46 protein-coding genes and 5 pseudogenes are annotated in these 48,954 nt (G+C 69.5%); 30 read left to right on the forward strand and 21 right to left on the reverse strand.

Annotation, left to right across the window (positions count from 1 at the left end; translation table 11 throughout):
* Window positions 1-6: 6 nt before the first annotated feature.
* Window positions 7-987, reverse strand: a complete 981-nt coding sequence (locus tag ACWGI8_RS03015) for a formylglycine-generating enzyme family protein (protein WP_453658108.1) — start codon at window positions 985-987, stop codon at window positions 7-9.
* Between the two features lie 109 nt (window positions 988-1,096).
* Entirely contained in the window at window positions 1,097-2,776 is a 1,680-nt protein-coding gene (locus tag ACWGI8_RS03020) for a SulP family inorganic anion transporter (RefSeq protein WP_453658110.1), read from the reverse strand.
* Window positions 2,777-3,116: 340 nt separating this feature from the next.
* Between ACWGI8_RS03020 and ACWGI8_RS03025 the strand changes: the two genes are divergently transcribed.
* The 3 genes from ACWGI8_RS03025 to ACWGI8_RS03035 all read left to right on the forward strand — a co-directional run bounded on the left by ACWGI8_RS03025 (window position 3,117) and on the right by ACWGI8_RS03035 (window position 7,086).
* Window positions 3,117-4,109: a magnesium transporter CorA family protein gene (locus tag ACWGI8_RS03025; RefSeq protein ID WP_453658112.1), complete on the forward strand. Its 993-nt coding sequence runs from the start codon at window positions 3,117-3,119 to the stop codon at window positions 4,107-4,109.
* Window positions 4,110-4,479: 370 nt separating this feature from the next.
* A complete protein-coding gene (locus ACWGI8_RS03030; protein WP_453658114.1) occupies window positions 4,480-5,718 on the forward strand; it encodes a PP2C family protein-serine/threonine phosphatase in 1,239 nt (412 codons plus the stop codon).
* A gap of 99 nt (window positions 5,719-5,817) precedes the next feature.
* A complete protein-coding gene (locus tag ACWGI8_RS03035) occupies window positions 5,818-7,086 on the forward strand; it encodes an ATP-binding protein (RefSeq protein ID WP_453658116.1) in 1,269 nt (422 codons plus the stop codon).
* A 52-nt stretch (window positions 7,087-7,138) separates the two neighbouring features.
* On the opposite strand, the gene ACWGI8_RS03040 is transcribed toward ACWGI8_RS03035, so the two are convergent.
* On the reverse strand, window positions 7,139-7,624 hold the full coding sequence (locus ACWGI8_RS03040) for a DUF5994 family protein (protein WP_453658118.1): 486 nt from the start codon (window positions 7,622-7,624) through the stop codon (window positions 7,139-7,141).
* Window positions 7,625-7,904: 280 nt separating this feature from the next.
* On the opposite strand from ACWGI8_RS03040, the gene ACWGI8_RS03045 reads away from it, so the two are divergent.
* A complete protein-coding gene (locus ACWGI8_RS03045; RefSeq protein ID WP_453658120.1) occupies window positions 7,905-8,195 on the forward strand; it encodes a DUF5994 family protein in 291 nt (96 codons plus the stop codon).
* A 245-nt stretch (window positions 8,196-8,440) separates the two neighbouring features.
* Window positions 8,441-8,704 (forward strand): hypothetical protein, encoded by a 264-nt coding sequence (locus ACWGI8_RS03050; protein WP_453658122.1) that lies wholly within the window; start codon window positions 8,441-8,443, stop codon window positions 8,702-8,704.
* Window positions 8,705-8,914: 210 nt separating this feature from the next.
* Here the strand turns inward: ACWGI8_RS03050 and ACWGI8_RS03055 are convergent, their stop codons facing one another.
* On the reverse strand, window positions 8,915-10,108 hold the full coding sequence (locus ACWGI8_RS03055; protein ID WP_453658124.1) for an RtcB family protein: 1,194 nt from the start codon (window positions 10,106-10,108) through the stop codon (window positions 8,915-8,917).
* A 230-nt stretch (window positions 10,109-10,338) separates the two neighbouring features.
* Between ACWGI8_RS03055 and ACWGI8_RS03060 the strand changes: the two genes are divergently transcribed.
* The 4 genes from ACWGI8_RS03060 to ACWGI8_RS03075 all read left to right on the forward strand — a co-directional run bounded on the left by ACWGI8_RS03060 (window position 10,339) and on the right by ACWGI8_RS03075 (window position 15,443).
* The gene (locus tag ACWGI8_RS03060) at window positions 10,339-11,205 is read left to right on the forward strand and encodes a DUF3558 domain-containing protein (RefSeq protein WP_453658126.1); all 867 of its coding nucleotides are present in this window, start codon (window positions 10,339-10,341) and stop codon (window positions 11,203-11,205) included.
* A 179-nt stretch (window positions 11,206-11,384) separates the two neighbouring features.
* Window positions 11,385-12,107, forward strand: coding sequence for a DUF3558 family protein (locus tag ACWGI8_RS03065; RefSeq protein ID WP_453658128.1), 723 nt, complete (start codon window positions 11,385-11,387; stop codon window positions 12,105-12,107).
* 260 nt (window positions 12,108-12,367) lie between these two features.
* Complete coding sequence (locus ACWGI8_RS03070; protein ID WP_453658130.1) at window positions 12,368-13,843, forward strand: DUF2637 domain-containing protein; 1,476 nt, start codon at window positions 12,368-12,370, stop codon at window positions 13,841-13,843.
* Window positions 13,844-14,399: 556 nt separating this feature from the next.
* Window positions 14,400-15,443 carry an NAD-dependent epimerase/dehydratase family protein gene (locus tag ACWGI8_RS03075; protein WP_453658132.1) on the forward strand — a complete coding sequence of 348 codons (1,044 nt, stop codon included), beginning with the start codon at window positions 14,400-14,402 and terminating at the stop codon, window positions 15,441-15,443.
* Between the two features lie 136 nt (window positions 15,444-15,579).
* On the opposite strand, the gene ACWGI8_RS03080 is transcribed toward ACWGI8_RS03075, so the two are convergent.
* Window positions 15,580-16,977 (reverse strand): IS1380 family transposase, encoded by a 1,398-nt coding sequence (locus tag ACWGI8_RS03080; RefSeq protein WP_453658134.1) that lies wholly within the window; start codon window positions 16,975-16,977, stop codon window positions 15,580-15,582.
* A gap of 149 nt (window positions 16,978-17,126) precedes the next feature.
* Window positions 17,127-18,449: a DNA-binding protein gene (locus ACWGI8_RS03085; RefSeq protein WP_453658136.1), complete on the reverse strand. Its 1,323-nt coding sequence runs from the start codon at window positions 18,447-18,449 to the stop codon at window positions 17,127-17,129.
* 315 nt (window positions 18,450-18,764) lie between these two features.
* On the opposite strand from ACWGI8_RS03085, the gene ACWGI8_RS03090 reads away from it, so the two are divergent.
* The 10 genes from ACWGI8_RS03090 (at window position 18,765) to ACWGI8_RS03135 (ending at window position 29,152) form a co-directional block, all read left to right on the forward strand.
* On the forward strand, window positions 18,765-19,175 hold the full coding sequence (locus ACWGI8_RS03090; protein ID WP_453658138.1) for a hypothetical protein: 411 nt from the start codon (window positions 18,765-18,767) through the stop codon (window positions 19,173-19,175).
* Window positions 19,172-19,408, forward strand: coding sequence for a hypothetical protein (locus ACWGI8_RS03095; protein ID WP_453658140.1), 237 nt, complete (start codon window positions 19,172-19,174; stop codon window positions 19,406-19,408). Before ACWGI8_RS03090 ends, ACWGI8_RS03095 begins: the two co-directional genes overlap by 4 nt.
* 680 nt (window positions 19,409-20,088) lie before the next feature.
* Complete coding sequence (locus tag ACWGI8_RS03100; protein WP_453658142.1) at window positions 20,089-21,339, forward strand: TfuA-like protein; 1,251 nt, start codon at window positions 20,089-20,091, stop codon at window positions 21,337-21,339.
* Window positions 21,326-22,471 carry a YcaO-like family protein gene (locus ACWGI8_RS03105; protein WP_453658144.1) on the forward strand — a complete coding sequence of 382 codons (1,146 nt, stop codon included), beginning with the start codon at window positions 21,326-21,328 and terminating at the stop codon, window positions 22,469-22,471. The genes ACWGI8_RS03100 and ACWGI8_RS03105 overlap by 14 nt, the downstream gene beginning before the upstream one ends.
* A complete protein-coding gene (locus ACWGI8_RS03110) occupies window positions 22,468-23,349 on the forward strand; it encodes a class I SAM-dependent methyltransferase (RefSeq protein ID WP_453658146.1) in 882 nt (293 codons plus the stop codon). Before ACWGI8_RS03105 ends, ACWGI8_RS03110 begins: the two co-directional genes overlap by 4 nt.
* Window positions 23,346-24,359 carry an NAD(P)H-dependent glycerol-3-phosphate dehydrogenase gene (locus tag ACWGI8_RS03115; protein WP_453658148.1) on the forward strand — a complete coding sequence of 338 codons (1,014 nt, stop codon included), beginning with the start codon at window positions 23,346-23,348 and terminating at the stop codon, window positions 24,357-24,359. Before ACWGI8_RS03110 ends, ACWGI8_RS03115 begins: the two co-directional genes overlap by 4 nt.
* 68 nt (window positions 24,360-24,427) lie before the next feature.
* Window positions 24,428-24,781, forward strand: a complete 354-nt coding sequence (locus ACWGI8_RS03120; RefSeq protein WP_453658150.1) for a hypothetical protein — start codon at window positions 24,428-24,430, stop codon at window positions 24,779-24,781.
* Complete coding sequence (locus ACWGI8_RS03125; RefSeq protein WP_453658152.1) at window positions 24,768-25,622, forward strand: hypothetical protein; 855 nt, start codon at window positions 24,768-24,770, stop codon at window positions 25,620-25,622. The genes ACWGI8_RS03120 and ACWGI8_RS03125 overlap by 14 nt, the downstream gene beginning before the upstream one ends.
* Window positions 25,623-26,102: 480 nt before the next feature.
* Window positions 26,103-28,577, forward strand: a complete 2,475-nt coding sequence (locus tag ACWGI8_RS03130) for a DnaB-like helicase C-terminal domain-containing protein (protein WP_453658154.1) — start codon at window positions 26,103-26,105, stop codon at window positions 28,575-28,577.
* Window positions 28,577-29,152 carry a hypothetical protein gene (locus ACWGI8_RS03135; RefSeq protein WP_453658156.1) on the forward strand — a complete coding sequence of 192 codons (576 nt, stop codon included), beginning with the start codon at window positions 28,577-28,579 and terminating at the stop codon, window positions 29,150-29,152. Before ACWGI8_RS03130 ends, ACWGI8_RS03135 begins: the two co-directional genes overlap by 1 nt.
* A gap of 526 nt (window positions 29,153-29,678) precedes the next feature.
* Here the strand turns inward: ACWGI8_RS03135 and ACWGI8_RS03140 are convergent.
* Both ACWGI8_RS03140 and ACWGI8_RS03145 read right to left on the reverse strand, forming a co-directional pair.
* Window positions 29,679-30,863 (reverse strand): endonuclease domain-containing protein, encoded by a 1,185-nt coding sequence (locus ACWGI8_RS03140; RefSeq protein ID WP_453658158.1) that lies wholly within the window; start codon window positions 30,861-30,863, stop codon window positions 29,679-29,681.
* A gap of 45 nt (window positions 30,864-30,908) precedes the next feature.
* Window positions 30,909-31,007: pseudogene (locus ACWGI8_RS03145) on the reverse strand (IS5/IS1182 family transposase); the annotation flags it as partial.
* On the opposite strand from ACWGI8_RS03145, the pseudogene ACWGI8_RS03150 reads away from it, so the two are divergent.
* The 3 genes and pseudogenes from ACWGI8_RS03150 to ACWGI8_RS03160 all read left to right on the forward strand — a co-directional run.
* A pseudogene (locus tag ACWGI8_RS03150) lies at window positions 30,995-31,123 on the forward strand (ATP-binding protein); the annotation flags it as partial. The pseudogenes ACWGI8_RS03145 and ACWGI8_RS03150 overlap by 13 nt on opposite strands.
* Entirely contained in the window at window positions 31,113-31,445 is a 333-nt protein-coding gene (locus ACWGI8_RS03155; RefSeq protein ID WP_453658195.1) for a hypothetical protein, read from the forward strand. The pseudogene ACWGI8_RS03150 and the gene ACWGI8_RS03155, both read left to right, overlap by 11 nt.
* 73 nt (window positions 31,446-31,518) lie before the next feature.
* On the forward strand, window positions 31,519-31,848 hold the full coding sequence (locus tag ACWGI8_RS03160; RefSeq protein WP_405803638.1) for a hypothetical protein: 330 nt from the start codon (window positions 31,519-31,521) through the stop codon (window positions 31,846-31,848).
* A 186-nt stretch (window positions 31,849-32,034) separates the two neighbouring features.
* Here ACWGI8_RS03160 and ACWGI8_RS03165 read toward each other — a convergent pair whose 3' ends face one another.
* Together ACWGI8_RS03165 and ACWGI8_RS03170 are read right to left on the reverse strand one after the other, a co-directional pair.
* Window positions 32,035-33,120 carry a transposase gene (locus ACWGI8_RS03165; protein WP_453658160.1) on the reverse strand — a complete coding sequence of 362 codons (1,086 nt, stop codon included), beginning with the start codon at window positions 33,118-33,120 and terminating at the stop codon, window positions 32,035-32,037.
* Entirely contained in the window at window positions 33,110-33,574 is a 465-nt protein-coding gene (locus ACWGI8_RS03170; RefSeq protein WP_453658162.1) for a transposase family protein, read from the reverse strand. The genes ACWGI8_RS03165 and ACWGI8_RS03170 overlap by 11 nt, the downstream gene beginning before the upstream one ends.
* 362 nt (window positions 33,575-33,936) lie before the next feature.
* Here ACWGI8_RS03170 and ACWGI8_RS03175 point away from each other — a divergent pair, with 362 nt between their 5' ends.
* Window positions 33,937-34,524, forward strand: coding sequence for a hypothetical protein (locus tag ACWGI8_RS03175; RefSeq protein WP_453658164.1), 588 nt, complete (start codon window positions 33,937-33,939; stop codon window positions 34,522-34,524).
* A gap of 24 nt (window positions 34,525-34,548) precedes the next feature.
* Here ACWGI8_RS03175 and ACWGI8_RS03180 read toward each other — a convergent pair whose 3' ends face one another.
* Complete coding sequence (locus tag ACWGI8_RS03180) at window positions 34,549-34,815, reverse strand: hypothetical protein (protein WP_453658166.1); 267 nt, start codon at window positions 34,813-34,815, stop codon at window positions 34,549-34,551.
* 20 nt (window positions 34,816-34,835) lie between these two features.
* Window positions 34,836-35,660 (reverse strand): competence protein CoiA family protein, encoded by an 825-nt coding sequence (locus ACWGI8_RS03185; protein ID WP_453658168.1) that lies wholly within the window; start codon window positions 35,658-35,660, stop codon window positions 34,836-34,838.
* A 175-nt stretch (window positions 35,661-35,835) separates the two neighbouring features.
* Here ACWGI8_RS03185 and ACWGI8_RS03190 point away from each other — a divergent pair, with 175 nt between their 5' ends.
* The 4 genes from ACWGI8_RS03190 (at window position 35,836) to ACWGI8_RS03205 (ending at window position 37,346) form a co-directional block, all read left to right on the forward strand.
* Complete coding sequence (locus ACWGI8_RS03190; RefSeq protein WP_453658170.1) at window positions 35,836-36,306, forward strand: hypothetical protein; 471 nt, start codon at window positions 35,836-35,838, stop codon at window positions 36,304-36,306.
* A gap of 40 nt (window positions 36,307-36,346) precedes the next feature.
* On the forward strand, window positions 36,347-36,529 hold the full coding sequence (locus tag ACWGI8_RS03195; RefSeq protein WP_453658172.1) for a hypothetical protein: 183 nt from the start codon (window positions 36,347-36,349) through the stop codon (window positions 36,527-36,529).
* A gap of 199 nt (window positions 36,530-36,728) precedes the next feature.
* The gene (locus tag ACWGI8_RS03200) at window positions 36,729-36,968 is read left to right on the forward strand and encodes an antitoxin MazE7 (RefSeq protein ID WP_453658174.1); all 240 of its coding nucleotides are present in this window, start codon (window positions 36,729-36,731) and stop codon (window positions 36,966-36,968) included.
* A 3-nt stretch (window positions 36,969-36,971) separates the two neighbouring features.
* Complete coding sequence (locus ACWGI8_RS03205; RefSeq protein WP_453658176.1) at window positions 36,972-37,346, forward strand: toxin Doc; 375 nt, start codon at window positions 36,972-36,974, stop codon at window positions 37,344-37,346.
* A gap of 59 nt (window positions 37,347-37,405) precedes the next feature.
* Here ACWGI8_RS03205 and ACWGI8_RS03210 read toward each other — a convergent pair whose 3' ends face one another.
* The 6 genes and pseudogenes from ACWGI8_RS03210 to ACWGI8_RS03235 all read right to left on the reverse strand — a co-directional run bounded on the left by ACWGI8_RS03210 (window position 37,406) and on the right by ACWGI8_RS03235 (window position 42,955).
* Window positions 37,406-38,818 carry a hypothetical protein gene (locus ACWGI8_RS03210; RefSeq protein WP_453658178.1) on the reverse strand — a complete coding sequence of 471 codons (1,413 nt, stop codon included), beginning with the start codon at window positions 38,816-38,818 and terminating at the stop codon, window positions 37,406-37,408.
* Between the two features lie 227 nt (window positions 38,819-39,045).
* Window positions 39,046-39,303, reverse strand: coding sequence for a hypothetical protein (locus tag ACWGI8_RS03215; RefSeq protein WP_453658180.1), 258 nt, complete (start codon window positions 39,301-39,303; stop codon window positions 39,046-39,048).
* A 361-nt stretch (window positions 39,304-39,664) separates the two neighbouring features.
* Window positions 39,665-40,033, reverse strand: a pseudogene (lexA, locus tag ACWGI8_RS03220) (transcriptional repressor LexA); the annotation flags it as partial.
* 87 nt (window positions 40,034-40,120) lie between these two features.
* Window positions 40,121-40,699, reverse strand: a complete 579-nt coding sequence (locus tag ACWGI8_RS03225) for a dienelactone hydrolase family protein (RefSeq protein ID WP_453658193.1) — start codon at window positions 40,697-40,699, stop codon at window positions 40,121-40,123.
* A gap of 402 nt (window positions 40,700-41,101) precedes the next feature.
* Window positions 41,102-41,632 (reverse strand): annotated as a pseudogene (locus tag ACWGI8_RS03230) (type I-E CRISPR-associated protein Cse1/CasA); the annotation flags it as partial.
* Between the two features lie 735 nt (window positions 41,633-42,367).
* Entirely contained in the window at window positions 42,368-42,955 is a 588-nt protein-coding gene (locus ACWGI8_RS03235; protein ID WP_453658182.1) for a tetratricopeptide repeat protein, read from the reverse strand.
* 890 nt (window positions 42,956-43,845) lie between these two features.
* Between ACWGI8_RS03235 and ACWGI8_RS03240 the strand changes: the two are divergent.
* A pseudogene (locus ACWGI8_RS03240) lies at window positions 43,846-44,387 on the forward strand (PP2C family protein-serine/threonine phosphatase); the annotation flags it as partial.
* Window positions 44,388-44,570: 183 nt separating this feature from the next.
* Here the strand turns inward: ACWGI8_RS03240 and ACWGI8_RS03245 are convergent.
* From ACWGI8_RS03245 to ACWGI8_RS03255, 3 genes are all read right to left on the reverse strand, one after another.
* Window positions 44,571-45,014: a DUF2267 domain-containing protein gene (locus tag ACWGI8_RS03245; protein WP_453658184.1), complete on the reverse strand. Its 444-nt coding sequence runs from the start codon at window positions 45,012-45,014 to the stop codon at window positions 44,571-44,573.
* 61 nt (window positions 45,015-45,075) lie between these two features.
* Entirely contained in the window at window positions 45,076-45,471 is a 396-nt protein-coding gene (locus tag ACWGI8_RS03250; RefSeq protein ID WP_453658186.1) for a DUF2267 domain-containing protein, read from the reverse strand.
* A 100-nt stretch (window positions 45,472-45,571) separates the two neighbouring features.
* Window positions 45,572-46,003, reverse strand: coding sequence for an Hsp20/alpha crystallin family protein (locus tag ACWGI8_RS03255; protein ID WP_191876093.1), 432 nt, complete (start codon window positions 46,001-46,003; stop codon window positions 45,572-45,574).
* A 128-nt stretch (window positions 46,004-46,131) separates the two neighbouring features.
* Between ACWGI8_RS03255 and ACWGI8_RS03260 the strand changes: the two genes are divergently transcribed.
* Window positions 46,132-46,782, forward strand: a complete 651-nt coding sequence (locus tag ACWGI8_RS03260) for a type III effector protein (protein WP_453658189.1) — start codon at window positions 46,132-46,134, stop codon at window positions 46,780-46,782.
* Between the two features lie 128 nt (window positions 46,783-46,910).
* Window positions 46,911-48,830, forward strand: coding sequence for a molecular chaperone HtpG (htpG, locus tag ACWGI8_RS03265; protein ID WP_453658191.1), 1,920 nt, complete (start codon window positions 46,911-46,913; stop codon window positions 48,828-48,830).
* Window positions 48,831-48,954 lie beyond the last annotated feature (124 nt).

The following is a 48,954-nucleotide window of genomic DNA, read 5'->3' on the forward strand; positions in this document are numbered from 1 at the left end:
GGCCCGTCAGGAAGACCGGACGGGCCCGGCGTCCGCCGCGCAGCGGAAGCCCTGGTGGCCGGTGCTGCTGTCGGGGGTGCTGGAGCTGCGGGCGGCCACTCGGTAGCGGCGGCAGTAGGACTCATGGCACAAGTACGAGCCGCCGCGGATGACCCGGGCGTCGCCGAGCGCGGGACCGGTGGGGTTGTCCCCGGGACTCCGGGCGTAGTAGTCCGGCGAGTACCGGTCGGCGCACCACTCCCAGACGTTGCCGCACGTGTTGTACAGGCCGTGGCCGTTGGCCGGGTAGGCGGTCACCGGGGCGGTGCCGTACCAGCCGTCCGGGCGGGTGTGGTGGTCGGGGAAGCGGCCCTGCCACACGTTCATCCGGCGCTCCCCGCCGGGCTCCAGCTCGTTCCCCCAGGGGAAGGTTGCCTGTTCCAGGCCGCCGCGAGCGGCGTACTCCCACTCCGCCTCGGTCGGCAGCCGCTTGCCCGCCCAGGCCGCGTACGCGCGGGCGTCGTTGAAGGAGACATGCACCACCGGATGGTCTGCGCGGCCCGCGAGGTCGGAGCCGGGGCCTTCGGGGTGGCGCCAGTGAGCGCCGTGGACCTGGCGCCACCAGGGGGCCGCCGCGACGGCCCGGGTGTCGGGATGGCCGGGCGCCAGCAGCCCGGCGAAGACGAACGACCAGCCGTACCTCTCGGCCTCCGTCACGTATCCCGTCGCAGCGGTGAAGGCGCCGAAATCGACGTTGGACACAGCGCAGCGGTCGATCCAGTACGGCGCGAGCTCGACCTCGTGAACGGGGCCCTCGCCGTCACCCCGCACCGCCCAGCTGTGGTCGGACCCCATGAGGAACACGGCCGCGTCCAGCAGCACCATGTCCTCGCGCGAAGGGCCGGTGTCCGCAGCGGTCACGGGGCGGGCGCCAAAGGGCTCGGCCACCGCCGCCGTCGGCTCGGGCCGGGAGGGGCTGCAGCAGCCGGACCGCACCTGACCCTCCATCGCCCATCCCTTCCGCACGGAACGCAGGACACCTCCGGCGATTCTGGATCACGGATGCGGTGGGGACGGTGGCCGACACGGCGTCTCGCACCGGCGGAACCGGCGCATGTCAGGGCTGCTGCAAGGCGGCGTATGCCTCGCGCACGGTGGGGAAGACGGGCAGGTCCCGGGTGGCGCCGTCGTGGTAGGGATTGGCGCGCAACACGGCCAGGACCTGTTCCCGGGGGCGGGCGACGACCAGCTCGCAGTGGCGTGCCCGCAGGTCGACCGTGAGCTGGGCCAGCACCTCCGCCGCTGTGGCGTCGAGATGGAACACCGCCTCGGCGTCCAGGACCACATGGCGCGGATACGTCGACCGGGCAGCCGCCAGAGTGAGGACCCGGTGGTGGATGCGGTTGGCGTTGGCGAAGAACAACGGCGCGTCCACACGGTAGATCAGCACGTCCGGATCGACGCGCTCATCGGGGGCCACCTCATGGGGCGGACGGCCGTCGTCCGTGACGGTAAGGACGGCGTCGTGAGGCCAGGCGACACGGCGGAGCAGCTGCAGCAGAGCGAGGATGACGGCCACCAGCAAGCCGTAGAGCACGCCGAGGGCCAGCACGCATGCCGCGGTCGCCAGCGCCAGTAGACCTTCCGTCCGCCAGCCGTGCCACAGCCGCCGGAAGCCCGCGACATCGATCAGGCGTGCGGCCGACACCATGACCACGGCGGCCAGCACCGTCGTCGGCAGCAGCCCGATCACCGGACCGGTCGTGAGCAGGCCGACCACCACGAAGCCGGCGCAGGCCAGCTGGAACAGCTGGGAGTGCGCCCCCGCACTCTGTGCGGACAGAGTGCGCTGGGTGCTGGCCATCGCCGGGAAGCCACCCAGAGCGCCCGCGCCCGCGTTCGCCGCACCGATGGCGACCGACTCCCGCACCAGGGAGACCCCCGGCCCGGCGGAGGCGCCCGTCCGGCGCAGGGCCGCCGTCCCCTCGATCGAGGCGATCATCGCCATACCGGCCGCGGCCGGCAGCAACGCCCACACGTCCCCGGCGGTCACCTCCGGCCAGGTCGGGGCGGGGAGGCCGCCGGAGATGCGGCCGGTCATCTCCACGCCGTGACCGGCCAGGTCCGCGGCGGCCGACACGGCGACCGCCGCGACGCAGACAACGGGTGTGGCGACAGCGTGCAGGAACCGGACCCGCTTGAGCAGGACGAGCGCCACCAGCGAAGCCACACCGACCGCGGCGGTCACCACCTGCACCTGGTCCAGATGGGTGAGCACCTCCCACAGTTCGACCATGGGGTGGTGGCTGTGCGTCCTCACTCCGACCAGCTTGCCCACCTGGCTGGCCATGATCTGCACCGCCGTTCCTGCCAGGTAGCCGAGCACCACCGGCGCCGACAAGAACGTGGCAAGGCCCCGCAACCGCCCCGGCAGCAGGAGCATGGCCCCCGTCAACAGCGCCAGACATGCCGCCAGGGACGCCGCACGGTCGGCGTCGCCGCCGGCCCGCGCGCTCACCGCCGTGAACGTCATGATCGCCAGGGTCGACGAAGGGCCGACTGCCATGATCCGCGTGGACGTCACCAGGGCGAACACCACCATCGCCGCCACCGTGGTGTACAGACCGGCAACCGGGCGCAGACCAGCCAGCTGTCCATAGGCCAGGCTCTGCGGCACCAGCGTCACCGCGACCGCGAACCCCGCCACGACATCCCCGCGCACCCGGCGTGCCGAACAGTGCCGTAACTGCCCGAGCAGCGGCACCACACCCGCCGCGGACACCCGACGTACCGTCACCCGGTCATTGTCCGAAGCCACTCCGGTCATCTGCGGTACGAACCACAGGGCAGCCGCGTATTTCGCCGTCCCGGCCTACGACCTGCCCGCCGGCGAACGCGCCCGGCTCCGCGATACCGGGGCCGCGATGCCGATGCCGAAGACCCGTCACCTGTTCGGGGGCCTTAACCGATGCACCGCCGGGAACGGCTGGAGAGTGCCACCGGTCAGGGGCCACCGGTGTGCACATGGCGCCGCCGGCCGGCCCCTGTCGGCAAGACGCAGACACAGCCGCTGAAAGGAGAGCCGGACCGGGGACCTGTCTCCGCATTACACAACTCGGGATCCACGGTGAGGAACGATGATCGTATCGGTCGTGTCGATGCCCGAAGGGACCGTCGCCCGCGCATCCCTGTCGCAGGCCCGGGAGCATCTCGCGGCCTCCGGTTTCGTGATCGTGGACGTCGAGCGGGGTGCCGAGCCATGGACCGAGGACCAGCCGCTCTCCCGCATGCTCGGCCTGGAGGCCGAGGGCTGGACCTGGCTCGGCACGGAGAGCGAGCCCGAGAGGGCGGAGTTCCACGGAGGCGGTGCCGGGTTCGTCGTTCCCGTGATCCAGGCCGACGAGGTCACCCATGTCCATGTCGTGGTGTCCGAGCAGTACCTGATCACCGTTCATCAAGAACCCGTCGAGCTGATCGACACCTTCACCTCCAGGTTGCCGCACGACAGACCGTCCGACCCCGTGATCGCGCTGTTCCTGCTGCTGCAGGGAGCACTGGAGACCTTCCGCCGGGCAACCAGGCAGACCCTGCTGGAGGTGGAGGACATCGAGGACGAGATGCTCCAGGAGCGACGGCAACAACAGATCCTCGGCCTTGCCCTGCTGCGGCGGCGGGCGGCCCGGCTGCATCGCGCGTTCCTGCCGTACTCCGAGGCGACACAACAGGTCCTCACGCGCAGGACTGCGGGCAGCGACGTCTCCGAGCAGCGACAGACGATGAACCGCTCCTATCAGAGCGATATGCAACAGGTACTGGCGAACATCGAATCGCTCCAGGACGCCGCCCGCCGCGCCAGCGGCAGCTACTCGTCCCTCGTGGCCGACGAGCAGAACCACGTGATCAACAGACTCACCATTGTGTCGACCATCTTCCTGCCGCTGTCGTACCTGACCGGATTCTTCGGCATGGACTTCAGCTACCTGACCAGCGGACTGACGGGCAAGGGAGCCTTCTGGCTGCTCGGCATCGGATTGCAGGTGGTGGCCGTCGCCGGCTCCCTCTACGTGCTGAAACGCAGACAGCTCTGGCGTCACATGCGGAACAACGGGTCTCGCGATGCACCGGACTGACCAGCTGCCCCGGCCTTGCCCTGCACGAGAAGGTCCTTGCGCAACCACGGCGGTGGGCGCGGCGCCGCCGGGCCGTCCGCACGGGGCGACATGCCGCTGATGGAGCAATAGGGCGGGCGTGCGCATCGCGCGCTGCACGCTGCTCTCGTCGGTCCGTGTCGTATCGCGCCGGGAGTCCATGTGCACAGATCCTTCGCAAGGATCCACGAGAACCTCTGCCGCGGCCGCAATCCGCTCCACACGGCTCACGGGCTGTTCCGGTTGGGGCTCCGACGTCCCGCCTGGTGCGAAGTCGTACGGCTCGGCACCGGTCAGAGGGCCGGCACGGCCTCCACGGCCGCGCCTTACGGCACAGTTGCGAGCCACAGCGTTGACGGGCGGTGAGGGACGACCTCGCGAGGGGGTTCCGGACCGGTCGGAGAGTTTCGGAGAGGAGCTTCTGGGGGCGCTGCTGGACCGGGGGCACGCGCTGCCGCCGCACCTGCTCGGGCCGCTCGTCGCGGAGGAGGTGGACAGGCTCGGTGGCCGCGAGACCTCGATCCTCTTGCAGGACTACGGTCAGTTGTCGCTGGTGCCGTTGTCGGGCAAGGGGCTGACGTCCGGTGTTCCGCAGCTGATCGACGACTCCGACGCCGGCCGCGTCTTTCAGGAGTCGCGCCGGATCGAGCTGCCGCGGGCCGACGGCGTGCGGGTCTACCTGCCTCTGCTGGACGGCGGCGATCAGGTGGGCGTCATGGCCGTCACGCTGGACAGCATCGATGACGACGACCGGCGGCTGCTGCGCAGGATCGCCGCTCTGGTCGCCGACATGCTGGTGACCAAGCACAGTTACACCGATCTGTTCTTCCGTGCCCGGCGCAGAGAACCGATGAGTGTCGCGGCGGAGATCCAGTGGTCTCTGCTGCCGCCGCTGGCCATGTCCATGCCCCAGGTCGCGGTGTCCGGGGTCCTGGAGCCCGCCTACGACGTGGCCGGCGACAGCTTCGACTACGCCCTCAACGGCGACGTTCTGCATGTGGCCATGATCGATGCGATGGGTCACGGTCTGGACGCGGCCACGATGGCCACTGTGGCCATCGGCGCCTATCGGCATGCCCGACGTATCAGCATCGGCTTGTCGGAGATCTATGCGTTCATGGACCGGGCGATCGCCGAACAGTTCGGCCCCGACCACTTCGTGACTGCCCAGATGATGCGGCTCAACACAAGTACGGGACGTCTTCAGTGGGTCAATGCGGGGCACCCTGCTCCCCTTCTGATCCGCGGGCACCGTGTCGTCCGGCGGCTCCACGGTCCGACCACGCTGCCTGTCGGCTTCGGTGGTCAGGAGCCGGAGATCAGCGAGCTGGCCCTCGACCACGGAGACCGCATCATGTGCTTCACCGACGGCTTGATCGAGGAGCACGAGGTCGGTGGCGAGGAATTCGGCGAGCAACAGCTCATTGACTGGGTGAACAGCCTCGAGACTGCCGCGCTAGGGGTGCGAGCGGTGGCCCGCTCCCTTTCCCACACGCTCAAGCGCGCACGGGGCGGGATCACGACGGACGATGCGACGCTTCTTCTGATCGAGTGGCGCGGCGCCACCGCGGAGCACTTGGCTGCCCTGTAATGCAGATTCCCCTATGCATGACCGGGCGCCCGCGGTCCGGTCGTCGCACCGCAGGCAGCGGTTGATGATGGGAGTACGGCTCAGCACACGGAGCTGATCATGACCGGTTGGCTTATCAGGGACTACTCCCAGGACGATCTCGAGGCGGTGATCCGCGTCGATGCGGAGAGCGGAACGACCGGAGAGCCTCCGCTCTTCCAGTTGTCCGACGCTGTGGCGGCCCTCCAAGCGCCCCATCCGGCCGTGGTGGCGGTAGCGGACGAGCTGGTGGTCGGGGCCGCGGTGAGCAGAGTGGAGGGCGACAGGGCGTGGATCCTGCGCATCTGCATGGCGCCCACCTGGCGGCACATGGGGCTGGGCAGTGCTCTGATCACGGCCCTGGAGCACCGGCTCTTCGCCGGCGGCGTCCGCGCGGTGCACGCGGTCCTGCCCGAGGGAGAGACCGGTGCCGCCGCGCTGCGCAACTGCGACTTCGACGCCCGCTCGGGCCTGGTCTTCTTCGAAAAGCGCGGGCCGGTGACTCCCCAGGCGATCAGCATGCTGTCCTCGCTCGGAGCGGTGCTGCCGCCCGGAGGACTGTGGCAGAGAGTCGCGGGCATGCGACGGGAAAAACTGCTCATCGAGCGCCGCCTCGTCCTGCCGCTGGCCCATCCCGAAATGGCCGCCCAGCACGGAGTGGAGCTGCCTCGCGCGGTCATGCTGTTCGGTCCGCCCGGAACAGGCAAGAACACCTTCGCCCACGCGATCGCCAGCCGCCTGGGGTGGCCCTTTCTCGAACTGTTCCCCGCACGCCTCGCCGCCGAGTACGGGCTGGCGGCCGGGCTGAACCGACGCTTCGACGAGATCTCCCAGCTCGACCACGTCCTGGTCTTCATCGACGAGGTCGAAGAGGTCGCCGGCACACGCAGCGGCGCGGACGCGACCGCGGTCGGCATCGTCAACGAGCTGCTCAAGGCGATCGTCCGGTTCCGAAGCCAGGACGGCCGACTGCTCGTCTGCGCCACCAACAACGTGACCACGCTGGATTCGGCCTTCCTGCGGCACGGCCGCTTCGATTACGTACTGCCCATCGGCCCTCCCGACCACAGCGCCAGGACCGCGCTGTGGGAGAGCTACCTTGCACAAGCGGGCGCGGAGGCCGACAGCACGGCACTCGCGTCCGCCACTGAGGGGTTCACCCCCGCCGACATCGCCCACGTCGCTCGTACCGTCTCCCAGGCTCAGTTCGAGCGGACCTTCGACACCGGGACCCGGGCCCGCCCCACCACAGCCGACTACCTGGACACGATCCGCGAGACCCAACCCACGGTCAGCAGCTCCATGGCCCAGGAGTTCGCGGACCAGAGCGAGACGTTCGCCCGTATCTAGGGCCTGTCCGGTGGATCAGCCGCGTCCGGGAGCGCTCGGCCGCCGGCGGAAGTCACGTCGGGGGACGTGACGGGTCGGTGCTGGTATCGATGAGAATCTGGTGAGCCTCGGTGACGTTGTCGGCGCGGACCGCCCTGGCCATGGCGGCGCGTGCTGCGTCAGGAGTCGTGTCCGGTGGGACCACCAGCAGGGTGAAATAGTCCTGATCGCCGCGGGTGACAAGCACGGTGTCGTCACCGACCGGGAAGGAGTCGATATGCACGACCTGGTCGTCGACGATCAGCCGTGTCGGCAGATCCTCCCAGGCAGTGGCGTCCAGTCCGACGCGGGTGACAGGTCCGACGTATTCGGTCAGCGCGCTGACCAGTGAGGGAAGCTCGGCACCGATGTCCCTGGATCGCGGCCACCACGCGCCGTCCAGGATTCCCTCGCGGGCATGCGTCGTCTCCAGCCTCAGCAGGGCCGTCCCGGGCCTCACGGACTGGTGGATCGCGTCAGGCAAAAGCCTGGGAGTGTCGGGGGTGTCGGAATCGGCCATGGTGTCCGCCCGTCCTCGGGGCAGTGCATCCCGCGCTGTAAGGGCGCGCTGTAAGTGACCTCGCCTCCTCACCGTACTCCGCGTACCGGGCCCGCGAGCGCCCCAGGCTGGTGTTCCCGGATCCGAGAATGCCTGGTCATGCGCACATTCCAGCCATGTCGACCGGAGTAGGGTGGAAGCACGGGGAGCGCTTCGCGCACCGGCTCCCATGCCGGTGCCGTTCTCGGCGAGCAGTTGCACCGGCACGTCGAAGTCAAGCTTCGGGGGACAGGTCCGCGCCATGACCACAACCATCGAACGTCCGACCCTCAATGAGCGCGTCCCACCGCCGGCCCGCCCGTCCCTGACCCCGGCGGGGTCCGCCCCAGGACTCCTCGACGGCCCCTGGTGGCCTCGCTCCCGCGACCTGTCCCGTGAACTCCCCGCCCTCCTCGACCCGCCGGACGCACGCTGGGGACGGATCACGCGTGTCACGGTGCTCTCCTGCACCGCCGGCCGTTCGCCACATCGGCGACGGATGCCCATCAAAGGACGCGAGGGCGTGAAGAGACGCGAGGGCGTGAAGAGGTGAAGTGAAGTCGTCGTAGGGAGCGTCATCGCTGTGGCCGTGATCATTGCCGTGATCACCGTTGGAACGGCCTCCAGCGCCGGCAGCCGGCAGCCCGCCTCACCGGTCCGCCCGCCATCGATGCACATAGCAAGCATCGCCAGACCCACAAACCTCACGCGCTGCCCCTGGCTGGTGGAGGCGGACGGGACTTTCGAGGCGTTGCGACCGGCCGCAGATCATGTCCTCGAGCACACGGAGACTTCAGGATGAATTCCTCGCATCACATGCCCTCTGCCGGGCACGCCGAGGTGCGTATCGTCGCGTCGGAGCCCGAGATCGCCCGCCGGGTCGCGGAGGTGCTGCGTCGTTGCTTCGCCGCCACCGAGCAGCGCAGCTACCCGGCCAATCCTGACGGCGGGACCCGCCTTCATCTCACGCTGGACACCACCCAAGCGTCCGAGCCTGCTCGGTCATGGCTGCTGACCAGCGAGTCCACCTGGGACGACCGCCCGCAGGCCGACGAGGTCTGAGGCGGCCGTCGCAGGCGCTGACGTACGGCCGGGAAAGCGGACCGCCTCACCGACAATTCGCCCCGCATCGGTGCCGGACCGAGAAAGTGGCACTCATGGCAGTCCTGGCCGCTGCCTGCACCTACCTGGCGGGCGAGGGACTGGTCGTGGTCGACTGGACAACCCACAACCTCGGCGCACCCGCAGGAAGCAGGGCGTCGATCGCTGGAGTCAGCCCTTCACGCAGATGACCTGCTTCAGCTTCGCGACGACCTCCACCAGGTCGCGCTGCTGGTCGATGACCTTCTCGATGGGCTTGTACGCGCCCGGGATCTCGTCCACGACCCCGGAGTCCTTGCGGCACTCCACGCCCCGCGTCTGCTCCTCCAGGTCCCGCGTCGAGAACTTCCGCTTCGCCGCGGTCCGGCTCATCCTCCGGCCCGCGCCGTGCGACGCCGAGTTGAAGGACTTCGCGTTCCCCAGGCCCTTCACGATGTACGAACCGGTGCCCATCGAGCCCGGGATGATCCCGAAGTCGCCGGAGCCCGCGCGGATCGCGCCCTTACGGGTGACCAGCAGGTCCATGCCCTCGTACCGCTCTTCCGCCACATAGTTGTGGTGGCAGGAGATGACCTGGTCGAAGGTGACCTTGGCCTTCCTGAACTCCTTGCGGACGACTTCCTGGAAGAGTCCCATCATGATCGCGCGGTTGTACTTCGCGTACTCCTGCGCCCAGAAGAGATCGTTCCGGTACGCCGCCATCTGCGGGGTGTCCGCGATGAAGACCGCCAGGTCGCGGTCGACCAGACCCTGGTTGTGCGGCAGCTTCTGGGCCTCGCCCATGTGGTACTCGGCGAGCTCCTTGCCGATGTTCCGCGACCCGGAGTGGAGCATCAGCCACACGGATCCGGACTCATCGATGCAGAACTCCACGAAGTGGTTGCCGGCTCCGAGCGTTCCCATCTGCTTCGTCGCCCGCTCCCGACGGAACTTCACCGCATCCGCCACCCCGTCGAACCGCGACCAGAGGTCGTCGAACCCCGCCACCGGGAGTCCGTACACCCGGCCCGGATCCACCGGGTCGCCGTGCATGCCGCGGCCGACCGGGATGGCCTGCTCGATCTTGGAGCGGAGCCGGGACAGGTCGCCCGGCAGATCGTTCGCGGTGAGGGAGGTCTTCACCGCCGACATTCCGCAGCCGATGTCGACACCGACCGCCGCCGGGCAGACCGCACCGTGCATCGCGATCACGGAGCCGACCGTCGCGCCCTTGCCGTAGTGCACGTCCGGCATCACGGCGAGCCCCTTGATCCAGGGCAACGTCGCAACGTTCTGCAACTGCTGCATCGCGCCGCTCTCGACCGTGGACGGGTCCGTCCACATCCGGATCGGGACCTTCGCCCCGGGCACCTCTACATACGACATATTTCCCCAACTCCCCCGAAAGGCCTAAAACGCAAAAACCGGAGCCAAGGTCAGCGAAAGGGACAGCGGACCGGCGTTCACAGCAGCGCGTGCGATACACATTGTGTTCATCGGCCTGCATCGGGCGGCAAGCAGTTTTCACCGCGGACACAACCGCGAGCACAACCGCGGACACAACCGCCGACACAGCGGCCCGAAGAGAAGACGGAAGAGAAGGGAGCCTGGGAAACGTGCAGCGAAAGGCGTACGCACCCGGCCTCGCGGCGCTCCTCGTGGCGCTCGTCACCGGCTGCACCGCAGCGTCCGGCGGCGACGGCTCCGCCACCGGCTCCAAGGCCGGCGAGGCCGCCGGCTCCGCCGCCCCGCCCGGCAAGTACCGCACGCTCTACGAGCCCTGCGGCGCGGTCGAGCGCGCCACTCTCAAGGACCTGCTCCCCGGCGCCGCGCAACTCCCGGAGGACCAGCAGGACAAGGTGTTCCGCGGCACGGCGGCCGTCACGTACGACACCGACCGCCGCGTCGGCTGCAGCTGGAAGGCCGATTCGCCGGACGCCTCGAACCACCTCCGTATCGATGTCGAGCGCGTCGTCTCGTACGACCCCGACGTCAGCGACGACGACCGGGCGCAGGAGGTCTACGCAACGAAGCAGGACGCGGCGGAGCTGCCTCCCCCGGCAGCCACGGGCGGGCAGGGGCAGGGGGCCAAGATCCCGAGCGGCACCCCCTCCACGCCCACCTCGTCCGGCTCCGGCGCCACGCCCCCGGCCGGTGCCACCACCCCCACGAACGCCCCGACCGGAGCCCCCGGCGGATCCGCTCCGGGATCGGCCACCGGCACCCCCGCCGCCCCCGAGGGCCTGGAGCCCCGCGTGCTCGACGGCCTCGGCGACGCCGCGTTCCTCGACGACGTCCTCACCCGCGCCGGTTCCACCGCGCAGCACCGGACCGTGAGCGTGGTGTTCCGCACATCGAACGTGATCGTGACCGTCGAGTACGGCGAGCAGCCGGCCCGTACGACAGAGGTCCCGGACAGCAAGGAACTGCAGGAAAAGGCCCAGGGTCTGGCCCGGAAGCTCGCCGAGCGGTTCAACGACTAGCGCCCGCGCTCCGCCCCCGCCGAGCTGATTGCCGAGCCATCCGGATCCGTCACCCGGTCCCGCCGGACGACCCCGGCGTCGTACCGTGTCGGCGTACTGTGGCCGCCCGGAAGACCCGGACCGTCCGCCCCGCACCGCACCACACCGGCGGAGCGTACGACTCACCGACTGAAGGAACCATGCACCGAACAGCCCCGCGACTCACCCGCATACTCGCCTGCGCCGCCGTCCCGGTGATGCTCGTCGTCGCCGGCTGCTCGTCGGACTCCGACAGCAACAAGGATTCGAGCGCCGGCTCGTCCTCCTCCGGCTCGTCCTCCCCCGGCACGCAGCAGTCCGCGACGGCCGTCGAGCCCGCGAAGTACGCCAAGCTGCCCCAGCCCTGCAAGGCGATCTCCTCGAAGACGGTCGAGGAGCTGGTGCCGAAGGTGAAGAACAAGTCGGGCACGGCCGGCACCTCCAGCGACACGAGCTCCCGCGGCGGCTGCTCCTGGAACGGTCTGGAGGACAAGGGAGTGAAGGGCTCGAACTACCGCTGGCTCGACGTCTCCTTCCTGCGGTACGAGTCCGAGGCCGGCCTGGGCAGCGGCGAGCAGCGCGCCAAGGACGCGTACGCGAAGGAGGTCGCCAAGGTCCAGGACACCGAGGGGGCCAAGAGCGTCAAGAACTCCCCCGCGGCGGGTGTCGGCGACGAGGCGACGGCGATCAGCTACGGCCTCACCAAGACCGGCGAGGACTTCAAGTACGCAACGATCGTGGCGCGCACGGGCAATGTCGTGGTCACGCTCGGCTACAACGGTGCCGGTTACGCGGGGGCCAAGACACCGGACGCGTCGGCGCTGATGAAGGACGCGGTGACGGCGGCCAAGGAGGCCGCGGCCTCGGTCGCGAAGGCCAACTAGGCCAACAACAGGACGGCCGGGCCGTTCGGCTGATCGTCCGGATCGGCCGGCCGATCCGACCGAGCCGACCGAGCCGGACGGGCGGCGAAAGCGCGCCGCCCGCTCCACACCCGACCGCCACACCCGGCAACAGCTGTTGACCGTCCCCGGCAGGCGCCCGGCCGGAGCCCGGACCTCCCCGGAGGCTCGGGCTCCGGACCCGTGTGCCAGGCTTGGGCCGCGCCACGGCGCCAGAATTCGATACTGGGAGGGGATCGCGGGTGGCCGCGATGCAGCTGACACGCACGCACCGCATACTCATCGGCGTCGTCGTGGCCGGAGCGGTGGTCATCGCCGCGATCGGCTTCGCCGGGTCGTACGCCGCCGTACGCGAGCTCGCCGAGAAGAAGGGCTTCGGCGACTTCTCCCTGGTCTTCCCCATAGGCATCGACGCGGGCATCTGTGTGCTGCTCGCCCTCGACCTCCTGCTGACCTGGATCAGGATCCCGTTCCCGCTGCTGCGCCAGACGGCGTGGCTGCTGACGGCGGCGACGATCGCGTTCAACGGCGCCGCCGCCTGGCCCGACCCGCTCGGCGTCGGTATGCACGCCGTCATCCCGGTGCTGTTCGTCGTAGCCGTCGAGGCCGCCCGCCACGCGGTGGGCCGGATCGCGGACATCACGGCCGACAAGCACATGGAGGGGGTGCGCCTCACCCGCTGGCTGCTCTCCCCCGTCCCCACGTTCCGGCTGTGGCGCCGGATGAAGCTGTGGGAGCTGCGCTCGTACGAGCAGGTCATCAAGCTCGAACAGGACCGGCTGATCTACCAGGCCCGACTGCAGGCCCGCTTCGGCCGTGCCTGGCGCCGCAAGGCCCCGGTCGAGGCGCTGATGCCGCTGCGGCTCGCGAAGTACGGCGTCCCGCTGGCCGAGACGGCCCCCGCAGGGCTGGCCGCCGCCGGAATCGACCCGGGTCCTTCCCCAGTGGAGCACCACGATGTGCCAGCCCTCGAAGCAGAACTGGGCGATGAGCACCAACGGGCATTCGATCCCAACGAACCGAGTCCCGCCACCCCCAGGCCCCACCTGCAGGAATCGGTCTCACACCCCACCACGCAGCAGCAGCCCCTCAACGGCAGCGGCCCCGACCACCAAAACCCCAGGTTCACGGCCCCACAGATCCCGCGCCAGACGTACCGAAGCTCCGACGACCCAACCATCGGCGAGGACATGACGCCCGTCACGGTCACTACCCCCGCCTCCCGCCATCATCCAGCAGGCCGGCGCGTAGCGGTCCCGTCCGCAACCAGCCCCGAACCGGCCAGCGCCGTGACACCGGCCAAGGAGGCGGCAGACCTCTCCCCAAACTCCGAACAGCAGGAAAAGGCCCTGCCGTTGACCACGGTTGACCGGTACTACCAGGCCTGGACTGACTACCTCCAGACGCACGAAACGGAACCGAAAGACAGCGCCCTCTCCCAGTTCCTTGCCGATCGTGGCATGTACGGCCGCGACGGCACCCCCGTCAGCCCCTCCACCCTGCGCCGCTATCTCCCCGCGTTCCGCATCTACGCCGCGTGGACACAGCACCTGGAACAGCATGGCGTCGAGCCCACGGCCGAACAACTCGCCCAGCTCCTGGCCAGCCTCGGCTACACCGGAAAGCCCTACACCACACCAAATCTGGAAAAACTCCTCAATGACTTCCCACGACGCCGCGCCGCACTCAACCCCAGGTCAGCAACCCCTGCCATCTGACCCGCGGAAATGGGAAACAACTCATGGGAATCGCTGCCTTGCGCTTTGACTCGGATGCCACGGCTTTGCCGGAAGCCCACGACGCTCAGCTGCGGACGCTGCACACCTGGCTGGGCGGGACGGCGGACATAGCCGTCTACCACCGCCGTGCGCTCATGCACGTTGCCGCGTCCGGACGCGTGAATGCCACCCCCATACAGCGCGCTGTGGCCGTCGTAAGAGATTGCTCGACCCATGTAGGGCCTGCCCGTAGACCCGCGGCCCCGGGGTTGGCTGTCGCCGTGCGGCGCCACGCCTCGTACTGGCGCGAGCGGTACGCCGGCGACCCGGTGCGGCTGTGGGTGCGTTGCCGTCATGAGGGTCACCAGCCGAGGACCTTACCTACAACGTGACCGTCGTCGACCCCCGGTGACCGCTTTTCGCCCGCCCACTGCTCCGGATCGAGAACGCGCTCAGTTTGGGGACGGGCCGCGCAGTGGTGCTCCTTGGAGTCGCGATCCGCCCCGACCGCGCCCCCGCTTCCGCGAGCGCCGTCACGGCGGGCAGGATCAGACTCATGCGAATTCTGGTCCTGGGCGGAACATGGTTCCTTGGTAAAGAGATCGTCTCCGGTGCGCTCCGGCGTGGCTGGGAGGTGGTGACGTTCAACCGGGGTCGCTCCGGTTTTGATGTCCCCAGCGTGGATGCCGTCCGCGGTGACCGGACTGTCGTCGGGGACCTACGACGTCTCGCTGCTGCGGGACCGTGGGATGCGGTGGTGGACACGTCCAGCTCGGAACTGCCGCCCCGTGACGTTCTCCTGGCCGCGCGTGCTCTGGCCGGTCAGGTCGGGCGGTGGGTGCACATCTCCACCGTGTCTGTATACGCCGGCTGGCCTCACCACCCGCTCACGGAGGCAGCTCCGCTTCTCGACTGCCCGCCGGACGCCGACGAGACGTTTGGCTACACCGGTGCGGACGGCTCGCCCACGAAGTACGGGTTCCAGAAGGCGGGCGGCGAGCGGGCCGTGTCCGAAGCGCTCGGCGACCGGGCGGTGTTCCTGCGGCCCGGCGTGATCCTTGGTCCCGGCGAATACGTCGGCCGTCTGCCCTGGTGGCTGGCCCGCGCCGAGCGTGGCGGGCGCATCATGGCCCCGGACCCGGCCGACCGGCGCATTCAGCCGGTCGATGTCCGCGACGTGGCCGCTTTCGCCCTTGACCAGGCCGCCAGCGCCGGCGCCGACGCAGCGTTCAACGTCGCCCATCCCGAGGGGCTGACCTTCGCCGAGTTCCTGACCGCCTGCCTGGCCGTGACCGGCGGTGCAGGACGGCCCGTCTGGGTCTCCTCGGAAGACCTGATCCACCACGGCGTCAGGCAGTGGACGGAACTTCCGCTGTGGCGCACACATGCCGGGGTGTGGGCGGTGGACTCCTCGCGGGCCGTGGCCGCCGGTCTGGCCTGCCGCCCGCTGCGCGAGACGATCGCCGACACCTGGGCATGGCTCCAGGCCGACGGCCGGCCTGTCGCGCATCCGCGGTGGTCTGAACACGGCATCGCCCCCGAGAAAGAGGCCAAGATTCTGGCGTCTCTCCCTAAGCCTCGATCCACCGACGTGGTCTGAGGGTGATGTTCTGACGGGTGTCTGAGCCGGTTTCGGGTCGGTGTCTGTGGTTGGGCAGGTGGTATCCGCTGGTCTGCCCAGCTTTTCCACGGTTCGGTTCCGGTCGGGGCCCTGGCGGGCGGGGTGGTCAGGGAGGTCAGGCTGGTTCGGGCGGCGCGTGGACGGTGTCGAACAGGTGCGTCCAGGCGTGCTGCCAGGGCCAGTTGTGGGGCAGGTGCAGCGTGACACGGCGGGCTGAGCGGGCGACCCTGGCGGGAACGTGGATCAGGTGGGCGCGCAAGGTGGCGGTGGTGGCCTTGGTGTGGAAGGCGGAGGTCAGTGCGCCGGTGGCCCGCAGCAGGTTGTAGGCCATGGCCCACAGGGTGAGCCAGGCGGCGTTGGCGTGGAAGCGCCCGGAGGGCAGGTGGGCCAGGGCGGAGGCTTTGCTGTCGGCGATGACCTGCTCGACGACGGCGTGGTGGCGGTGTTCCCGCTCGGCCTGGAGCATCGGCGCGGGATTGTCGGTGAAGAACGGGTGGTAGCGCCAGACGGGGAACAACTCGCCCTGCTCTCCCACGATGGCGGGTTTGGCCAGGTCGCGAACCCGGCGCACGATCAGCCGGGCGGTGACCCGCTCGCTCTTCTTGCGGCTCGCGAACGCGGTGTATGCGGGTATCTCGGCGACCTCCGCATCCGAGATGAGCTCACCGGTGTCGGGATCGGGTACCGCGCTTGGGTAACTGATCTGCTGCCATGCCCCGTCCGGGATGCTGTGGACGGCGCGTTTGACGGAGGGATTCATGCCGCAGGTGAGGGAGAAGCGGGCGCCGGCCCGCCGGCAGGCAGCGATCACACCGGCGTTGTAGAACTGCGCGTCCGCGCGCAGGATCCGCGTGCCGGTGCAGCCGGCCTCGCGGGCGGTGGCCAGCGCCTCACTGACAAGTTTCGGGGCGCCGCGGGAGTCGGCCGCCTTGCCGCGACGCATCCGCACGGCGGCGATCACCGGCCGCGAGTTGGGGGTGCAGATGGTGGCCAGCAGGGGATGCAGGGTGCGGACGCCCTTGAACCGGCCGTACTCCGCGCCCTGCTTGGTGCGGCCGTAGACGCGTTTGTGGGTGGAATCGACATCGATGAACACCGTCTGCCCCGCGCCGGGCAGCAGCGGGGTGTGCGTGGCCAGTGCGGCCAGGAATCTGCGGTGCACGGCATGGAGCTGGAGCGCGTGACCGTGGGTGAACGCACGCAGGAACGTGCCGAGCGTGGACGGGGCACGTGTACCTGCGAACAACACGGGCATCGCACCGTGCCGCAGGACGTGAAGGCCGTCGATGCTGTCCGCGCCTGCGGCCATGCCGGCCACGATGCTGGTGACCTTGGCGTCCGCCCCGGCACCCGCGCCGTTCTTCGCCCCGGTCAGCTTCACCTTCTCCGCCACCAGACGGGCAAGCCCGCACCGCTCGGCCAGCCGCATCACCGGAACCAGCCCGGCATGCGCGACCAGATTCGTGTCATCGAACGCGGCGGACACCGCCGAAGCGGCATGGGAAGATTGCATCTCGCGGATGTTCTCTTGCTCTGTGGATGTGGAACCGTAGGAAGTCCCATCATCCCAGCTCAGAGGGCATCCGCCTCTTCATGTCCAAGCCCTGGACCGGCCATTGCTCGGTGGATCGAGGCTAAGGCGAACGGCTGACGGCGCGCGGGTCAGCCTTCCAGGGCGGCAAGCGGGCCGCCGCCGGTTCCCAGCTGGCGCTGGGCGGACAGGCGGGTGAAGTCCTCAATGCGCTCGCCAAGTTCCCCGGCGAGTGTGGCGCCCCTGAACCGCTCGCTGGTCAGGGCGCGCCGCACCCGTGCTGTACGGGTCAGAAGTCCGGTAGCGCGCTGGTCACGCGGGACCGCCCACACCCGTTCGAGGGCATCGGCCGCCCCGTCGAGGTCTCCGCGCAGCAGCCGGGCGGCAGCCAGATCCGCCCCGGCCCCGCCGACCACCCGAGCCGAACGCAGCGCCGCCGGTCGCTCGGCCGCCAGCGCCAGAGCCCTCTTTGCGGTCGTCTCCGCCTGGGCCCCGTCGCCGAGCACCAGGCAGGTCGAACTGTTAGACATCGCCAGTCGCTCACGCGTGAACCCGAACTCACCGCCCACGCCGTCGTGAAGGTCGTCTGTCGCCCCTTGCCCGTCAGCCTGCGAGGCGTCCAGCGCTCGCTGGGCGGCCGCAGGGTTCCCGAGGTAGCCGAAGGCGCGGGCCTCGATCGCCGCCAGCCTGCGCCTCGCCACATCCCCCAGGCCTGTGAATGTCTGGGCCTGCCGTGCCAGCCGTGCGGCCTCCGCTGGCTGATCCTGGAAGTAGGCGATGTAGGCGAGCGTCCCGTCGGCGAACGCGCGCAGCGGATCGAACCGCGCCACCTCGCCGTACAGGGCTGCCGATCGAGACAGCCTTTTGGCACCGTCCAGTGACCCGAGATCGAAGGCGGCCGTGGCCAGCAGCGCGCACGCCTGGCCCGCGACGATGACAAGCTCCTGCGCCTGCGCCGGGACCTGGGTGCGGCCGCGGGCTGTCTCGGCCTCCTCGCGGAGTTCCCGGGCGCGCTGGAACATGTCGAACGGGGCCTGCGTGCTGTACGTGCGTGCCAGCATGGCCACGTCGTCTCGCAGTTGGTCAAGGGAGGTGTCCGAGATAGAAGCGGCGGCAGCCTCGGCGGCCTCGTTCTGGGCGTCACGTGCAGTCATCGCAATTTCGTCTTCCAGGTTGAACGCGGGTTCGGGTGCCACAGAGGGAGGCGCATCCAACAGCGCTGCCGCGCCGACATTGAACATGTGCTCAAGCACGGCGCATGCCTCCGGGCCCGGAAGGGTCTGAACCTTCCCGGCCGTCCAGCGGCGGAACTGCGCCTCGGACACGGTCAGATTCCGCGATGCCTCGTCGAGCACCTGAGCAGCCGCGCGACGGAATGCACGCTCGAAGTCCTTGTAACGCCAGCGGCGCTGATCAACTAAGACCTTCAGTAGCGTCCGAGCCGTCTTACTCATGTCGCTCCCCGGTCTTTTGGCGCCTTCACGCCGACGCTTCCCTCACTGGAAGGGGAACCGCCAACGCCACGGCAGCGCAACACCCCCACCGCACATGACACGTTGACGCTACCCGAACGCCATCAAGGTCACCTGAAAGAGCCTCAGATGGCACCCGGTGCGGCATGGCGACGCCACCCGGAGTGGGCGGAATCTGTGCGTCGTCGCTCGATGCTCCGCAATCCGCAGATACCGGAGCCCGACCGGCGTTCGGCCCTGCTGTCTCTCGTTGCCCCGTGGGGGATGGCAGGGCACCCCCGACCCGAGGCGATGACGATGACCAGATCCGGCGCCACAGAGCAGGCGCAGCCACCCACCACCGCGCCGCCACCCACTTCCGCGGTCCTGTACGTGTACGTCGAGCGCGGCCAGCTGACCCCGTCGGTTCCGGCCGAGCGTGCCGAGCAGGAAGGCCGCGCGTTCGCTAGCGCCCGCGGCCTGGACCTGACAGAGGTGATCACCGACCCGTACGGGGAGGCTGATCCCCTGCACCGTGAGGGGTGGATGCGCGTGCGGGAACTCGCCTCCTCCGGCGCCGTCGGGACGGTCCTTGTCCGCTGGCCCGCGGTGATCGCCCCCGAGGCGGCGCACGAGTACCGGCACCGCGAGATCAGGTGGCTCATGAATCACGGCGTCACCGTGCGGTACACGTGGCCGCCGCTCGCAATCGGGGGTGAGATCAAGTGAGCGCCGTTATCGGACTCGGTCACCGCTCGCACCGCTGGCTCGGCCGGGAGGTCACCGACACAGCGACCGGTAGGCGCGGCATCCTGCGGGCCATCGCGCCGGACGGCAGCCGGCCCAAGCCTGTCGCGTGGCTGTCGCCGGCAGGCGGCGGCAGGGAGTGGACGACGGCCCCGTCCTCCCTCGCCGACCCGGCTCCGCTCATCCCGGACAGCCACCCGAAGGCAGCACGGTGAGCGCCCGATGGGCTGGCGTCACCGAGCCGCACTTACGCCCAGCACCCCGGCACGCCCGGCCTGCGCCGCTGCCGTGGCGTGACCGGCTCACGCTCGGGCTCGGTCTGCCGCTGATGTCGCTGGGCGCGCTCGGCGTGACGACACAAGCCCGCGCCGACCAGGTCGCGGCCGTCGCCCCAGACCCTCCGCCGTCAGACACCGTCCCGGCCCGGCCCGATCCCGACCCAGACCGGTAGGGCATCCGACCGTCTTCGTAGGACCACCGGCGGGACCGGGCCGGACGTCACACCCCGGTCCCGCCGGTCCACTGCTCCGCCGTCACCGCACCCCCTTCTTTCCTCCCACGCTCGGGGCACGGTGAGGGCGGGATACGCCCCCGCGCGGATCATCCGCCGTCGGGGCCACCAAAGAGAGCGGCGCACAGATTGGCCGCTCAATTCCCTTCCCTAGGAGGTACGTCATGGCATCCAAGTCCCAGGCAGCCGCCGCTCGCACCGCAGAGCCGGTGCAGGAGAACGAGAAGATCACCGGGCCCGTGGTGGTCGCCGTCGACGTCGAGGACGAGGAGTAGTCCTCTCTCACGTTCGCGTCCTGACCTGGGCGTCCCTCCCTTCTCGCCGGTCTCGCGGGTCCGGGAGGGGCGCCCTTCGCGCTTCATCGTGGAGGTCACAGTGATTCACGTGTTCGTCGGACCGACGCTGCCGAGTTCCGAGCCTCAGCTTGCCGCTGTGGGCGTGCGGGTGTGTCCGCCCGTGCGGCACGGGGACTTGTTCGATGCCGCGATCCGCGGCGGGGACACCGTGGTGATCATCGACGGGGTGTATCACCAGGCGCCGGCGCTGCGCCACAAGGAGATCCTGGCCGTGATGGGCCGGGGGGTTCGCGTCATCGGGGCGGCGAGCATCGGCGCGCTGCGGGCGGCCGAGCTGATGCCCTTCGGGATGCTCGGGGTCGGCAGCATCTACACCGCCTATGTCCGAGGGGAGATCGATGGCGACGACGAGGTGGCGGTCGGGCAGGCCCTGGACGGCGACTGGGAGTCGCTGACCTGGCCGGTGGTCAATCTCCGCCACGTCGTTCAGCTGGCCCGAGCAGCGGGTGTGCTCGACGGCGAGCGGGCCGCTGATCTGCTGGCAGCTCTGCGAGCGGTCTACTACCCGCAGCGCACGCCGGCCGCGGTGTGGGCCGTGTGCCGCCGCCGGGGCGAGACGGAGTTCGCCGAGTGGCTGGACGAACGGCGGCAGAATGACCGGCACTTCGGCGATCTGAAGCGCGCCGACGCCCTCGCTTCCGTGCGCATCGCACTCGGCGGCCGGGCACCGCAAGCCAACTCCCTGCCTCCGCCCACATGGGAGTCGACGTACTTCCGGCGGTGGTCCAACGCCTTCGCCCGCGACCACATTGACGGCCTGGAGCTGTCCACCGAGGACCGCCTTGTCTATCAGCAGGTGTTCGACCCTGCGTTCCGTCAGACGTGGGCAGGGTTCCTCGAACACCGCTCCCTCCACCCGGCCAGCGGGTCGGGCTTGCCGCTTGAGGTGCGGTTGGCCCAGGTCACCGGCGGGGACCTGCCCGCCGATCGGGTTTTCCACCCGGCGATCGACCTGCGGGACAAGACAACCGTGTCCCTGCTGCTGGCTGGCGAGAGCAAGCAAGACCGCCAGGCTGTTGCCCGGTACGCCGCCGCTCTCGCGCGGGAACGCCGCAGCCGCCCCGGGTTCTCGACCCAAGCGGTACGTGACGACCTCACCCGCCGGTTCCTGTTGCGAGTGTGGCAGTGCCCTGAGCAGGACTTCGACGCGGAGGCGTCTGCGCGCGGGCTCGTCTGCGGGGCGCGGGCGGTCGAGGTGGCCAAGCGGCTCATGCCCGGGTTCCTGGATGAGATGAACGAGACAACCGAGCGAACGGAGGCGACCTGTGGTGGGCGTTGACGAACTGGTGGCGCTGCCGGGCACGGTGCGTGCCCGGGTGCCAGAGGAGACGTGGGAGGCCGTGGCCGGACGCCTGCCGGACTTCGGCATCACCCGGGTCGCGGACCTGACCGGCCTGGACTGCATCGGGCTGCCGGTATGGACCGCGATCCGGCCCGCCTCGCGGACCCTGAGCACGTCCCAGGGCAAGGGCGCCACCGGCCTTCTGGCGAAATTGTCGGCGGTCATGGAGGCGATCGAGCTGTGGCACGTCGAGCAGCCGCTGCCGGTAGAGGCCCACGGCCCGGCCGGTGAGGTTGCCCCTGACTGCCCCGTGGCCTCGCTGCCGCTGACCGTCCCGTACCCCACGCACACCCTTGCCCGGATGGTGTGGGAGTGGACTCCCGGCACCGGCCTGGTCCGCGGCGAGAAGGTGCTGCTGCCGGTCGATCTGGTCCGACGCCGAGTACAGCGGCCCGAGTGGCGCCCGGATCTGCTGCGCGCGACCAGCACCGGCCTGGCGTGCGGTAACACCCGGGACGAGGCGCTGCTGCACGGCCTGTTCGAGGTGGTGGAGCGAGACGTGCTGTACCGGGACGGGCAGTTGGGCGGGCGGCGGCGCACCCTCATCGCACCCGGGACGGTCGACGACCCCCACGGCCGGGAGGTGATCGACCGGCTGGTGGCTGCGGGCATGGCGCTGGAGATCGCGCTGGTGGACGGCCCGTACGGGCTGCCGGTGTGTGTCGCCTACCTGTGGTCAGAGGACTATCCGGTCGTCTTCGCCGGCGGCGGCTGCCACAGCAACTCGGCGATCGCGCTGACCCGGGCGCTGACCGAGGCCGCGCAGTCCCGGCTGACCGCCATCGCCGGAACCCGGGACGACCTCCCTGACCCCGCATCATTCGACACCCCGCTCTTCCGCCCGGCGCAGACCACAGGGCTCACGCCGTGGCCGGACATGACGGACCACTTCGTCGCGGCCGACGGCGGCTTCGCAGAACAGGCCGGTCAGGTGGCTCGAAGCCTCGAGCGCGTCACCGGCCACGAGCCGGTGGCCCTGGACCTGTCCGACCTGGCCAGCCCCGTCCACGCCGTCCAGGTCGTCTGCCCCGGTACCCGTTCACGGATCAGGAGGTCAATGCCCCGATGAACCCCACCACCACGGGGGCGCCGCCCGCGCCCGCCGAACAACGCTCCGCCCAGTACGACGCCTTCCACGCCGCCCGTGCCCGCACCGATCTGGTCGCCCGCCTGTACGCCCAGGCGATGGGAGGGGACTACCCGGCCGAGGTCGCCGCCTCCAGCTCCTGCGACTGGCCCCTGTTGGGGCTGATGACCGCGCGGCTGCGAATCCGGCCGGGTCAGCTCCTCGTGGACGCGGGCTGCGGCACCGGCGGCATCGGCCTGTGGCTGGCCCGCGCCCTCGCCCTCCGCCTGGAGGGTTTCGACCTGTCCCCGGTCGCCGTCGCCCAAGCCACCGACCGCCGCCCCCACTTCTTCGGAAGCGGCACCGACCGCGCCGCCTTCCGCGTCGCCGAGCTGGAAGACACCGGCCTGCCCGACTCCAGCGCCCACGGCATCGTGTGCGTGGACGCCTTCAGCCGCGCCGCCGACCGGGACGCGGCAGTGCGCGAGCTCGGCCGCGTCCTGGCCCCGGGCGGACGGCTGGTCCTGACCCGGTCACTGCGGCGCGGCGCTGAACCGACTTGGCAGGAGCAGGCCCGTGCCGCCGGGCTCACGGTGGAGCACGTGGACGAACGCCCCGCAGAGCCCACGATGTGGGACCGGCTCTACCGGCTGTGGATCGCCCACGCCGACGAACTGCGGCGCGAGCTCGGCGAGGACCAGGCACAGAACATGCTGCGCGAGGCGCACCAGGTGCTCCCCGCACTGCCGGGCCGCCGCGCGGTCCTGCTGACCCTGCGGCGCCCCGCGGACGCCCCTGCGGCATCCGGCGCGGCCGATAGGATGCCCGGGCCCGGCCGCCAAGGTGACGGGCCCGCGTCCAGCGAGAGGACCCCGCAGTGAACCAGCACCGTTCCGCCCGTGCGACGGTGTTCTCGGCCGGGTCCTGGGGCACCGCCGTCGCCAAGATCATGGCCGACGCCGGCAGCACCGTCATCGTGCACGCCCGCCGCAGCGAGATCGCCGACGCCATCAACACCCGTCACCGCAACCCGGGCTACTTCCCGGACGTCGAGCTGCCCACCTCCCTCACGGCCACGACCGACCCGGCTGCCGCGCTGGACGGCGCGGACTACCTGGTGCTCTCCATCCCCGCGCAGTCCCTGCGGGCCAGCCTCGCCGCGTGGGCGCCGCACATCGGGCCCGAGACGGTGATCGTGTCGCTGATGAAGGGCATCGAACTGGCCAGCGGGCTGCGGGCGAGCCAGGTCATCACTGAGGTGACCGGCGTCTCTGCTGACCGGGTCGCGGTGCTGTCGGGCCCGAACCTGGCGCGCGAGATCATGGACGGCCAGCCCGCCGCCGCCACCATCGCCTGCCCCGACGAGAACGCCGCCCGCCGCTTCCAGCAGGCGTGCCACACCCCCTACTTCCGGCCCTACACCAGCACCGACGTGACCGGCTGCGAGCTGGGCGGCGCGGTGAAGAACGTCATCGCCCTGGCGGTCGGCATCGCCTCGGGCATGGGCCTGGGCGACAACGCCGCAGCCATGCTCGTCACCCGAGGGCTGGCGGAGACCACTCGGCTGGCCACGGCCATCGGCGCCCACCCTGCCACCCTCGCTGGCCTGGCCGGCCTGGGCGACCTAGTGGCCACCTGCTCCTCCCCGCTCTCCCGCAACCGCACCTTCGGCACCCACCTCGGTCACGGCCTGAGCGTCGAGCAAGCGACGGCCGCCACCCGGCAGACCACCGAGGGCGTCAAGTCCGCCGAGGCAATCCTCGCCCTGGCGCACGCCCACGACGTCGAGATGCCGATCACGGAAGTGATCTCCGCCCTGCTGCACGAGAAGGTCACCCTCGACCAGGCCGCGGCCGCGCTGATGCAGCGGCCCCCCAAACCCGAGCGCTGACCCCCGGCGCCCCCATCGCGGGGCCGCCCGCCCATCACCTTCACCCTCCCACCCGGAGGCTCCTGCCCATGCACGTGTCCGTGCTGTCCGCTGCCCAGACCACCGTCACCGCCGCCCTGGTGGCGTGGATGATCACCGGCTTCACACGCCTGCCCGGCCGCTGGCTGCGCTGGAAGATGTTCTGCCGGGCCACCTTCACGATCATCTCGCTCACCGGCGCCAAGGCCGGGCGCACCGAGCCCGTGAATGTCTACGACTACCTCTCACCGGGCAGCTTCATTCTCGGCCCGCCCCAGCTCCAGACGATCGTCAACTACCTCACCCACGGCGGCCGGTACGACCGGATCGACGGACACGGCCGTGTCCTGTCCGCCCGCGGCGAGCAGTCTGTGGAGGTGAGGGCCAGCCGTGTGGTTCTTTGACTCCCTCGCCTTCGGCTTCCAGCACCCCACCGACCCTGGACAACTTCAGTGGTTCCGGATCATCTTCGGCACCGTGTGCACCCTGCGCTTCGCACTCGCCTTCGGCCAGGGCGGCTGGGACCGCTTCGCCCCCGCATCGCTCAGCGCCCACCTCGCCGAGCAGCGCCTCGGCCCCGTCCGGGCCCGCCTCCTGATCACCGTCTACCGGCCCGCGCTGATCGTCCGTACGGCCGCCGCCCTCGCCCTGGCCGCAGGCCTCGCCCCCCGGCCGGCACTCCTGCTGGTCCTGGCCGGCGCCGCCATGGAACTGCTCTACCTCAAAAGCCCCAACGCCGTCCGCTACACCCTGCTGACCGGCGCCTGCCTCCTGCTCGCCGGAGACCTCGGCCACGGCCTGCACGTCGAGCACGGCCTGAGCACGGCGAACACCTGGGCACAGTGTCTCCTCGTGCTGATCACCACCGACATCTACTGGAACAGCGCCTGGCAGAAACTCCGCTCTCCCCAATTCCGCACCGGCCTCTACCTCGCCCAGTGGATTCACGTCTACACCCAGGTCAAGGACCAGCTCCCCTACCGGCGCCAGTACGCCATCCCCGGCCTCGTCCGCCGCCACACGGGCAATCTCACCGACCGGGACGTCCGCCTCTGGCGCCTGGTCGCGGCCACCGTCATCGCAGCAGAGATCGCGCTGCCCCCCGCGCTGCTCATCCCGCAGACGATGCCGTACGCCGTCGCCGCCGGCATCGGGATGCACACCGCCTTCACCTGCCTCAAGCCCCGCCAGCTTCTCACCTTCTCCGGCCTCACCCTCGGCACCTACTTCGCCTTCGCCGCCTGACCGGTCCCCTCCGGCCCGACCGCGCGTCCGCAGGCGGCTGGCTACCACCCATCTCCAACGCCGAGTTGCCGTCACGGCGGTACGCGGCTGAGCAAAGCCCGTCCTCCGTCTTGACCGGAAAGGACTCGCTGCCTGCGGCTCAGGTCAGCTGGGCCAGGACCGCAGCCATGGTCTCGTCGGTGCCGCGAACGCCGACGGGGGCAGAGCTGAGCTCGCGTATTCGGCGAGGTGTGATCGCCTGCGGACGAAGTGAGTGAAGGCCGGGGCTGGTGGTGAAGGCCCCGGCCTTCGCTCTGCACCCGGGGCGGCGCGGAAAGTCGCCGCCAGAGGCGTCAACCCACACCGAAATGCCCTCACAAGTGAGTGAGATTTGCGAAAAACATTGTGACTTTAGAAGTGATTCTGAGTGAGCACTAGTATCATGGCAGTGAGTTGACGGGTCTGGGAGGGTGAGTGAGTCAGCCGCATGAAGGGGCCGCGATGAACGCGACCGAGGCACGCAACGCCCTCTACGCCCTGGTGAAGCGCGCCGAGGAGGAAGGGCGCCCCACGCTGATCCACAAGCGACAGGATCACGCTCTGCTGGCACCACTGGACCGGCTTCCGGCAGCCCGGCAGACGGAGGGGCTGCCGTCCCACGCATTGAGCGCGGCACAGGCGAAGTTCGGTGAACTCATCACGCTGGCGGCCCAGGGCTATCCGCAGGTGCTCCTGCGGAACACCACTCCGGTCGCGGTGCTGCTGCCCGTCGACGCCGCCTCCGGTGCCCTCTCATCCGATACCGCCGCACACACTGGCGCGGCGCCCGCAGGAGGTGCGGTGAACAGCCAACGCAACCCGGACCGCGACAGTGCGCCGCGCAGGCTCGCCACGCTGGGCGACGCCATCGGCGCCGTGCTCACTTCCGGCCCGGTCGGCGGCCCCACGTTCGGGCTGCCCGGGCTGGACGCTGCGACGGGTGGTCTGCAGGCAGGCCGGCTGATGCTCGTAGCGGCCGCTCCGAACGTCGGCGGAAGCCTGCTGGGACTGGCTGCCGCACGGCAGACCGCGCTCGTCGACAACCACAGGGTCCTGTACGCGGCGTCGGGGCCGAACCGGGCCGACATCACCCGCCGGATCATCGCCGCGGAGACCGGCGGCGACTACCCGCGTCTGAAGCAGGGCCGCCTCACCCCGTACGAGCAGCAGGTCGCCCAGCAGCTGGTCCAGGCGCCGCTACTCATCGACGACGGCAGCGATCTGACCGCTGAGGCCATCGCGGAGACCGCACCGCACGTCGAGGACCTGGCCCTCGTTGTCGTGGACCGGCTCCAGGCCGCCCACAACGCCCGCCTCCCGCTGTCCGGCAACCGTCTCCCGGACGCCTCCCAGGTCCTGGCCGCCCTCGCCCGCACGCTGCACGTTCCGGTGCTCGCCATCGTGGACAGCGACGACCCCGCGCTCCTGGCCCTCCTGGACGCCGACGTCCTCCTGACGCTCGCACCGGCCACGGACTCCTCCAAGGTCCAGGTGACGGTCGCGGAGCGGGACTTCGGCGCCATCGGCGCGGCGTACCTGCGGCCGGATCTGCTCCACGCCCGCTTCATCGATGCCGGAACTGCCCCCGCCGGCCGTGAGAGCGGAGAGGTCCCCGCGCGGAGCGTGGGCAGTGCGGTGGAGCAGGAACTGGCCGAAGCGGCGCTTCCCTATACGTCCGGCGCCCAGCAGGGGCTGGCGGCCTCCGTCACCCACGTACTGGCCGCGCTGCGCACGGCACTGGCCAACGGTGACCACGAAGTCCTGGCGGAGCTCCGGCTGTCTCTGGCCCAGGCTGCAACGTCGGTGCCGCAGCTGCCGGACACCGCCGAGGGCCGCCGTCTCGCCAACGCGCTGCGCGCCTACAACACCGCGACGGCCACCGATACCACCGAGCAGGAGCAGGCGCCCACCGAACGTCCAGCGGCCGCCGCTGTCCAGCCCCCGGGGGACACCGCTCAGACCCCGGACGGCGGGGACGAGGACGACGCGTGGGTGCAGCCGGGTGACGAAGAGGAACCGTCCAACACGGTCTTCCCCGCACTCAACATCCTCAAGGACTGCATGGAGCGGTCGACGTACCACCCCATCCCGGTGATCAGGAAGGAGGACCGGGGCGGGGGACCGTGGACGATCTTCCGCGAGGTCATGGACGGCGAACCGCGCTGGGTACACCCCGACATCACAACCGAGAAGACCAAGGCGGGCAAGCGTGACCGGCTCATCGTGCCCGAGCAGTTCGGTATTGGCCAGCTGTGCGTCATCGACCGCAACGGCTCCTATCCCTCAGCCTGTTCCGCGGTGCCACTCGCCCCGAACAGACTCCTGCACACCGGACCCCTGAAGGAGGTCGGCAAGGACCGCGCCGGAGCATTCCTGATCACCGTCCCTGCCTGGAACCACCCGGACATGCCGCACCCGCTGGGCCGCCTTGCCGAGCGGATCGATGACCAGGGCCGCGCCTGGGTGACCACCCCCCACCTGCGCCAGCTGCAGAAGCTCATCAAGGACGGGCACATCACCGAGCCGCTCATCGTCCACGACTCCTGGACCGGCAAGGCCAACGAGAGCCTCTTCAAGCCCTTCTACGCCAAGGCCCGTGAAGCCCGCGCCGAGCTCGTCCAGGCCGGTGGCGAGCCCTACACCGAGTACAAGCGCCGCCTGTCCATCGCGCTGCGTCTGCTGTGGCCCAAGGGCGAGAAGGTCAACTCGCCGTTCTGGCGCCCCGACTGGCGCATGGCCCTGGTCGCCGAGGCCTCGGTGCGGCACTGGAGTGTCGCCTGGCGTGCCGTGCAGGCCGGGCACGTCCTTGTCGCCCTGCGCAACGTCGACGAGGCCGTGTTCTTCACCCCCGACGGCAACGCCCCCGACACCTACAAGGTCGGGACCGGATTCGGCGAGGTCAAGGTCAAGACCGCCTCCCCGGAAGATGAGCGCTGATGGCCACGGGAGACTCCCTCGGCGCAGCCCTCAACGAGCTGCTGCGCGAGCACGGCGTCCAGCCCCTGCGACGCCTGTCCACCTACCACGCAAAGCACTGGCACGCCCAGCTCAGCCAGCTCACCCACACCCGGCGAGGCTACGAGGCCCTCGAACGGGCCGGGCTGAGTGTCCGGCCCGAAACTCTGATCAAGTGGCTGTCCGATCCGGAGTACAACGTCCGCCGCAGCTACCGTGCAGTTATCCACGCCGCCTACGAGAGCGCGGCCGTCGTTCCTGCCGACCCCATTCCTCAGTCCTTCAAGGACGCCCCGTTGGAGATCACCGGATTGGTCAAGACGGGCGACGACGAGCGTTTCCGCGGCGGTCTCAGCGACACCGGCAGAATTACCGCGCCGCTGCGGATCGACGGCCGAAACGGCAACTGGGTTGAGATCGAGCGTAAATGGGCTGCGGGGGAACTCGACGACGAGTCCTTCGAGGAAGACTTCATCGAGTACGTCATTATCGAGGACATCGGTGAGGGCACTGATGGCTGGGATTTCCCGGGTATCTCGTACACCGTCGTCATCTAGCCACCGGGCCGTGTGGTGGACACCGCGTGCGCGCAAGCGGCGCCCGCCGCACACACCAACCACCCGAGCGCCCCCGTCGGCGACGCGGCCCGTCCCTGTCTGCCGGACCGAAGCAACTCCACAGTGCTGCGGCCAGCATCCGCCTCGCACCTTCCCGGACGATCTCGTCGATGAGCGAGGAACCGTCCGTGGTGGTGCCGTCGGCGTTGACTACGCTGAGCACGGGCGTGCCTTCCTGACCGGTGTTCGCAGCGCCAGCCTACTCGATGACCATCAATCGATCACTCGGGACAGTACGCCCTTAGCGTTCAACCCGAGGCCGATCCACAGGCCTTGGGCATTGCTCGCCCTGCTCAGCCAGACTGAGGAACTCGAGAGAGGTGGGATCGAGAGCAAGCCGCTTGGAGTGCTTGCGCAGGCGGTGATGTGCGTTTGCGGCACCACCATCGCAGCCCTCATGCTGCTCGGGCCGGACCACGCGGTCGGGATTGCCCCAAGTCCGGCGTGATGGGTATAGGGCCATGGATCAGTCACGCAGAGGCTCGACCGCCCCGGTCTCAACGGTCAGCGACAGGACGTGCTCGACCTCACGAGCGGTCAGCAATCCCCTGGAAGAGGCGCGCTGCCCGGGACAGCGGACTCGGTAGTCGTACGCCCCGTCGCCGCATTCCGTGAGGGAGACGCACATGTGCATGGGCCAATCGCAGCCTGAAGCTCCCCGCTCCGCGTGCAGATGGCGTCGCAGCATGGCGAGCCGGTGGTGCTGGGGCAGGCTTCGCAGGGTGCGGCAGGCTTCGCACCGGAGCAGATGCCGCACGCTGCCCTGTCGGGCGAGGAATTCCATCCCGTGCCCTTCCATGGTGTTGCAGCTACCGCAGAGGGGGCCGCGGACCAGGCCGTGCTCATGGCAGTGGTCCCAGACGGCAGCGGGCCGGGGCGGGTCGCACACGGTGCACAGGTAATCCTCAGCCCGCGGGCCTCGCTCCCGAACCCTGGCGTAGGTAACGCCCTTCAACTCTTGGCTGTAGAGGCGCAGGCTTGCGGCCGCGCAGGCGGGACACAACACCTTCCAGCCGGTGGTGGCGGAGGTAGGCCAGCTGGAATTGGGGCTGGGCATACCGCAGCCGCTGCAAGGCTGGGCGGCAGCATCCAGTCTGCCCTCAGCTTCCTCCCACTGGTCGAGGATGAAAGCGAGGGTCCGCGGAATCAGCCACGTGTCCTCTGCCCAGACCAGGGTGGGCACAGGGAGCGTGCAGGCGATGGAATAGCCCCCGTATCGCTGGAGAAGACCGTCCGGAGTCAGGCCGCAGGGCATGTCCCAGCCGTTGTCCTGTCGGCAGAAGAGCGGGCCGCACGGGCAGCCGCTCTCGCGCCGCACGGCTGCCCCGGCTCCCTGGATCGCACGGTGAATCTGAACACGCCAACTGGTGTGCGCGCCAGCCTCCGGACCTCTGCCGTCACCAAGTCGCGGGGCCACCAGGTCGCCGGGGTCCCAGGGCAGCGAGGCGATGGCGCGCCCCGCACTACGAACGTCCGCCTCACTGAATCGCCACCGGTTGGCATGCTTATAGGCACGCACTGGCACATGACCGAAGAAGACGAAGTCATGCTGCGTGAACCGCTTGTACCGGAACAGCTCCGGATCCATCGGAACCACACAACCGTGCAGCTCATCGGCCAAGTACCGTGCCGCCAACTTCTGGCTAATCATCCCGCCAGCCTTGCAAGCACCACTGACAATGAGCCTTTTCCATCCTCAGTCTGAGCTGGCCAGATGGAGGGTGAGGACGGCTTGGACGAGGCTCGTGATCCGGGTCGTCGAGCAGCGGAGAACTGGAAGCGGCCGCCATGCTCGACCGCCTCCTGCACCGGGCCGCTGTGGTCGGCATCGACGGCCCGTCCTACCGCCTCCGATCGCACCAGGCCCACTCCGACAACCTCCGCAAAGGGGTGACCGGACGTGCTGGCTGAACTCCGTGACTGCCCGATCTGCTGGACCCAGTTCCAGGTCAACCCACAGGCGGCCACCCGCCATACCTACTGTTCACCACGGTGCAAAGCTGAAGCAGCCCGCCGCCGACGACGCGAGCGCGACGACGCCAACGTCACCCTTGAGACAGAACCGACCGGGCCGCCATCGCCCGAGCCCACCGCGCTGACACCGACCGCAACCCGCAACTGCCCTCACTGCGACAAGCCGGTCACCATCGTCGCTCTGCTTGCCACCCCCGAGGCCGCCCGTCCCACCATCCCCGCGGCAAGCCCTGACGTGATTCCCACGCGCAGAGGCTGAACCCGGGCGCAGGAAACCCGTGGGACATGGTCAGTGGCCATTCACTACCCTCGCCCTGAGAAAGGACGTGGGCATGGCACTGGTGAAGAAGGGGTCGCGGCGCATCACCGTCGACGGCACCACCTACCGATGGAGGCTTCGCGGAAGGCCCACCTACGACCAGGGACTGGTCTGGTCGCCCCTGACCTATGCGGTCGAACACGCCGAGACTCCCGGCACCACTCTGGTGATCACGACCAACCAGCCACACCCAAGCAACTGGTTCGGCACACAGGCCAACCCTGTCCTGCCTTCCGACGTTGCTGACAGCATTCGAACCGCTCGCGCCAACGGATGGACTCCCGAGAGCTCCGGCTCTCCATTCCATCTCGACCAGTCGGAGGGCTTCGTCTCCTCCCACTGACTCGCCCCGCGCAGAAGGACTCACCGACCGCGTGATCGGTGAGTCCTTCTGCTTTCCGCTCCCCACATTCCCCAGTTGGTTCACTCCGTGAACCAACTGGGGCGAAGTGTCGGCGTACACCTGAACGTGGCCCTGGCAAGATTTCCGTGAAGCCGGGGTGTGCGACCGTGCGCCGGTGACGCTCCGTCATGGGTGGCGGCGTCGGAGCTGGGCTATGAGGATCACGCGGCGGCGGAGCAGCGGGACTCCCGCGCGGCCGGCCATGAGCCGCTTCTGGAGTTTGACGTCGGTGATGCGGCCCTCGTTGACGCCGGAGTTGAACGGGGTGGTGATGCCCTGCACGACCGCCGCCTGGTTCTCGCGGATGGCCTTGGCCAGGCTGGCCAGCGCCGGGAGGCGGGAGGTTGTGAGCTTCTCGAGCCAGTCCGGGAGGGCGTTGGCATCGCGGGCATCGAGCATGGCGGCGAACTGACGCACCAGGTCGTGCGTGTGGTCCAGCTCCTGGCAATGTGCGAGCAGCCGGTTCAGCCGCTCCGCGGCGTGCAGGCCGCGCCGGGACGGCGCGGTGGTGATCCAGCGGGCGACCTCCCGGGGTGAGGGCGAACGCTCGCGCGGCGTGTCGATCGGCAGGCCGCGACGCAGGGGCGCGACGGCCATCTTGACCCGCTGATAGTGGCCGCAGCAGCCCTTGGCGACAAGCTCCTGGTGCAGCACCTTCGCGCTGTGCTCGCCCTCCTCCCAGCGCAGACGCAGGTACTCCAGGTACGGATCGAGGCTCGTCGGCCGGCGTGGGCGGGTCCGCCGTCCGCACTCGTCCCAGGTGGCGGCCTGGGCGTACTTGCGCACCGTGCGCCAGTCCAGGCCCAGCTCGCGCGCTGCCGCGTTGATCGAGCGGCCGGTGTCGGTCACGGCGTGCACCGCCTCAAACAGCCGCTTGGCGTGGCGACGGGCGGGTGTATCCGCTCGGTCGGACGGTGCCCCCGCGGACGGGCGCTGCGGTGCCGGTTCGGGATCGGGCAGTGCGTTCGGCAGGCAGCCGCGGTGGGCGGCGGCGACTTCCACCACCCGTTTCGACAGCAGCCCCTGCCAGAGGTGAAACCGGTCGCTGACCTGCAGGGCGTCCGGGGCGCCTTCGGTGATGCCCTGCCGGTAGACCAGCGATCCGTCCCGGCAAACAACCTCAACACCGGGGTGCGCGCGCAGCCAGGCAGCCAGCTGCTCGGCGTCCCGTCCCGCCCACAGCGCGATCGGCAGCCGGGTGTCAGCATTCACCTGCAGCGTGCCGTAGACGTCCGCATACAGCGAAGTCGTCCACGCCCAGCACCCGCGGAGTCGCTGCCGAAGGCAGCGGCATGCGCATCAGGTGGAACAGCACACTCGTACGCGCCAGCGTCACGTTCACGATCTGCAATAGTCGGGCGCCGCCCCGGCCGGCGAGCAGCACCCCGGCCATCTCCACCAGGCGCTGCAGCAACGGAGTGCGGCGCTGGTAGCGCACCGTCAGTTCGTCGACCTGCTCGGCGAACGTCCGGCGAGCGCAGCGCGGGCCGTCACAGAACAGCCGCCGCACCGACAGGCCGATCAGTAGCGGGCGGCCACCGACGGCGCGATCAGCCAGCGTGCGGGTATAGCGGCTGTGCACCCGCGCTGAACCTCGGCCGCAATCCGGACAGGCAACCATCAACTCGCGGGTGCGGGCCGAGATACGGACCACGTCGCCCTCCACCCGAACCCGCTCCACCCACACCGCATCGAGGTGCGGAGACACAATCCGTACGAGGTCGTCACACTCGCTGACAATGCCGGAAGGTGTGACGGAGCGTCACCGGCGCACGGTCGCACACCCCGGCTTCACGGAAATCTTGCCAGGGCCAGAAAAGTCCGTACGCCGACACGAAGGGCAGCACTGGGGAAAATTCGAGATCGGCATCAGCCTCCCCGTCGGAAACGGATGATGCGTTCTCGACACCCGGCGACTTAGCGCACTTCTGAGGATGCGTGCCTTAGCGTTTCCGGTGGATCAGGGAAGTTTCGTTCCGGACAACCCATTGCGCATAGCAGTCGTCAACCTCCGGCAGAGGAGAAGCCGTGTCCATCCGCAACCCCCGCAGGCTCCTGGCCGTCACCGCCGTCGCGTTCGCCCTGACGTGCACCGTGGTCGCCGCCCCGTCCCAGGCCAACCCCGCCGTCACCCTAGGCGTCCCCATCTCTCAACCGGTCATGGTCGTTAGCCAGACGACTGACAATTACCTTCTGCCGGACAATACGACAGGCATCCCCGACACCTATCTACAGGTCTATGCGAACGAGGCGCCGACGTGGTCCAAGAATTGGCGTCTGGATCGGGTCGCAGGCACCCCCTCCGACCCGATCTTCACCATCAAGAGCGACCCGGCGGGTGGCTGCGCGCAAGCGCGGGACGGAGCCGACACGGCGATCGACGTGAAGACCTGTGTCAGCGGGAACAAGAACCAGTGGTGGCACCTGAGGGCTGTCCGTGGCACAGATCCCACTAACCCGGACTGGGCCATCGTCCCGGACCGCAATGAGCAATTGGCCATTACTTCCGCGGGTCATGGCGATGCCATGGTCTATCTCCGGAGGATGTGGGGCGGAGAACCTTCACAGGCCCAGGGCTGGCGCTTCTACCGGGCGTCAGCTCAGAGCGCATCCTGATAGGAGCCACTGACAGCGGCGCGCCTACGGCACGGACGGGAGTGGTTGTCCCCCATCGACGACGGCTGTCCAGTAGTCCAGGACCGGGGGATCCTGCCTCAGCAGGCTGATGAAGCGAGCGCGGCGTTCCTTTGACGGGAAGATCAGGCGGACGCCGACGTCTCGCAGGAAGGTGCAGGCGGTGGAGTGCGTGGGCAGCGGGTCGAAGACGCCGAGGAGGGTGCCGTCGTCGTCCACGAGCGGCACGCCGCCGGCATAGCGGGTGTCGCCGACGCTCCAGCCTATGGCCACGGGTACTCGGTGTTCCTGGGTTAGGCGGACGATGGCGCGCTGGATGCCGGGCAGCGTGCGTGAGTGCCGCGCGAGGGCCAGGCGAGTGTGATCGGCTCTCGCGATGAGCTCGATGGAGCGGGCGTCCTGACGGCCCACTGACGGCGGTCCTCGGCCTCTTGCTGCTGTTCATCGCGCCGGAGTTCCTCCTCGTCGCGCTCGCGCGCCGCCCGCAGCTCCTCACGCACCCGGCGTCGTTCTTCCTCCCGCCTCGCGTTCTCGGCTGCCTTGTGCTTCTGCTGGTCCTGCCAGTCCGTGTAGGACCTCTCAAGCCGGATGTGTGCCTCGGTGGTCCACACCGTCGCCAGAGACCGTGCCGTGCGCGTCATGGCCACACGCGGTCGGTGCGAGACGATCTGCCCGGTGAACAGCCAGTTCATGAACTGAGCGATCGGGACGGGGTCTTGCGGCCACCACGTGGGGTGGGCGAACCGGGCCAGGCCCTCGACGGCAGCCAGGCCGTCCTCACCCGCCGTCAGGCGCACCGAGGGAACGACGCCCAGCCATGGCGGCCGGGGACGGTCCGAGAACCACACCGAGGGCACCGAGTCCGCTGCCATGCGCTGCGTCCGCTCGCGTATGTGGTCCGGGGCGATGGGCGCGAGCTGTGCCTCCAGCGCGATCCGGCGGCCGCCGGCCGAGGCGAGGACGTCGGCGCGCCAGGCACGGCCGGGGCCGCTCACCTCCAGGTCGGCTGTCCACCCCGCGGCCCGGGCGGCGGTCGCCAGTTCCAGCTTGAGGAGGTGGTGGGCCATCGACTCCTCGGCCAGCGCGCAGGCCAGGGCCCCGGGCAGATGCGCGAACAACCTCAGCCCCCGCGGTGACACCTTGGCCCGCAAGCCATGCCCGCACTCCGGACACCTCAACTCGACCGGCGGCCGGACCCGGTGAACCGCCTCCCATCTCCAGCCGCAGCCGAGATCCTCCACGGTCGCATCCAGGCGCCCCCGCTCCGGATGTACTGCCGTCAGCCCCATTGGCGTGCCAGCTTCCACGCTGCGCCGGGCCGCCTCGGGCGGGGAAGTGCCGCGCCTGCCGGTGGTGCGGGCGGCGATCATCGCGTGTGGTGGACCTGTTGACGATGCCGTTGCCTTGTGGAAGCAGGCCCGGTATCACCAGCGCCTGCGGGACACGCCGCGCGACCCGGTGCCTCCGCCCGAGCTGGTGTGGAGCAGGGCTGAGATGAAGGCCGCGTTGGTCGAGCTGTATGAGCGGGACGGCGCGCCCGCCCTGGAGAAGCTGGAATCGCGCGCGGGGTCCAACGGCGAGCTTCCGCATTCCACCGCAGCCCGCATCGTCAAGGGGCTGAAGCTGCCGGGCACCCGGGCCCAGTTCGAGGCGTACCTCACGGCGGTCGAGGTTGAAGATCCCGCTGAACGGCGTCTTTGGGTGTTCCGCGCGCCTGGTCGCCCAACGACATCTTCACCGAGAAGCGACTGCCGAACTTCCTGATCAGGTTGTACCAGTCAGCTGGTCACCACCATTGCCAGAGATGGAGCGGCGCACGGGGCTGAACCGAGCGGTGATCCGGGGCATGCTGGCCGGTAATCCGCCACCTGGTGTCGAGGCGTTCACGGCGTTCCTGAACGCATGCCGGGTAGTGCCCGAGCAGCGCACCCGATGGATGGAAGCCTGGGATCGGGTCGAAGCCGAGCAGGCGTCGCGACCTGCCTGAGCTGGCTGCTGCTGGCACCTGGTGTTTTCCCTGGGACTCGTGCGGTCCTGACGGCCGCCGTGGGGGCAACCACGGCTGGCTGCCGCCCCAGTCACCGGGCGTCCGGGCGGAAGACCGTGACGCCACTGTCCGGTGTGCGCCAGGACCGTTTCCGGGAAAGAGGCATTCCCTCTGGCATACCGTTTGGCATACTCGAAGCATGGAGGACACCAGCGTCAAGATCGATATGGCGACCCGGGACCGGTTTAAGGCCCTGGCCGCAGAGCGTGGGCTGACCATGCGCGACTACCTTGCCGAGCTCGCCGAGAAGGAGGAGCACGCCAAGCTGCTGGACTCGGCCACGGCCGCATTTCGGCGGGCCATCACGGAGCCCGGGATTGCCGAGGCGTTCGACCGCGACTTCGGCGGGCTTCCGCAGAGCACGCGGCGGGCGGCCTGACCTGTGGAACTGCTGATCGACCACCGGTGGCTCCTGGACCGCCAAGAAGAGCTGCTCGGCAAAGAGCTCACAGTCAACGACTTCTCCGTCCTGGCCGCAGCAGCTGCCCGGCACCGGGTCAATACGCCGCGGCTGGGCTACAGCCCGGACGCCTACTGGCGTGCTGCCGTGTTGCTCGAGGAGATCGTGCTGCTGCGCCCGCTGCCGGCCCGCAACGAGTTCTTCGGCTACGGCGTCGCCGTCGCCTACATCAGGGCATCCGGTCAGACCGTGGAAGCGGCGTACGAGCAGTGGCGGGACCTGATCAACGACATCCGCGCTCTTCGCCTGGACGTCTACGACATCGCCGACCGCCTGCGGTCCTGGCGCACCCTTTGAGCCACAACCTGTCTGCGCCCAGAGCGTCGATCCGCGGGCGGGTGACGGTGGCCCCGGGCTCAGGCAGGCGTGATGTCCGACGGGAGCTTGCGTGGCGGTGAGGCGGTGAAGAACGCTCGCAGGGGCTCGTCGATGAGGCGTTCATGCTCGGTGCCGGAAGCCGCTGTGTCGAGCAGCGGTGCGAGGTCACCGGTGTCGGAGGGAGTCAGGACGAGCCAGCGCAGAATGACCTGCAGGGTCAGGCGTCTGAGAGTGCGGAGCTCGTCTAGCTTCTCTCTTTCCGTCTGGTCTTTGATCACGTCGCCGTGTACGTAGGTGGAGCGGGCCTTGTATGCCCTCTGTACGACGGTCTCGGCCCGTTCGCGGTGGGCGGGGGTGAGGAACAGAGCGGACGCGCGGGTCCGGATGTTCTTGGCGATGCCTTCGTGGTCCTCGTCGATTGGACTGATCATCAGCGCCTCCAGCGCGATGACATAGTCGAGGTGCAGTTCGTCCGCTTCCTGTTCCCAAACGCCGTGGTCGGCGAAGGTGCGCTGGTAGGCCCGCAGCAGGTGTCGGGCGGCGCGCTCGAGGCGCCGGGCGCGGCGCTTGGGTACGCGGCGGCCGCTGGTCGCGCCAGCCATGACGCCGTCGATCTTCGCCGTCATCGCGGCGCAGAAGGCGGTCAGGCCTGGGAGGTCTGCAGGTGTAACCAAGGAGCTGGTGGTGTCGCGGACTTCGACCTCTTCTTCCCTCCCGTGGCGGTCTTCGTAGATGCGGATCGTGGTCGGTATGTCGCCGGGGCGCAGTCCGAAGCGGCGGCCACGGGCGACGTCGAACACCGCGTCCACCCGGAGAGGTTCGGAGCTCCACAGGATCAAGGGCAGCAGGGCCTGCCAGTGCTGGGCTTCCGGCCGTGGGCCTCTGTAGCCGAACCAGTGGATGCCCCGCGTGGGCTTGTGGTCGGGGTCGGGGGCGTGGATGAACGGTGCGCCGGCGAGCAGGCCGAGATCGAGCGCCCCGGGCCGCAGGCCGTGGATCGTCGGCATCGGGCCCATCTGCCGGAGTTCATCGGGGGTGAAGGTCTGCAGGGTGTAGCAGCCCAGCGGAATCCGTGTTCCTTCGGGAAAGTCGGCGTTGAGGAGCATCCAGTCCTCCGCGGCCGGCGCCGGACCCGTGCAGAAGGCGACGAAACTGTCCGCGACCTCGGCTTCGGGGACTTCTGTGCCCTGGGCGATCAGGCGCGTCGCGTCGCCCAGGCCCGACTCCCCCAGCAGCGCGCGGTAGCTCGGTATCCAGTCGCCGTCGACTTTGGCGTAGAGGTCGCGGTGCTCTGTGATGGGCGCTGCGGCGGACACGGCTTCTTCGAGAGCCTCCCACTGCGGCAGCACCGCCAGCGCCACATCGGTGATGGCCTGGGGTGTGGGCAGCAGGCTGCGGGCCTGCTGGAGCCACGAAAGGACGGCTTCGCGCAGCTGGGGGTGCTCTTCCATGCGGCCCGAAACTAGCGCACGTCGGCCGCACGATGGCGGCGGTTGTTGCGCATCGACCGCCCACACCTACCTCCAGGCCAGCGGCCAGCAGGCCAAAACCACCACTGCCGACGCCGCTGGCCTCGTCGCCGCGACCGCCGACGGACGCCTCACCATCCGCCACGCTCAAGACCTGGACCAGCCTGGACAACCGGCCCCACCAGCATGAGGACGGGGGCTGTGCCAGTTCAGGTGACGGTCACCCTCAGCTCGTACGGCTCCCCCGCACTGATCGCCTGCGCCTGCTCCAGTAGGTCCGCCTCCGTGAACCCCAGCAGCGCGACGTCGGCGGCCCGGTGCAGCTCCGGAAGGATCTCCGCAACCGGACGGTCCCGGTGCGTGGCCGCGAGCTCGCTGTACGCCTGCTGATACGACTGTCCATGGTCCCCGGCGCCGCCCGGCAGAAGCCGACCCAGACGATCGATGCCGATGTTGATGTGTCCCATCCTGCTGCCCCTCGCATCCGGTCGCCCGGCCTGTCCAGGCACTCCCCTACGACGCTACGAGCCACCACTGACAACACGCCCACGCCTGCGAAGGAAGGCCATAGCCCCAGCCCTGGTTTCGAAACCAAGACGCCAGGACGCAGCCAACCCTGCGAAACACAGAGCATGGATTCCGGATGGGGTGACCGATGCGATCTCCCCCGGCAGACAGTAATGAGGGCCAGCCCCCATGAGGTCGGCCCTCACTCGGGCAGGCGGTTTGCGCCAGTCCGTTCTCCCGCTACAGGCTCCAGCCGGGCGAGCCCGTCGAGGGCGAAGGGCTTCGAGCTGTACGCGGGCACCTTCTGACCCGCCCTGGCGGTCACAGCGCGCGGAGCACGGCGACGACTTTGCCGAGGATGTGCGCGTCGTCGCCGGGGATCGGCTCGTAGGCAGGGTTGTGGGGCATCAGCCATACCCGGCCGTTCTCTCGGCGTAGGCGCTTCACTGTGGCCTCGCCGTCCAGTAGGGCGGCGACGACGTCCCCGTGATCGGCCGAGTCCATCTGCCGGACGGTGACGATGTCCCCGTCACAGATGGCCGCGTCGATCATGCTGTCTCCCACCACCTTCAGTGCGAACAGCTGCCCTTCGCCGACCAGCTGGCGCGGCAGGGGGAAGACGTCCTCGACAGCTTCCTCGGCAAGGATCGGCGTGTCGGCGGCGATCCGGCCGAGCAGAGGAACCTGGGTGATCCCAGGTCGGTGCGGCGGGCTTCGAGGTCGGCGACGCGCCGGTCCTGGAAGCGGAGGTTGGAGCGAGCTCGCCGAAATGCCGGGCTATTTGATGCGGTCAAGGAAGTCCAGCACTCGATCGGTGGCCTGCGTTGCGGCGTGTTCGTCGTGCGACGGCAGGCTGCTGTCGGTGAACAGGTGCCTGTCGCCGGGGTAGAGGAACAGTTCGGCATCTGCCGCCGTCTCGACGAGCGCCCGGGCTGCGTCCACGTCGCCCTCTCTGGCGAAGAACGGATCCGCGTCCATGCCGTGGACCTGGACCGGGACAGCGTGGGGCCAGGCGCCGCCGAACTCCGCGACCGGGACGCATGCCTCCAGCAGCAGCGCGCCCTTTGCACCGGGGCGGGTCTGGGCCAGCTTCTGCGCCGGCAGGACACCGAGCGAGAACCCGAGGTAGACGAGTTCCGCAGGCAGCCCCTCAGCGGCAGCGGTTCCGCGCGCGATGACCGTGCCGAACCCGGCGTCCTGGACGTAACCCATGCCCTCCTCGAGACTGTCGAATATCCGCCCCTCGAACAGGTCCGGGACGTGGACGGTGTGTCCGGCCCGTCGCAGCTGCTCGGCGAACTCACGGACGCCGACGGTCAGCCCGTGCCCGTGGTGGAAAACCAGCACCTCAGCCATGTCGCTCCCCTCGTGCTGCGGTGCCCGGGCGGCGCCGCAGCACGAGTATGGCCCGCGCCACTGACATCTGCGGTTCGTAGCCGGACGGGAACAGATCGTTGAAGCCGGATCGGTGAGGCGGGCTTCGAGGTCGGCAACGCGCCGGTCTTGGAAGCGGAGGTTGGAACGGGCGGCCTTGAGTCGCTCGTCGAGGGTGCGGTTCTCGGCAGTGGTCTGGCGGACTCGCTGCTTGAGGGTGGTGTTCTCGGTGGTGATCCGCTGGACGGCCTCATCGGTCCATTCGGCTTGCAAGTCGCGGACTTGACCGAGGAGTTCACCGACGCGGGTGCGCTGGGCGAGGATCTCGGCCTGGGCGGCCTTGAGTGCGGCCTCGGCATTCAGCGCACGCACCTTGCTCCCCGGACGCTCTTTCAGCAGCAGAGCATCCACGTCGCGCCACACGGCCCGGTCCCGAGAGGCCCGGACCGGCCCTCCCGACTCACGGTCGATCACGTAGGGATCCGCCGCAGCCGGCAGATCAACTGCCGTCCCCCACGCCACCCGGCACCCCACCGCGCCCGCCACCTCGTCGCCGCTGAGCAGCACGGCATGCGTGGACCGCGCGATCAACAACGACACCGGCCCGCACGGCGCCGCCGGAGCCAGCGGATCAGGCAGCTCTTCGGTCTCCCAAGGAGCCAGATCCACGCCAGCATTCGACGGCCAACTCGCCGGCCCCGGAACAGACGCAACCAACGACTCGAACAGCCGACCCGCAACGCGCGGAAAGAACGACACCAGCGACCGCACCGGCCCGGCCTTGCACGACTTACTCGTCCGCCCGCCGTGCGAACGCACCGCGCCCATCCCCGACGGACCAAAGCCCCGCCACGCCAACACCCACCCCAGCGCCTCTCGTCGCACCACAGCCCGTCCAGCCGGTCTCTCACCCACATCGCCGTCGTACCGCCAGGATTGCTCACCCGCGCGACCTGCGCAGTCAGAGAGGGGACCTGCTCACCGGAACGGGGACGGACGGACAACGGACACCTCGACAACTGCATCAGCCTTCGAAACAGCCCCGAGCATGCCCACTGATCATGCTGCCGTACCGGGAAACACCAAGATCCCCGACAGAGTCAAGCTGAGGGTTGTTACAACCAATCGCATGGGAATCTGGACCGACACGTTCATTGCACCCGTGGAGCTGGGTCTACTGTCCCGGGGGCCTTCGGCCGGCTCGCCGTCGAACTGGCGCGTCAGCGTGTGGTCCGTACACCCTGGACGCTGATCGCGGGCACGCACTGCGTCAACGCGAGCCTGAACTGGGGCAGCGTCAGCGGGCAGGCCCGATGGGACAGCCCGGCTCCGGGAGCGCTGCTCGGACGAGGTCCCTGAGCAGTTCCGGGACAACGATCCGTCGCCGTCGGGCGACTCGCACGAGCAGGCCCGGCTGCTCGCCATGTGCTGCCAGCCCTGCAGCAGGCACCGTACGGGGGCGAGGATGTCGCCGTTGTCTTCGACTGCCTCGACCTCGGCAACCGGGCCATCGTTGACCACTTCCAGTTCGAAGACGACCGCACCATGCTGGTCTGCTTTGCTCTGGACCGGCCGCAGAACCGGCCCCTTGCCACCAACGACGGCTGGGTGCCCGGCGGGCCGGTTCACCCGGTGCGCGCCGTGACCGCATCACCGTGGACTCCACCCTGTCCACGAACGTGGGCGCGCCTTCCGAGAGCGCGAGGGTCTGAAGGCTGCTGCTTTGCGCCTTGCTGCCTGCGCCTCGGCCGGGCGGCCCAGCCCCTCCAGCACAATGCCGAGGCTGTCCAGCGAGGCGGCGAAGCCGGGACAGTAGCGGTCGGGGTCGATCCTGACCGCACCACGGAACAGGTCAACGGCTTCCTGGGCGAGTGGCAGCGCCTCGGCCGGGCGGTCCAGCTCCGCCAGCACAATGCCGAGGCTGTCCAGGGAGTCGGCAAGTTCGGGGCGGTAGCGGTCGGGGTCGGCCTCAGCCAGGCCACGGTAGAGGTCAACGGCTTCCTGGAGGGGTGGCAGCGCCTGGGCCGGGCGGTCCTGCCCCGCCAGCACAATGCCGAGGCTGTCCAGGGAGTCGGCAAGTTCGGGGCGGTAGCGGTCGGGGTCGGCCTCAGCCAGGCCACGGTAGAGGTCAACGGTTTTCTTGGCTTTCTTGGCCGCCCGCGACCGTACCGCCCCCTGCAGCTCAGTAACGATCACGAACCACGCGGCCACGATCCCGGCCCAGGCCCACCAGGGCAAGGGCCCTCCGCCCAATGAAATTGCGAGGAGCGCCCCAAATGTCCCTCCGGCGAGGATATCCGCGCCACAGCGACGCCAACGTCTCGGCTCCATGACTTCACCGCTCCCAGACCTGGTCCGCCAGAGGCTGTCCTCCGTCCCTCGCGTGCAGGTGGTGACCGGTGCTTCGGTGCAGCAGAGCGGAGCACCGTGCTCCGGCTGAGCTGCTATGCAGGAGCGGAGTACAGCAGCCCCCTTGGCCACAGGCCACCGACGTCGGCCCTATGGCCATCGTGAACGGTGCGGAAGTCCTCAGCAACCGCATGCGAGTAGTTCGCGTCGAGGGCGACAGCACGTCCCAGGCCAGTGCCTGCATCTTCTCAGTGGTTGGCCCATCCATCGTCGCGCGGCTCCGGACGGACACATGCCACAGTCGTGCACAACGGGCGGTCAGCCACGGTCAACGACGGTGCCCAGGCGCGGGGTGACAGAACCTTACGAGTGGCTCGATCGACCCGGAAAGAACGTAGGGCGCCATCAGCCCAGCCGGTCCCGGTCGACGTCATGGCCCATGCGCTCACCGCGCAGTTCACCGTGATGTCCCGGATCCAGGAGCGGACCGGCATCCGCTTCGTTCACGCCACGGACATGGAGGACGGGTTCGCCCGCGGCACCTGGAACCCGGGCGACATCACCCACCAGGCGTACCGCGCCGCCTTCGGTCCACGTCCATGCGCCGGGCGTTCACGGGGTTTCGCCGAGATAAGCGCCAAACCCGCCAATATTGATCTTGAACGTCAGCGCTGGCTGCCGTCGGGCTGCGGGGTCGCGTTCGGCGACGTGTCGGGCGACTGCGTCGACGCCGGGGCGGGCGTACCGCTCCAGGGGTGCCGGCCCGCGCCGCGGTGCAGGTGGGCGGGGACTGGTACGACTGCTTCCCGCTTCCGGACGGCGCGACGGCACTGATCATCGGCGATGTCACCGGCCACGATCTGCCCGCGGCGGTCAGCATGGGACAGCTGCGCAACATGTTGCGCGCGCTGGTCTGCGACCGGCTCGAACCGCCGGGCGACGTCCTGCGCCGCCTGGACGTGATCAGCCACACCCTTTACGGCGGGCACACCGCGACCTGTATCTACGCCCATCTCGAACCCGGCCCGCACGACAGCTGGCAGCTGGAATTCGCCAACGCGGCCATCCACCACCACTCAGGGGGGAGGCCCCGGTGTCGCACGACGGTGATACTCGCTACCTGACCACCGGCCACGGCGTCCTGCTCGGCATCGAACCCGACACGCCCCGGCCCAGCAGCACCCACACACTTGCGCCGGATTCCACCTTGCTGCTCTACACCGACGGCCTGATCGAACGCTCCGGCGAAGACCTCGACCGCGGTCTCGCCCCGCTGCGTCAGCACGCCGCAGCCCTGACCCACGAACCGCTGGCGGTCTTCGGTGACGAGCTCCTCGCCGGCCTGGCCCATGGCGGTAACGACGACATCGCCCTCCTCGCGGGGGCGGGGCGTGACGTGTCGTCGGTGCGCGCTGACGAGCGGGCGACGGTGGTCACATCGCGGGCCCCGAGGCGCAGGGCGGACAGCGTCGCGGCGGTCGCGTCCGCCCCCGCACGTCGCCGGCTACGCGGCGGGGGTGAGTTCGGCTTGGCCGAACAGCAGGGCGTAGCCGGTGGGGAGCTGGTGGAGGATGCGGGTGATCAGGTCGGGGCCGGCGTGGGCGCCGACGGCCGCGAAGACGGATCCGGTGTCCCAGCGGGTGGTGGCCAGGGAGGCGCCGGAGCGGGCGGCGAGGTCCTTGACGAACGCCCAGCCGGTCAGCGACCGGGTGTCGGGGATCTGCGCGGTCAGCACGCGTGCGGCCTCCAGGGGCAGGCAGGCGGCGAGGTCCACGCGTTCATCGCCGGTCAGCTGACGCCCCAGTCCCGCCAGGACCAGACGGACGGCCTCGTCGGCCTTCTCGCGGGTGGGGTAGGCGCCCTCGTGGCGGACCCTCTCCAGCATCTGCTCGTACGCCGTTCCGTACGGTTTCTGGTGCTCAAGCGGTACGCGCGCGTCGGAGATCACTGCGGTGTATGCCTTTCATGGAGCCTTGGGGGGTGCGGGGCGCGGCACCCCCGGGTCTTGGTCAGGTGGGCTGGGGGCGGCCGAAGAGGAGGTCGTAGCCGGCGGGGAGCTGGAGCAGGATCTGGCCCAGCAGGTCCTCGCCGGCGGCGTCGGCGACGGTGGACAGCACGGCGCTGACGTCCCAGGCCGCGGTCTGCTCGGTGGCGCCTTCGATCCACGCGGCGGTTGCGCGGACGAACCGCTCCGGGGGCAGCGGCTCGGCGCTCTGCAGCGGGTTGAGCAGGATCAGGGCGAACTCCTCAGGCAGGCGCGCCGCCAGCTGGGCGCGGACGTCGCCGACCAGGTGCGCGCCGAGGAGCGCGAGCACCACACGGGCCGCGCGCTCGGCTTCTGCCAGAGTGTCGTACTCGCCGCGTTCCTTCACGTGGCCGAGGAACGCTTGGTGTCGCAGAGTCATTTCGGCCGCCACCCCTTCTTCTTCGGGCTGCTCACGGGGATGCGGAGAGCGAGGTGAGGGCGAGATCAGGTGCCCGCCCTCCGCACCCGTCCGTCTGGTGTCAGCCGGAGATCTCCTTGCGGCCGGACCCGACGCCGATGGAGATCTTGCGGGGCTTGGCGCGCTCGGCGATCGGGATGCGCAGGGTGAGCACGCCCGCGTCGTAGTCGGCCTGGATGTGCTCGGTGTCGAGGGTGTCGGCGAGCACGATCTGGCGGGAGAAGACACCCAGCGGCCGCTCGGACAGCTCCATCTGCACGTCGTCGGCCTTCGCCACCGGCCGCCGCTCGGCCTTGACGGTGAGCATGTTCCGTTCGACGTCGATGTCGATCGCGTCCGCGGTGACGCCGGGAAGGTCGAAGGCCACCACGTACTCGTCGCCCTCGCGGTAGGCGTCCATCGGCATCGCCGACGGCCTCGACCAGGTGCCCGGGCCCATCAGCTGCTGCGCCAGCCGGTCCAGCTCACGGAAGGGGTCGGTGCGCATCAACATCGTGAAAACACCTCCAGCAGGTTCAGGCAGTTGCTGCCAATGCGCTTCACTGACACCGTTGTAACATGTCATCCAATGGATGACAAACATGATGTCGTCGACGTGATGACCGTCCGAGGGAGGTGCCCGTGACCGCAGCCGACCAGCCGTCCACGACCAGCACGAACGCCCACAGCCCGGCGTCCTTTCTCGCCGCTGCGGCGGCCCTTGCCGCCATAGACGACGCCCTGCGCGATGCCCAGCACGAGACCCCCGACGCCGCCGGCCCCGGTCCCGAGCAGGCGCTGGCCTCCCTGATGCTGCTGCGGCAGGTGCGCGAGCAGCTCGCCGGCTGGGAGACCGGCCTGATCGAAACCGCCCGCGAGGCGGGCGCCAGCTGGGCCGACCTCGCCCGCCCCCTCGGCGTCGCCAGCCGCCAGGCCGCCGAACGCCGATACCTGCGCGGCCGCCCCGGCGCCGTCGGCACCACCGGCGAGCAGCGCGTGACGGCCACCCGCCAGGCCAGGGCCGCCGAACGCGCCGCTGTCACCTGGGCCCGCGCCAACGCCGCCGACCTGCGCCGCCTCGCCGGACAGATCACCGCGCTCGCCCACCTCGCGCCCGAAGCGCGCTCAGCTCAGGCCGCCCTGTATGCCGCCCTCGGCGCCACCGACGCCGCCGAGCTCATTGCCCCCCTGACCGGCATGCGCCCCTACCTCGATGCCCACCACACCGGCCTCGTCAAATGCCTGGACGCCCTCGACGACCGGCTCACGGCGACAGCAGCTGACGATGCCTGACTCCCATCACAGAGAGTCACAAAATGCGGGTGCAGTCCGGCCTGCCCCGGATCACGCCGACGGCGGGCAACGATTCGTCTCGGCCCGAGTCCTATCCGTTCATGACGTTCCCACAGAAAGGGCCCCACATGGGTAGCAGTGTCGAGACGCTGGAATTCCAGGCTGAGACCCGCCAGTTGCTCCGACTGGTGATTCACTCGATCTACTCGAACAAGGACATCTTCCTGCGCGAGCTGATCTCGAACGCCTCCGACGCACTGGACAAGCTGCGGCTGGAATCGCTGACCGACTCCAGCCTCGTCGAAATCGACACCACCGACCTGCACATCTCGGTGGATGTCGACAAGGACGCCCGCACATTGACCGTCCGTGACAATGGGATCGGCATGAGCCGGGACGATCTCGTGGAGCTGATCGGCACGATCGCCAAGTCCGGCACCGCCGGCCTGCTGGAGAAGATCAAGGAGTCCAAGGACGCCGCCACCGCCGAGAGCCTGATCGGGCAGTTCGGCGTCGGCTTCTACTCAGCGTTCATGGTTGCCGACAAGGTCACCCTGCGCACCCGGCGGGCCGGCACCGACTCCGGCACCCAGTGGGAGTCCGATGGCGAGGGCGCCTACACCATCCAGGCCGTCGACGGCCTGCCCGTGGGCACCTCGGTCACCCTGCACCTCAAGCCCGCCGACAGCGAGGACGGGCTCGCCGACTACCTGTCCGAGTCGAAGATCCGTCAGATCGTCAAACAGTATTCGGACTTCATCCGCTGGCCTATCCGGATGGCCACCGAGCGCACCGACGCCGAGGGCGAGACCACCCGCGACGTCGACACGCTCAACTCGATGAAGGCGCTGTGGGCCCGGCCGCGCACCGAGGTGACCGAGGACGAGTACAACGAGTTCTACCAGCAGATCAGCCACGACTGGCTGGCCCCGGCCGAGACGATCCATATGCGCGCCGAGGGCACCTTCGAGTACGAGGCGCTGCTGTTCATCCCCTCGCAGGCACCCTTCGACCTGTTCTCCCGCGAGACCAAGCGCGCCGTGCAGCTGTACGTCAAGCGGGTGTTCATCATGGACGACTGCGAAGCGCTCATGCCCAACTACCTGCGCTTCGTCAAGGGTGTCGTGGACGCCCACGACCTGTCGTTGAACGTCTCCCGCGAGATCCTCCAGCACGACCGCCAGATCCGCGGCGTGCGTCGGCGCCTGGTCAAGAAGGTCCTCGGCGCCATCAAGGACATGCAGTCCAAGGACACCGAGCGCTACGCGAAGGTGTGGGCGCAGTTCGGCCGGGCGCTGAAGGAAGGCCTGGTCGAGGACACGGACAACACCGAGGCCCTGCTTGAGCTGGTGTCGGCCGCCTCCACGCACGACCCGGAGAAGACCACCACGCTGCGCGAGTACGTCGAGCGCATGAAGGACGGGCAGGACGCCATCTACTACCTGACCGGCGAGACCCGCGCGATGGTGGAGAACTCCCCGCACATGGAAGCCTTCGCCGCCAAGGGGTACGAGGTCCTGATCCTCACCGACCCCATCGACGAGGTGTGGGTGGACCGGGTCCCGGCCTTCGACGGCCGCCGTCTGCAGTCCATCGCCAAGGGCCAGGTCGACCTCGACGAGTCCGCCAACGGGGACCAGGAAACCGACGCCGAGAAGGCCCAGCGCGAGCAGGACTTCGCCGCCCTGCTGCCGTGGCTGACCACCACCCTGTCCGATCAGGTCAAGCAGGTCCGCCTGTCGTCACGCCTGACGACCTCGGCGGCATGCATCGTCGGCGACGCCCACGACGTGACGCCGACCCTGGAGAAGATGTACCGGGCGATGGGACAGCAACTGCCCACCGTCAAGAGGATCCTGGAACTCAACCCCGCACACCCGCTGATCACCGCCCTGCGCACAGCACACGACGCAGGCGCCGACGACCCCGCACTGGCGGAGATCGCCGAGCTGATATACGGCAGCGCGCTGCTCGCCGAAGGGGGCGACCTGCCCGACCCGGCCCGCTTCACCCGGCTGCTCACCGACCGCCTGCCCCGCACTCTGTAACCATGGGTGCGGCCGGGCACGGCCGAAGCGCCCGGTCACACCCACTCCGACCTCGCCCCCCTCACACTCCCCATGAACCCCCCCCCCCCCCCCCCCCCGACCCCCCCCCCCCCCCCCCCCCCCC

It is taken from the genome of Streptomyces sp. NPDC054841 (genome assembly GCF_053611045.1).

What these genes read in the sequence shown, in the direction of transcription:
- ACWGI8_RS03015 (WP_453658108.1), bottom strand. Translation starts at nt 987, where the DNA reads ATGGAGGGTCAGGTGCGGTCCGGCTGCTGCAGCCCCTCCCGGCCCGAG.
- ACWGI8_RS03025 (WP_453658112.1), top strand. Translation starts at nt 3,117, where the DNA reads ATGATCGTATCGGTCGTGTCGATGCCCGAAGGGACCGTCGCCCGCGCA.
- ACWGI8_RS03035 (WP_453658116.1), top strand. Translation starts at nt 5,818, where the DNA reads ATGACCGGTTGGCTTATCAGGGACTACTCCCAGGACGATCTCGAGGCG.
- ACWGI8_RS03040 (WP_453658118.1), bottom strand. Translation starts at nt 7,624, where the DNA reads ATGGCCGATTCCGACACCCCCGACACTCCCAGGCTTTTGCCTGACGCG.
- ACWGI8_RS03045 (WP_453658120.1), top strand. Translation starts at nt 7,905, where the DNA reads ATGACCACAACCATCGAACGTCCGACCCTCAATGAGCGCGTCCCACCG.
- ACWGI8_RS03050 (WP_453658122.1), top strand. Translation starts at nt 8,441, where the DNA reads ATGAATTCCTCGCATCACATGCCCTCTGCCGGGCACGCCGAGGTGCGT.
- ACWGI8_RS03055 (WP_453658124.1), bottom strand. Translation starts at nt 10,108, where the DNA reads ATGTCGTATGTAGAGGTGCCCGGGGCGAAGGTCCCGATCCGGATGTGG.
- ACWGI8_RS03065 (WP_453658128.1), top strand. Translation starts at nt 11,385, where the DNA reads ATGCACCGAACAGCCCCGCGACTCACCCGCATACTCGCCTGCGCCGCC.
- ACWGI8_RS03075 (WP_453658132.1), top strand. Translation starts at nt 14,400, where the DNA reads ATGCGAATTCTGGTCCTGGGCGGAACATGGTTCCTTGGTAAAGAGATC.
- ACWGI8_RS03080 (WP_453658134.1), bottom strand. Translation starts at nt 16,977, where the DNA reads ATGCAATCTTCCCATGCCGCTTCGGCGGTGTCCGCCGCGTTCGATGAC.
- ACWGI8_RS03085 (WP_453658136.1), bottom strand. Translation starts at nt 18,449, where the DNA reads ATGAGTAAGACGGCTCGGACGCTACTGAAGGTCTTAGTTGATCAGCGC.
- ACWGI8_RS03090 (WP_453658138.1), top strand. Translation starts at nt 18,765, where the DNA reads ATGACCAGATCCGGCGCCACAGAGCAGGCGCAGCCACCCACCACCGCG.
- ACWGI8_RS03110 (WP_453658146.1), top strand. Translation starts at nt 22,468, where the DNA reads ATGAACCCCACCACCACGGGGGCGCCGCCCGCGCCCGCCGAACAACGC.
- ACWGI8_RS03120 (WP_453658150.1), top strand. Translation starts at nt 24,428, where the DNA reads ATGCACGTGTCCGTGCTGTCCGCTGCCCAGACCACCGTCACCGCCGCC.
- ACWGI8_RS03130 (WP_453658154.1), top strand. Translation starts at nt 26,103, where the DNA reads ATGAACGCGACCGAGGCACGCAACGCCCTCTACGCCCTGGTGAAGCGC.
- ACWGI8_RS03135 (WP_453658156.1), top strand. Translation starts at nt 28,577, where the DNA reads ATGGCCACGGGAGACTCCCTCGGCGCAGCCCTCAACGAGCTGCTGCGC.
- ACWGI8_RS03140 (WP_453658158.1), bottom strand. Translation starts at nt 30,863, where the DNA reads ATGATTAGCCAGAAGTTGGCGGCACGGTACTTGGCCGATGAGCTGCAC.
- ACWGI8_RS03160 (WP_405803638.1), top strand. Translation starts at nt 31,519, where the DNA reads ATGGCACTGGTGAAGAAGGGGTCGCGGCGCATCACCGTCGACGGCACC.
- ACWGI8_RS03195 (WP_453658172.1), top strand. Translation starts at nt 36,347, where the DNA reads ATGGAGCGGCGCACGGGGCTGAACCGAGCGGTGATCCGGGGCATGCTG.
- ACWGI8_RS03200 (WP_453658174.1), top strand. Translation starts at nt 36,729, where the DNA reads ATGGAGGACACCAGCGTCAAGATCGATATGGCGACCCGGGACCGGTTT.
- ACWGI8_RS03210 (WP_453658178.1), bottom strand. Translation starts at nt 38,818, where the DNA reads ATGGAAGAGCACCCCCAGCTGCGCGAAGCCGTCCTTTCGTGGCTCCAG.
- ACWGI8_RS03215 (WP_453658180.1), bottom strand. Translation starts at nt 39,303, where the DNA reads ATGGGACACATCAACATCGGCATCGATCGTCTGGGTCGGCTTCTGCCG.
- ACWGI8_RS03225 (WP_453658193.1), bottom strand. Translation starts at nt 40,699, where the DNA reads ATGGCTGAGGTGCTGGTTTTCCACCACGGGCACGGGCTGACCGTCGGC.
- ACWGI8_RS03250 (WP_453658186.1), bottom strand. Translation starts at nt 45,471, where the DNA reads ATGACTCTGCGACACCAAGCGTTCCTCGGCCACGTGAAGGAACGCGGC.
- ACWGI8_RS03255 (WP_191876093.1), bottom strand. Translation starts at nt 46,003, where the DNA reads ATGTTGATGCGCACCGACCCCTTCCGTGAGCTGGACCGGCTGGCGCAG.
- htpG (WP_453658191.1), top strand. Translation starts at nt 46,911, where the DNA reads ATGGGTAGCAGTGTCGAGACGCTGGAATTCCAGGCTGAGACCCGCCAG.